Source organism: Emticicia fluvialis, assembly GCF_024793945.1.
GTDB lineage: Bacteria > Bacteroidota > Bacteroidia > Cytophagales > Spirosomataceae > Emticicia > Emticicia fluvialis.
Genome location: NZ_JANUSD010000007.1, coordinates 173,015 through 230,685 on the forward strand (window position 1 = coordinate 173,015; position 57,671 = coordinate 230,685).

At 41.8% G+C, this 57,671-nt stretch carries 56 protein-coding genes (2 of these 56 running past the window's edge); 26 read left to right on the forward strand and 30 right to left on the reverse strand.

Annotated features, from left to right (window positions below):
* Positions 1–1,461 carry the 5' portion of an aldehyde dehydrogenase family protein gene (locus NZ848_RS10205; protein ID WP_253531054.1) on the reverse strand. Its footprint begins 15 nt before the window's first position, so 1,461 of the gene's 1,476 nt are visible here — the first part of the coding sequence; it begins with the start codon at positions 1,459–1,461; its stop codon lies off the left edge, out of view.
* A gap of 9 nt (positions 1,462–1,470) precedes the next feature.
* On the reverse strand, positions 1,471–2,523 hold the full coding sequence (locus tag NZ848_RS10210; protein WP_259015407.1) for an alcohol dehydrogenase catalytic domain-containing protein: 1,053 nt from the start codon (positions 2,521–2,523) through the stop codon (positions 1,471–1,473).
* 278 nt (positions 2,524–2,801) lie between these two features.
* On the opposite strand from NZ848_RS10210, the gene NZ848_RS10215 reads away from it, so the two are divergent.
* The 3 genes from NZ848_RS10215 to NZ848_RS10225 are packed head-to-tail and all read left to right on the forward strand — an operon-like array spanning position 2,802 to position 6,333.
* On the forward strand, positions 2,802–4,460 hold the full coding sequence (locus NZ848_RS10215; RefSeq protein WP_259015408.1) for an amino acid permease: 1,659 nt from the start codon (positions 2,802–2,804) through the stop codon (positions 4,458–4,460).
* Entirely contained in the window at positions 4,457–4,855 is a 399-nt protein-coding gene (locus tag NZ848_RS10220) for an NUDIX hydrolase (RefSeq protein WP_259015409.1), read from the forward strand. The genes NZ848_RS10215 and NZ848_RS10220 overlap by 4 nt, the downstream gene beginning before the upstream one ends.
* A 35-nt stretch (positions 4,856–4,890) precedes the next feature.
* Positions 4,891–6,333 (forward strand): APC family permease, encoded by a 1,443-nt coding sequence (locus NZ848_RS10225; RefSeq protein WP_259015410.1) that lies wholly within the window; start codon positions 4,891–4,893, stop codon positions 6,331–6,333.
* An 83-nt stretch (positions 6,334–6,416) separates the two neighbouring features.
* Here NZ848_RS10225 and NZ848_RS10230 read toward each other — a convergent pair whose 3' ends face one another.
* The gene (locus NZ848_RS10230; protein ID WP_259015411.1) at positions 6,417–7,883 is read right to left on the reverse strand and encodes a tagaturonate reductase; all 1,467 of its coding nucleotides are present in this window, start codon (positions 7,881–7,883) and stop codon (positions 6,417–6,419) included.
* Positions 7,884–8,105: 222 nt separating this feature from the next.
* Between NZ848_RS10230 and NZ848_RS10235 the strand changes: the two genes are divergently transcribed.
* The 3 genes from NZ848_RS10235 to gatC all read left to right on the forward strand — a co-directional run bounded on the left by NZ848_RS10235 (position 8,106) and on the right by gatC (position 10,055).
* The gene (locus NZ848_RS10235) at positions 8,106–8,861 is read left to right on the forward strand and encodes a TerC family protein (RefSeq protein WP_259015412.1); all 756 of its coding nucleotides are present in this window, start codon (positions 8,106–8,108) and stop codon (positions 8,859–8,861) included.
* A 66-nt stretch (positions 8,862–8,927) separates the two neighbouring features.
* Positions 8,928–9,665: a lysophospholipid acyltransferase family protein gene (locus NZ848_RS10240; RefSeq protein ID WP_259015413.1), complete on the forward strand. Its 738-nt coding sequence runs from the start codon at positions 8,928–8,930 to the stop codon at positions 9,663–9,665.
* A gap of 99 nt (positions 9,666–9,764) precedes the next feature.
* Complete coding sequence (gene gatC, locus NZ848_RS10245) at positions 9,765–10,055, forward strand: Asp-tRNA(Asn)/Glu-tRNA(Gln) amidotransferase subunit GatC (RefSeq protein WP_259015414.1); 291 nt, start codon at positions 9,765–9,767, stop codon at positions 10,053–10,055.
* Here the strand turns inward: gatC and NZ848_RS10250 are convergent, their stop codons facing one another.
* The 3 genes from NZ848_RS10250 to lipB all read right to left on the reverse strand — a co-directional run bounded on the left by NZ848_RS10250 (position 10,056) and on the right by lipB (position 12,523).
* Complete coding sequence (locus NZ848_RS10250; protein WP_259015415.1) at positions 10,056–10,652, reverse strand: hypothetical protein; 597 nt, start codon at positions 10,650–10,652, stop codon at positions 10,056–10,058.
* Positions 10,653–10,731: 79 nt separating this feature from the next.
* Positions 10,732–11,640 carry an ROK family protein gene (locus tag NZ848_RS10255; RefSeq protein ID WP_259015416.1) on the reverse strand — a complete coding sequence of 303 codons (909 nt, stop codon included), beginning with the start codon at positions 11,638–11,640 and terminating at the stop codon, positions 10,732–10,734.
* A gap of 130 nt (positions 11,641–11,770) precedes the next feature.
* Positions 11,771–12,523 (reverse strand): lipoyl(octanoyl) transferase LipB, encoded by a 753-nt coding sequence (gene lipB / locus NZ848_RS10260; protein WP_253531082.1) that lies wholly within the window; start codon positions 12,521–12,523, stop codon positions 11,771–11,773.
* 100 nt (positions 12,524–12,623) lie between these two features.
* Between lipB and NZ848_RS10265 the strand changes: the two genes are divergently transcribed.
* The 3 genes from NZ848_RS10265 to NZ848_RS10275 are packed head-to-tail and all read left to right on the forward strand — an operon-like array spanning position 12,624 to position 14,399.
* On the forward strand, positions 12,624–13,001 hold the full coding sequence (locus tag NZ848_RS10265; protein WP_259015418.1) for a GNAT family N-acetyltransferase: 378 nt from the start codon (positions 12,624–12,626) through the stop codon (positions 12,999–13,001).
* A gap of 16 nt (positions 13,002–13,017) precedes the next feature.
* On the forward strand, positions 13,018–13,593 hold the full coding sequence (gene def, locus NZ848_RS10270) for a peptide deformylase (protein WP_101724652.1): 576 nt from the start codon (positions 13,018–13,020) through the stop codon (positions 13,591–13,593).
* An 8-nt stretch (positions 13,594–13,601) separates the two neighbouring features.
* Positions 13,602–14,399: an amidohydrolase gene (locus NZ848_RS10275; protein WP_259015419.1), complete on the forward strand. Its 798-nt coding sequence runs from the start codon at positions 13,602–13,604 to the stop codon at positions 14,397–14,399.
* On the opposite strand, the gene NZ848_RS10280 is transcribed toward NZ848_RS10275, so the two are convergent.
* From NZ848_RS10280 to NZ848_RS10310, 7 genes are all read right to left on the reverse strand, one after another.
* On the reverse strand, positions 14,400–15,122 hold the full coding sequence (locus NZ848_RS10280) for a hypothetical protein (RefSeq protein WP_259015420.1): 723 nt from the start codon (positions 15,120–15,122) through the stop codon (positions 14,400–14,402).
* A gap of 45 nt (positions 15,123–15,167) precedes the next feature.
* Complete coding sequence (locus NZ848_RS10285; RefSeq protein WP_253531094.1) at positions 15,168–15,599, reverse strand: DUF2141 domain-containing protein; 432 nt, start codon at positions 15,597–15,599, stop codon at positions 15,168–15,170.
* Positions 15,600–15,772: 173 nt separating this feature from the next.
* The gene (locus tag NZ848_RS10290) at positions 15,773–16,624 is read right to left on the reverse strand and encodes a LytR/AlgR family response regulator transcription factor (RefSeq protein ID WP_259015421.1); all 852 of its coding nucleotides are present in this window, start codon (positions 16,622–16,624) and stop codon (positions 15,773–15,775) included.
* A gap of 2 nt (positions 16,625–16,626) precedes the next feature.
* Entirely contained in the window at positions 16,627–17,244 is a 618-nt protein-coding gene (locus NZ848_RS10295; RefSeq protein ID WP_259015422.1) for a rhomboid family intramembrane serine protease, read from the reverse strand.
* 6 nt (positions 17,245–17,250) lie between these two features.
* The gene (locus NZ848_RS10300) at positions 17,251–18,225 is read right to left on the reverse strand and encodes a polyprenyl synthetase family protein (protein ID WP_259015423.1); all 975 of its coding nucleotides are present in this window, start codon (positions 18,223–18,225) and stop codon (positions 17,251–17,253) included.
* A 111-nt stretch (positions 18,226–18,336) separates the two neighbouring features.
* Positions 18,337–21,144 carry a response regulator gene (locus tag NZ848_RS10305; RefSeq protein WP_259015424.1) on the reverse strand — a complete coding sequence of 936 codons (2,808 nt, stop codon included), beginning with the start codon at positions 21,142–21,144 and terminating at the stop codon, positions 18,337–18,339.
* 411 nt (positions 21,145–21,555) lie between these two features.
* Complete coding sequence (locus NZ848_RS10310) at positions 21,556–22,260, reverse strand: hypothetical protein (protein ID WP_101724659.1); 705 nt, start codon at positions 22,258–22,260, stop codon at positions 21,556–21,558.
* A gap of 376 nt (positions 22,261–22,636) precedes the next feature.
* Between NZ848_RS10310 and ubiE the strand changes: the two genes are divergently transcribed.
* The 5 genes from ubiE (at position 22,637) to serA (ending at position 27,029) form a co-directional block, all read left to right on the forward strand.
* Complete coding sequence (gene ubiE, locus NZ848_RS10315; protein ID WP_101724660.1) at positions 22,637–23,365, forward strand: bifunctional demethylmenaquinone methyltransferase/2-methoxy-6-polyprenyl-1,4-benzoquinol methylase UbiE; 729 nt, start codon at positions 22,637–22,639, stop codon at positions 23,363–23,365.
* A 112-nt stretch (positions 23,366–23,477) separates the two neighbouring features.
* Positions 23,478–24,176: a type IX secretion/gliding motility protein PorT/SprT gene (gene porT, locus NZ848_RS10320; RefSeq protein WP_449240105.1), complete on the forward strand. Its 699-nt coding sequence runs from the start codon at positions 23,478–23,480 to the stop codon at positions 24,174–24,176.
* A gap of 3 nt (positions 24,177–24,179) precedes the next feature.
* The gene (gene yidD, locus NZ848_RS10325) at positions 24,180–24,389 is read left to right on the forward strand and encodes a membrane protein insertion efficiency factor YidD (protein WP_101724662.1); all 210 of its coding nucleotides are present in this window, start codon (positions 24,180–24,182) and stop codon (positions 24,387–24,389) included.
* Between the two features lie 163 nt (positions 24,390–24,552).
* Positions 24,553–25,083, forward strand: a complete 531-nt coding sequence (locus tag NZ848_RS10330) for a DinB family protein (RefSeq protein WP_259015426.1) — start codon at positions 24,553–24,555, stop codon at positions 25,081–25,083.
* A gap of 56 nt (positions 25,084–25,139) precedes the next feature.
* Positions 25,140–27,029 carry a phosphoglycerate dehydrogenase gene (serA, locus tag NZ848_RS10335; RefSeq protein WP_259015427.1) on the forward strand — a complete coding sequence of 630 codons (1,890 nt, stop codon included), beginning with the start codon at positions 25,140–25,142 and terminating at the stop codon, positions 27,027–27,029.
* A gap of 82 nt (positions 27,030–27,111) precedes the next feature.
* Here the strand turns inward: serA and NZ848_RS10340 are convergent, their stop codons facing one another.
* The 4 genes from NZ848_RS10340 to gldG form a co-directional block, all read right to left on the reverse strand.
* The gene (locus tag NZ848_RS10340; RefSeq protein ID WP_259015428.1) at positions 27,112–27,747 is read right to left on the reverse strand and encodes a gluconate 2-dehydrogenase subunit 3 family protein; all 636 of its coding nucleotides are present in this window, start codon (positions 27,745–27,747) and stop codon (positions 27,112–27,114) included.
* 15 nt (positions 27,748–27,762) lie between these two features.
* Positions 27,763–29,511, reverse strand: a complete 1,749-nt coding sequence (locus tag NZ848_RS10345) for a GMC oxidoreductase (protein ID WP_101724668.1) — start codon at positions 29,509–29,511, stop codon at positions 27,763–27,765.
* 164 nt (positions 29,512–29,675) lie between these two features.
* Positions 29,676–32,186: a cation-translocating P-type ATPase gene (locus NZ848_RS10350; RefSeq protein ID WP_259015429.1), complete on the reverse strand. Its 2,511-nt coding sequence runs from the start codon at positions 32,184–32,186 to the stop codon at positions 29,676–29,678.
* A gap of 304 nt (positions 32,187–32,490) precedes the next feature.
* Positions 32,491–34,152, reverse strand: a complete 1,662-nt coding sequence (gene gldG / locus NZ848_RS10355; protein WP_259015431.1) for a gliding motility-associated ABC transporter substrate-binding protein GldG — start codon at positions 34,150–34,152, stop codon at positions 32,491–32,493.
* Positions 34,153–34,231: 79 nt separating this feature from the next.
* On the opposite strand from gldG, the gene NZ848_RS10360 reads away from it, so the two are divergent.
* Together NZ848_RS10360 and NZ848_RS10365 are read left to right on the forward strand one after the other, a co-directional pair.
* On the forward strand, positions 34,232–34,735 hold the full coding sequence (locus NZ848_RS10360; protein WP_259015432.1) for a cupin domain-containing protein: 504 nt from the start codon (positions 34,232–34,234) through the stop codon (positions 34,733–34,735).
* 86 nt (positions 34,736–34,821) lie between these two features.
* Positions 34,822–35,292 carry a DUF4293 domain-containing protein gene (locus NZ848_RS10365; RefSeq protein ID WP_259015434.1) on the forward strand — a complete coding sequence of 157 codons (471 nt, stop codon included), beginning with the start codon at positions 34,822–34,824 and terminating at the stop codon, positions 35,290–35,292.
* A gap of 72 nt (positions 35,293–35,364) precedes the next feature.
* On the opposite strand, the gene NZ848_RS10370 is transcribed toward NZ848_RS10365, so the two are convergent.
* Both NZ848_RS10370 and NZ848_RS10375 read right to left on the reverse strand, forming a co-directional pair.
* Positions 35,365–36,426 (reverse strand): NAD-dependent epimerase/dehydratase family protein, encoded by a 1,062-nt coding sequence (locus NZ848_RS10370; RefSeq protein ID WP_253531151.1) that lies wholly within the window; start codon positions 36,424–36,426, stop codon positions 35,365–35,367.
* A 109-nt stretch (positions 36,427–36,535) separates the two neighbouring features.
* The gene (locus NZ848_RS10375; protein ID WP_101724673.1) at positions 36,536–36,772 is read right to left on the reverse strand and encodes a hypothetical protein; all 237 of its coding nucleotides are present in this window, start codon (positions 36,770–36,772) and stop codon (positions 36,536–36,538) included.
* Between the two features lie 121 nt (positions 36,773–36,893).
* On the opposite strand from NZ848_RS10375, the gene eat reads away from it, so the two are divergent.
* On the forward strand, positions 36,894–38,204 hold the full coding sequence (eat, locus tag NZ848_RS10380) for an ethanolamine permease (protein ID WP_253531153.1): 1,311 nt from the start codon (positions 36,894–36,896) through the stop codon (positions 38,202–38,204).
* Positions 38,205–38,341: 137 nt separating this feature from the next.
* On the opposite strand, the gene NZ848_RS10385 is transcribed toward eat, so the two are convergent.
* A complete protein-coding gene (locus tag NZ848_RS10385) occupies positions 38,342–39,451 on the reverse strand; it encodes an acyltransferase family protein (protein WP_253531156.1) in 1,110 nt (369 codons plus the stop codon).
* 214 nt (positions 39,452–39,665) lie between these two features.
* Between NZ848_RS10385 and NZ848_RS10390 the strand changes: the two genes are divergently transcribed.
* Positions 39,666–40,175: a GNAT family N-acetyltransferase gene (locus NZ848_RS10390; RefSeq protein WP_259015435.1), complete on the forward strand. Its 510-nt coding sequence runs from the start codon at positions 39,666–39,668 to the stop codon at positions 40,173–40,175.
* A 43-nt stretch (positions 40,176–40,218) separates the two neighbouring features.
* Here NZ848_RS10390 and NZ848_RS10395 read toward each other — a convergent pair whose 3' ends face one another.
* The gene (locus tag NZ848_RS10395; protein ID WP_259015436.1) at positions 40,219–41,571 is read right to left on the reverse strand and encodes an RsmB/NOP family class I SAM-dependent RNA methyltransferase; all 1,353 of its coding nucleotides are present in this window, start codon (positions 41,569–41,571) and stop codon (positions 40,219–40,221) included.
* Between the two features lie 235 nt (positions 41,572–41,806).
* A complete protein-coding gene (tsf, locus tag NZ848_RS10400; RefSeq protein ID WP_253531165.1) occupies positions 41,807–42,637 on the reverse strand; it encodes a translation elongation factor Ts in 831 nt (276 codons plus the stop codon).
* Between the two features lie 324 nt (positions 42,638–42,961).
* On the opposite strand from tsf, the gene NZ848_RS10405 reads away from it, so the two are divergent.
* The 5 genes from NZ848_RS10405 (at position 42,962) to NZ848_RS10425 (ending at position 46,643) form a co-directional block, all read left to right on the forward strand.
* Positions 42,962–43,609, forward strand: a complete 648-nt coding sequence (locus NZ848_RS10405) for a hypothetical protein (protein WP_253531168.1) — start codon at positions 42,962–42,964, stop codon at positions 43,607–43,609.
* Positions 43,610–43,848: 239 nt separating this feature from the next.
* A complete protein-coding gene (locus NZ848_RS10410; protein WP_253531171.1) occupies positions 43,849–44,604 on the forward strand; it encodes an outer membrane lipoprotein-sorting protein in 756 nt (251 codons plus the stop codon).
* Positions 44,549–44,923, forward strand: coding sequence for a membrane protein insertion efficiency factor YidD (yidD, locus tag NZ848_RS10415; RefSeq protein ID WP_253531174.1), 375 nt, complete (start codon positions 44,549–44,551; stop codon positions 44,921–44,923). The genes NZ848_RS10410 and yidD (NZ848_RS10415) overlap by 56 nt, the downstream gene beginning before the upstream one ends.
* 4 nt (positions 44,924–44,927) lie before the next feature.
* Complete coding sequence (locus NZ848_RS10420) at positions 44,928–45,755, forward strand: tetratricopeptide repeat protein (RefSeq protein WP_259015437.1); 828 nt, start codon at positions 44,928–44,930, stop codon at positions 45,753–45,755.
* Between the two features lie 21 nt (positions 45,756–45,776).
* Complete coding sequence (locus tag NZ848_RS10425; protein ID WP_259015438.1) at positions 45,777–46,643, forward strand: tetratricopeptide repeat protein; 867 nt, start codon at positions 45,777–45,779, stop codon at positions 46,641–46,643.
* Between the two features lie 107 nt (positions 46,644–46,750).
* Here NZ848_RS10425 and NZ848_RS10430 read toward each other — a convergent pair whose 3' ends face one another.
* Complete coding sequence (locus tag NZ848_RS10430) at positions 46,751–47,194, reverse strand: PEGA domain-containing protein (protein ID WP_259015439.1); 444 nt, start codon at positions 47,192–47,194, stop codon at positions 46,751–46,753.
* Positions 47,195–47,714: 520 nt separating this feature from the next.
* On the opposite strand from NZ848_RS10430, the gene NZ848_RS10435 reads away from it, so the two are divergent.
* Positions 47,715–48,197 carry a hypothetical protein gene (locus NZ848_RS10435; protein WP_259015440.1) on the forward strand — a complete coding sequence of 161 codons (483 nt, stop codon included), beginning with the start codon at positions 47,715–47,717 and terminating at the stop codon, positions 48,195–48,197.
* A 59-nt stretch (positions 48,198–48,256) separates the two neighbouring features.
* Here NZ848_RS10435 and NZ848_RS10440 read toward each other — a convergent pair whose 3' ends face one another.
* Both NZ848_RS10440 and NZ848_RS10445 read right to left on the reverse strand, forming a co-directional pair.
* Positions 48,257–48,916, reverse strand: coding sequence for a 3-keto-disaccharide hydrolase (locus NZ848_RS10440; protein ID WP_253531186.1), 660 nt, complete (start codon positions 48,914–48,916; stop codon positions 48,257–48,259).
* Between the two features lie 51 nt (positions 48,917–48,967).
* A complete protein-coding gene (locus tag NZ848_RS10445) occupies positions 48,968–50,239 on the reverse strand; it encodes an acyltransferase family protein (protein ID WP_259015441.1) in 1,272 nt (423 codons plus the stop codon).
* Between the two features lie 294 nt (positions 50,240–50,533).
* Here NZ848_RS10445 and gnd point away from each other — a divergent pair, with 294 nt between their 5' ends.
* Positions 50,534–51,439 (forward strand): phosphogluconate dehydrogenase (NAD(+)-dependent, decarboxylating), encoded by a 906-nt coding sequence (gene gnd / locus NZ848_RS10450; protein ID WP_253531192.1) that lies wholly within the window; start codon positions 50,534–50,536, stop codon positions 51,437–51,439.
* A gap of 9 nt (positions 51,440–51,448) precedes the next feature.
* Positions 51,449–52,894 (forward strand): gluconokinase, encoded by a 1,446-nt coding sequence (locus NZ848_RS10455; RefSeq protein WP_259015442.1) that lies wholly within the window; start codon positions 51,449–51,451, stop codon positions 52,892–52,894.
* A gap of 109 nt (positions 52,895–53,003) precedes the next feature.
* Here the strand turns inward: NZ848_RS10455 and NZ848_RS10460 are convergent, their stop codons facing one another.
* The 5 genes from NZ848_RS10460 to rlmN form a co-directional block, all read right to left on the reverse strand.
* Positions 53,004–53,501, reverse strand: a complete 498-nt coding sequence (locus NZ848_RS10460) for a GtrA family protein (RefSeq protein ID WP_101724689.1) — start codon at positions 53,499–53,501, stop codon at positions 53,004–53,006.
* Between the two features lie 118 nt (positions 53,502–53,619).
* Positions 53,620–55,326, reverse strand: coding sequence for a hypothetical protein (locus tag NZ848_RS10465; protein WP_259015443.1), 1,707 nt, complete (start codon positions 55,324–55,326; stop codon positions 53,620–53,622).
* A 30-nt stretch (positions 55,327–55,356) separates the two neighbouring features.
* Entirely contained in the window at positions 55,357–56,082 is a 726-nt protein-coding gene (locus tag NZ848_RS10470; protein WP_259015444.1) for a hypothetical protein, read from the reverse strand.
* Positions 56,083–56,122: 40 nt separating this feature from the next.
* Complete coding sequence (locus NZ848_RS10475) at positions 56,123–56,719, reverse strand: YdeI/OmpD-associated family protein (protein ID WP_259015445.1); 597 nt, start codon at positions 56,717–56,719, stop codon at positions 56,123–56,125.
* Between the two features lie 239 nt (positions 56,720–56,958).
* Positions 56,959–57,671, reverse strand: partial view of a 23S rRNA (adenine(2503)-C(2))-methyltransferase RlmN gene (gene rlmN / locus NZ848_RS10480; RefSeq protein ID WP_259015446.1) — the 3' portion only. Its footprint extends 337 nt past the window's final position; the window shows 713 of its 1,050 coding nt (coding positions 338–1,050); the start codon falls outside the window, past its right edge; its stop codon occupies positions 56,959–56,961.

Below are 57,671 nucleotides of genomic sequence, written 5' to 3' on the forward strand. Positions count from 1 at the left end.
TTTTATGTGCTTGGTTTCAAGGTATTCAAAAACAGCATTTCGCGATAACTCTACCCCATAACCTGAGTCTTTCCAACCTGCATAAGGTGCATAATTAGTATTTACTGCGCCACTGTTAACACAAACGGTTCCGGCTTCAAGCGCGTCTCCCAGGTGCATACTCGTTTTAAAATCCTTCGTAAAGGCGTAGGCCACCAACCCATAGTTGGTATCATTAGCTTTGTTAACAGCCTCTTCCAGCGTTTCAAAGGTCTCAACCGCCACCACACAACCAAAGGTTTCTTCCTGCATTACCTTCATGCCCGCATGGCAGTTGTCAAGTATGGTTGGCATAAAATAAAACCCCTTTTCATATTGCCCGCCTTCGGGGGCTCTGCCACCTGTAACTAATGATGCGCCTTTGCCAATGGCGTCTTCAATGTGCTGTTTTGTGGTTGTAATACCGTCAGCAGTAGCCATAGGTCCCAGGTCTGCTGCGCCGTCGGTAACTCCGTCGCCAATGGTCAGTTTCTCTGCATTTTTCTTTAGTTCAGCTACCAGACTCTGATGCTTTGATACATGCACATACACCCTGTTAATACTACTGCACGACTGCCCCATGTTCCTGAATCCTTTGTAGGCAATAACAGCAGCCGCATTTATAATGTCGGCATCTGCACACACAATGGCGGGACATTGGCCGCCGAGTTCAAGCGATATTTTTTTCAGATAGGGCGCTACCGTCTGCATCAGTTTTTTTCCGGTGGCAGTAGAGCCGGTCATGGCTACTTTCTTTACCAGTGGATGTTTCACAAGCACATCACCTACTACTGACCCCTGCCCCGTTAATACACTGATTACCCTGGCCGGAATGCCCCCCTCTACTAATGCCATGCAAAAAGCCATAGGCGACAAAGGCGTAACTGTTGTGGGCTTAACCACAACCGAACAGCCAACAGCTAATGCCGGCCCGAGTTTCCACGACAACAAAGAAACCGGGTAGTTCCAGGGAGTTATTAATGCACAAACCCCAACCGGATAATATTTTACTATTGAAAAAACACCTGCCTTCTCTGTCTGATTTACATATCCCTCTACGCGTACAGCTTCTGAAGCGAAGTACTCGATGGTATCGCAGGAACCGATAATTTCTGCTTTGGCCTGGTTGAAAGGCTTCCCCTGCTCTAATGCCATCAGCATACCTATGCGGTCGGCCTGTGTGCGCACATAGGCAGCAGCTTTTTTAATGATGCTTTCACGCTGATAAGCCGTCAGTTTTGCCCATTCTTTATAGCCAGCCTGCGCGGTTTCAACCGCTTTGCTGATGTCATTGGCGGTAGCCCGGGCAATGGAGGCAATAGGCTCTCTGTTGGCAGGAGAAAAGATAGTGATGGTCGATTCATCTTCGGCCGGAACAGACTGGCCGTCAATAAAAAGACCCCATGCCTGCCCTTTCAGGCTATTTGATAATTCTGTATTCATGGGTTGTTTTTACAAATTCGGATTAATACTCACTTTCAGCGCTTCGCCAGATTCCATCAGGGAGAATGCTTCCGTAATACTGCCCAGTGGCAGCGTATGGGTTACTATCTTATCTGCCGGGAAATCCTTTTTCTGAACCAAGGCCGTGGCTGCCTGAAAATCACTCATTTTTTCTGAATAAGACCCGCTGATGCGTAGTTCTTTGTAATGCAGATGATTGGTATTAAGCATAGCAAAAGGATTGGTTTTTGGTAAACCGCCAAAAAACTCTACCCTGCCTGCTTTGCCGGCTATCTCAAGGGCATCGGCCTGTGCCTGTGCTACACTCACGGCTACAATTACCACATCATAACCCAATCCGTCGGTTAGTTCTTGTGCCATTTCCAGATGGCTGCCTTCTTTTTCGGCTTTTACCGTGTGGTCAATATCAAAAGTAGTTGCCTTATCCAGCCTTGCTTGCATTACATCAAACATATCTACCTGCTGCGCTCCCTGATACCGTGACACCAGCGCGTGCATCACGCCTATTGGCCCGGCACCAATAATGGCAACTTTGTCTTTCAGGCCTACTTCCAGCCTGCCTCGGCCGTGGGCGTTTATTACACAGCCCAAAGGTTCGGCAAGACTCAGAGGCCCTGCGGGTAATTCTTCGCTTACTTTAAACAACTGCCTGCGGCGCACAGCTTTGGCTGGTACTTTCATAAAAGGAGCAAACGCGCCGTCGAGATGATACGACATCGTAGTACGGCTTTGGCAAAGGTTCTCTCTTCCTGCTTTGCAGTAACGGCATTCGCCACAAGACAAAACAATGTACATCAACACTCTGTCGCCCACCTTTATATCAGTATCCTTACTTCTTGACTCCACCACTCTTCCACAAAATTCATGGCCTAATATACGGGGCGGTGTAATTTTCTTATCTCCGTGCCGGTAAGTGCGTAAATCTGTTCCGCACACATTACATGCTTCAATTTCAAGCAGCACTTCGCCATCCTCCAAAGTCGGCATGGCTACCTCTTCTATTATTATGGCTTCTTTCCCTTTGTAAACTGCGGCTTTCACTTTAAAATCTTTAAAAATTGACAATCATTTTTAAGCCAACTTGTCTATACAAGTCAACAATTACAAATGTAAGTTTCTATTGAGCCACAGACAAGGTTTTTAGAATAAAATTTCAGAAATAGATGCTTTACAATCATTAATTATTTGAAAAAACGTATATAAAAATAACCTTACTCCGATAAAAATTTTGCTTTTAATAGATTAGTATTATCTTTTTTTCGATAGTTTTGAAAAATATACCATAACAAACTCATAAAAACCTAAATATCTAAACACCCATGAGTAATTCGCTTTTTCGCAGGAAAGATGTCAGTAAAGCAATTCAGGAATCAGAATCGGGCGACAAAAGCCAATCACTGGCACGCATTCTTGGCGTAAGAGACCTTACAGTGCTGGGCATAGCGGCCATTATCGGTGCTGGTATATTCAGTACAATAGGGCTGGCCAGCTTCAACGGTGGCCCTGCCGTATCACTTCTTTTTGTATTTGTGGCCATAGCCTGTGTATTTACAGCGCTTAGCTATGCACAATTTGCCTCAATGGTACCCGTTAGCGGTAGTGCCTACACTTATGCTTATGTTTCGTTTGGAGAAGTACTGGCCTGGATTATCGGCTGGGCGCTAATTCTTGAATACGCCGTATCTAACATGGTAGTGGCCATCTCTTGGTCTAGCTATTTTGTATCTATGCTGGCTGGTTTCGGCATAAAATTTCCTATGTGGCTGGCTATTGACTATACATCTGCCAAAGAAGCCTACCAGGCCGTTAAGGCGGGCGGCGCCGGCATAACCAGTGGCGATCAACTTCTGGCAACGGCCTTTAGCGAAGCCCCAGACCTGGGGTTCATCAAGGTTATATTTAATCTGCCTGCTGGTCTTATTACAGTTCTTATTACCTCGCTTTGTTATATTGGTATCAAAGAGACGCGCAATGCCAGCAATATACTGGTTGCATTAAAAATGGGTGTTATTCTGCTTGTTATTCTGGCAGGCGCCTTTTATATAAAACCGGCAAACTGGTCGCCTTTTGCGCCCAATGGCATAGAGGGCGTTTTAAGTGGTGTAGCTTCCGTTTTCTTTGCATTTATTGGTTTCGACTCTATCTCTACTACTGCCGAAGAAGCCAAGAATCCTCAGAAAGACTTACCAAGAGCCATGTTGCTCTGTCTGCTTATCTGTACTGTATTATATGTGCTGATAACCACCGTACTTACCGGTATGGTTAACTATAAGGAACTGAACGTGGCCGACCCCCTTGCCTATGTTTTCTCAAAAGTAGGCTTTGATTTTGTAGCCGGGGTTATTTCAGTAAGCGCCGTGGTGGCTATTACCAGTGCCTTGCTGGCCTATCAGATTGGCCAACCACGCATCTGGATGGCTATGAGCCGCGATGGGCTGATAGGTAAAAAATTCGGCGAAATTCACCCTAAGTTCAAAACACCTGGTTTTGCTACCATAGTTACCGGCTTTTTGGTAGCGGTGCCTTCGCTTTTCTTCAAAATGAGTTTCTTTGTAGACCTTACCAGTGTGGGCACTTTCTTTGCCTTTATTCTGGTTTGTGCCGGCGTTTTGTATCTCGACACCAAAGGCCTAAGCAAAGATGCCAAATTCAAAATTCCTTATATTAATGCCAAATACCTTACTGCCTTGCTGATGCTGGTTGCATTATACATGACCTATAGAAATGGAAACCTGGTACAACATCTGGAAGCGAGACCCCTGCTGGTAGTATTCTGGCTGGTATGGCTAACCCTCTCTGTGTTTAGCTTTAAGCACAATTTCTCTTTATTACCTGTGTTGGGTATCTTAACCAACCTGTATCTGATGACAGAACTGGGCTGGTCTAACTGGCGCATGTTTATTATCTGGATGTTACTGGGATTGGTTATTTATTTTACTTACGGCTACCAGAACAGTAAGCTGGCTAAGCAATCATGAAAAAGATTGATAAACTTGCCTGGATACGCGTAGAAAACAGAAAGATATTAAGCACCAGAAGCAAAGGGAAAGATGTCTTTTATTTTCCGGGCGGTAAAAGAGAGCCTGACGAAAGCGATGAAGCCGCATTGCTGAGAGAAATACAAGAAGAACTAACCGTTGATTTGCTGCCGGATTCTTTACGTTTCTTCGGAAAATTTGAGGCACAGGCACACGGCCATGCAGAAGGCACATTGGTTATAATGACCTGCTACGAAGCAGATTATAAAGGAACCCTGACCCCCGCCGCTGAAATTGATGAAATTGCCTGGCTTGGTTACGCTGACAGGCTCAGAAGTTCTGCTGTTGACCAGCTCATTTTCAGATACCTGAAAGAGCGTGACTTAATAGATTAACCGACATTCTATCAATAAACCTTAACAAGAAAAAATTGGCAAATTTTAAGAAAGAAATCCGCCTTTACGATGCTGTGATGCTCGTGTCGGGGTCTATGATTGGCTCCGGAATATTCATTGTCAGTGCTGATATTGCACGGCAGGTTGGTTCTTCGGGTTGGCTTTTGGCATCCTGGTTACTGGCAGGTGTACTAACCATGACAGGCGCCTTGTGCTATGGCGAACTAACGGCTATGTTTCCGCATGCCGGCGGGCAATATGTATTTCTTCAGAAAGCCTATGGCAAACTAACGGGTTTTCTTTACGGCTGGTCTTTCTTTGCCGTTATCCAGACGGGTACCATTGCAGCAGTTGCGGTGGCTTTTGCCAAGTATTCGGGTGTGCTTTTCCCTGATTTCATCAGTGATAAACACGAGATTTTTGTTTTAGGTGATACTTCTTTTAAACTTACAACGCAGCGTTTACTGGCTATTGTAAGCATCATTATTCTTACTTATGCCAATACCAGAGGGGTAAAGGAGGGTAAGATTATTCAGAATATATTCAGCACTACCAAACTCGGAGCCATTGCCATGCTCATTATTCTGGGCTTTATTCTCGGAGCCAATGCCGACATTATTTCGCAGAATTTCTCTCATATATTTGATGCAACCAGCACCGCAAAAACAGGTGACGAGTGGGTAACTACGGCCATAGGCGGATTTACTATTATTCTGGCTCTGGGCGTAACACAGGTAGGAACCTTGTTTTCAAGTGATGCCTGGAACGGATTAACATTTGCCGGAGATGAGGTGGTAGAACCCAGAAAAACTATTCCGAGAGGACTGGCCATTGGCACCATGCTGGTAACTGTTCTGTATCTGTTAATGAACGTGGCTTATCTTTGTATTTTGCCTCTGAAAGGAGACCCTAACGGCATTGATGTGCTCAGCAGAGGTATTCAGTTTGCCAGCGAAGACCGCGTGGCTGCGGCCGCGGCCAATCTGATAGGTGGCCAGGGCTTTTCTATTGTAGTGGCCTTGTTAATTATGATTTCTACTTTCGGGTGTAACAATGGCCTTATATTATCGGGGTCAAGGGTTTATTATACAATGGCCAGAGATGGACTATTTTTTAAGAATTTCAGTAAGTTGTCTGACAGAGGTGTACCCAAAAATGCCCTTTGGTGGCAATGTTTCTGGGCTAGCTTCTTGTGCCTGACAGGTAAATATGGCGACTTACTTGATTACCTGATGGGCGTGGTTATTTTGTTTTATGCCTTTACTATTTACGGCATCTTTATTTTACGCCGCAAAATGCCCGATGCCGAACGCCCTATCAAAGCGCCGGGGTATCCTGTTATTCCAATGTTGTATGTAATTGTGGCTTCGGCCATTGTTCTGATACTAATTAAAGAAAAACCACAATTTACTTATCCGGGGCTGGGCATAGTTGCGCTAGGCATACCGGTATATTTGTGGTTTAACCGGAAATCGTAAAAAGCTTATGTTTATAAATACAAAAAGGCGGGAGAATGAATCTTCCGCCTTTTTGTATATCTGCTATTACGTTCTTTTTTCTATCAGGCATATACGTTCAATGCCGATACCACCTCTTTCACACCAATCATTTGCATATTAGAAAGGTGCGTGGTTACATTTTCGGCAAATCCACGTAGTTTGGTTAAATCACTACCCCACAAAGCTTTGTTCGATAACACCTTATTCACCAACTGTTCTGTTGCGTTCTTCTGCCACAGTTTATAAAAATAGGCAGCCGAATCACACTGAATCAGATATAACTCTCCGTCTTTTTGTCCGTAATATTTGCCGTTTTCTTCTTTTACTGCTTTCATAAACAATAAATAAGCAGCAAAACCACGTGCAAAGTATTGAGGAATAGTATTAAACTCTTTATAATAGTTAAGCAATAGTGGAATGTTACGCATACGCATCTTCATGGTATATTGCAGCGTAATGCTAATCCATTGGTGTTCAAGATACGGGTTACGGAAGCGGTCGAGCACCTCTCTGCCATAGCGCTGGCAAACCTTTGGTTCTATTTTGTAAGGAATCGCCGGCACAATCTCGGTAGTCATCAGAATGGTGATAAACTTCTCCATCAATTCGTCAGCCAATGCTTCCTTAACTGTTTCAAAGCCAGACAAATACGCCATACCGCACATCAGGGTATGTGTACCATTCAGCATCCTCAGCTTTAATTCGCGGTATTGCTCTATGTTTTTTTCTATCTTTACACCCGGGTCTGCTTCATAGAAAGACAAAACGTCTTTCACTTTGTCATCGCCTTCAATGGCCCACAGGCGGTAAACCTCTGCAATAGTCAGCAGGTCATCTTCATACCCCAGCTTATCAAACAACTCTTTCAGTTTTTCACCTTTGGGTTTACCTGGCACAATTCTGTCAACCAACGAATTACAGAACCTGTTTTCGGTATTGAGCCATTCGATGAAATCTTCAGGTAACTGATTAAATGCACAAAGTTGCAGAACAATCTCTTTTAGCTTGTCTCCATTACCAACTATCAGTTCTGTTGGCACAATAACGGCACCGGGCAAGCCAGCCAGAAAGCGTTCATACAGCCAGGCAGTCAGTTTTGCCGGAAAAGAAGCCGGAGGTGTTTGCAAAATGCTTTCTTCTACATATTGCAGGCCAACTTCTGTAGTGTTTGAAATAACAATTTCAATGGCCGGGTCTTTGGCAGTTGCCAGAATATCAGACCACTGGCTTTGCGCAGATAACACACGGCTGATAGCCGAAGAGATGATGTTCTCTTCTTTTGGCGCACCCTTGTCAATACCTCTTACACAAATTGTATACAGGTTATCCTGCTCAGCAAAAGTGTCAGCTCCACCTGAATCCGTTGATTTTACAACAACAATCCGGCCATTAAATATTCCTTCTTTGTTAGCTTTATCAATAAAATAATCGCACAAGCCACGAAGCAAAACACCTGTACCAAATTGTAATACTTTTTCAGGAAGTTGAGTTAAAGCGGGCTCGGTAAGTAAAGATTTATCAATTTTCATTAAGGTCTACGTAAAATAGATTATTAAACAAAAATAGACATTACAGGTTCTTATATCAACTAATATTCAATTTAATTCTAATACTTTTTTGCGGCGACCTTTGTACTCATCAGGTTTTTAGACATTTAATTAGTATTATATTATCCATTTATCAAGTTCAGGCTTGTCATAAAGTATAAAAACCAATAATTTCGCCCACAATTAAACCACTTTAAACCGTTAATGGAACAGATTCTAACAACCGCAGCGTTGACAAGCATTGTTACCCTTACCCTATTAGAAATAGTATTAGGGGTAGATAATATCATTTTTGTATCTATTATTTCATCCAAATTACCCAAGGGCGAACAAAAGAAAGCCAGGCGTATCGGGCTTATTATGGCAATGGCCATTCGTATTGCCCTGCTTTTTGTTTTAGGCTGGATTCTCAGACTCGAAAAAGAGTTATTTAACCTGCAGGATATAGGCCTGCCGTGGAATATCGGCTTTAGTGGCAAAGACCTTATTTTGTTGTGCGGTGGTTTATTTTTGTTGTATAAGTCAACATCAGAGATACACCATAAACTTGAAGGTCAGGAAGAAAACGTTTCGGGTAGCAAAACAGCCTCGAAACTGTCGAGAGCCATTATTGACATTGCCGTTATCAATATGGTATTTTCTATTGACTCCATCATTACTGCCATTGGTATGACCAACAACATAATAGTTATGGCCGTTTCGGTGGTGTTATCAACCGTTGCCATGCTTCTGTTTGCCGGAAGCGTAGGAGAATTTGTTGAAAAACACCCGACAGTGAAGATGCTGGCACTGGCGTTTCTGGTAATGATTGGTACACTGCTGGTGGCCGAGGCCTTTAAAGTACACGTACCAAAAGGCTATATTTATTTTTCAATGGCTTTCTCATTTTTTGTAGAGATTCTGAACATCAAAATGCGTAAAAGCAGTAAGCCTGTTAACCTACACAAGGACATAAAATAAACTGATTTTTTTTCAGGGGAATAGATTAAGCATATATTTGTAGAATCATTCCCCTGAATTTTGCCCATGCACCGTCTTAAAAAACTATTATCTCAATTATACACAGGCTGGTGCCTTTTTTGGTTTGTATTAATCTTTCTGCTGTTATATCCGGTTGTTTACATTAGCCTTCAAAAAGAAAACTGGAAAGTTGTGGCCCATCATTGCAACCGTATCTGGGGGCATTTCTTTTTCTTTCTGGCGGGCATGCCTGTAAAGATTATTTATGAAGCCGAAATAGACCCTAAAAAGACCTACGTTTTTTGTGCCAACCACTTCAGTTATCTTGACATTGCCCTGATGGGCACCGTACTCAAAAATTACTTTGCATTTGTAGGCAAAAGCTCGGTAAAAAACATACCCTTGTTTGGTTATATGTTTACGCAGCTACATATTCAGGTAGACAGAAGTAGTAAAGGTAGCCGTACCAAAGCCTTAACCCGTTCTATAAAAGCGCTGAAATCTGGTAGAAGTATTATGATTTTCCCGGAGGGGGGCATTCATTCTACCAGTTTTCCGCAGATGGTTCAGCCATTTAAAGACGGGGCCTTCTCAATGGCCATTGAAAACCAGGTTCCTCTGGTTCCTGTTTCGCTGGTAGATAACTATAAGGTAATGCCTGAAATACTGATGTGGCCTCACCAGATAAGGGTGGTTTTCCATGCCCCGATAGACACAACAGGTTTAACAAAAAAAGACCTGTACGACCTGAAAACACAAGTTTACGGCGTTATTCAGGGCACATTAGATAAATATAAAGCCTAAAGCTCATCATTTTTAAGTATTAGTCTTACATTTGCACCGCCCGTAAATAAGAGTTTTTCAGCTACATTATTACGGTTTAAATATTGCAGAAAAAACAGTATGAAAATAGAACAACAAACTGTAAAGAAAATAGCCCATCTGGCGCGTTTGGAACTAACCGAACAGGAAGAGGTAAAAATGGTAGAGGATTTATCTAAAATTCTTGACTGGATGGATCAGTTGAAAGAGCTGGACACAACCGAAGTTGCACCATTAACCCACATGAGCGAAGAAGTGAATGTGTTCAGAGAAGACATGGCTAACAACCAGCTTTCGCGCGAAAAAGGTCTTAAAAATGCACCTAAGCAAGATGGCGAATACTTTCTGGTACCTAAAGTAATTGAGCAATAATCAGTAAGCCTGCTGCTGTGCCGCCCTGCCAAAACAAAGCAGGCTTATAGCCAGCAGGTAATGGTAAAGATTGGTACTATCTACAAAACTGTTTGCCATAAAGTTCTTATTGAAAGTACCGGCAATAAGCGCTACCACAGCTAAAAGCAGCCATACAGATGCCTGCTTTGCCGCTCTAAACAACCCCCATAAACCGGCTAAAAATACAATAGGTATTGAAACCGTCAGAATTGTATTGAGCAGCGCATAATTTTCGGTTAGTCTTACTACGCTAAAAGTTACCAAACCTAAAGCCAGAACCTCATATACCGGTAAAGCCGGCATTGGTTTTCTGAGCGCCAGAAACACACTGGCAAACACCAAACCAAATGCCCCAATGGTACCTGCCGTATGCTGAAAAAGTTCAGATATTTTAACCGCAGAAGGCATCACCCCCAAAAAACGAAGTGTACCAAACAAAGCAGCTAAAGTAACAGACAAAACAAAGGCGCCCCAGCTTAAGCAAACAGGCAAAGGAAGCCTGAGCAGATAGCGGAAAAACACAAAAATGCCCGTTAGTGTCAGCACAGCGTCTGATATGGCATGAGATAGTTCCATTGGCTGAGTAAGGTGGTTAAAAATCATAAAAAAAGGAAGTACCCCTTAGAATACTTCCTGCAAAATCTCTATTCAAAAATCAGAAACACAAGCTTGCTGCACCCAGCAAGCCGGCATCATTGCCCAATGTTGCTTTTCTGATACTTAAAGTCTTCAGGTAATAAGGTGTAAGCCAGTATTCCAGCTGTTTATTGATTGACGGCATGATATAGTCAAATGAAGCAGATAAGCCACCACCAATCAGAATAGTAGTAATGTCAAGGATTCTAATCATAGACACCAGACCACTGCCCAGCATTTCTCCTACTTCGTCGAATATCTTTTGTGCCAGCTCATCTCCCTCTGCTGCTGCCGCTACCAAACCGGTGGTTGAGATAGTACCGTCTGCAGGCAATTGGGTTTTACCATTATAGTTTTTTCGCATGGCATTGGCCAGGTCAAGTAACTCATTTTTACCTATATTACGCTCTAATACTTTGCCATGTTTTGACGGAATATGACCAGGCTCCATTGCATTACCGCCACCGCCTTTAAATACCTGCTTGTCTATAATCGCTGCTCCGCCGATACCTGTACCCAGCGTAACCATGATATAATCTTCCGGGATATCGCCTTCGCCAAAGTAGTATTCGCCCAAAGCCGCAGCGTTTGCATCATTCTCAAGGAAGAAATCATGATTCGGGAAACGCTCTTTCAAATCCGGAATAATGGTTATACCGTTTATTTCAGGAATGGCAGTAATTTCAATTAATGTAGAACGGTCTCTGGTTATCAGACCCGGAACACCGATCCCAACTTTCTGTACGATTTTATTTTCTGTTAACTGAATAGCAATAGCATCGCCCAAGCGTTCTATAAAATGTCCTGATTTACGCCAGCTTGCCGTATCATGACTATAAAAATTAGAAAGTTTACCTGTTTCTGATTCAACAATGCCCATTTTGACATTTGTGCCGCCTATATCAATTCCCAAATATTCAGTTGCCATTTATTATAGTTTTGTTATTTTATTCGGTTTAAGTATCCTAGTTTATAATTTTCAACAGGTGTTTTTATATTTCCCTCAAAATTAAAAATAAATCTTAATCAAGATAATTTGTAGCAAGGAAATATTACAATTATACGCTAATCAGGGCAGATTTATCCCCGTCAGATACCTCCCATTCCATTTCAAACAAATCAGCCAGATGGCGCTTTAGTTTTTCGGCCACTTCGTCTATTTCTACCAGGCGGCCCAGTTCCAGAGCCAATGAGGTTACGGCCTTGTCGTCAATACCGCAGGGTACTATATTACTGAAATAATCGAGATCGGTGTTTACATTCAATGCAAAGCCGTGCATGGTTACCCATCGGCTCGACTTCACGCCCATTGCACATATCTTACGTGGATTCTTCTGTTCTTTATAATCAATCCATACCCCTGTCAGGCCGTCAATTCTTCCGGCATCAATACCAAAATCAGCCAGTGTACGTATAATTCCTTCTTCCAGTAAACGCATATATTTGTGTATATCGGTAAAGAAGTTTTCAAGGTCAAGTATCGGATACCCCACCAGCTGGCCCGGCCCGTGATACGTGATGTCGCCGCCACGATTGATTTTATAGAATCGGGCTTCTTTCGCTGCAAGTCCCTGCTCGTCCAGCAGTAGGTTTTCCATTTTTCCGCTTTTGCCCAGTGTGTACACATGCGGATGCTGGCAAAAAAGCAGATAATTGTGTGTAAGTAATTGTTGCTCAGGGCTAAGACTTCTGTTTTTTACTTTCAGGTCTATGATTTCGGCAAAGAGTTTTTCCTGAAAATCCCAGCCATTCTGATAGTCAATGAGACCTAAATTAACAAACCTTACTTTTTTATTAATAATATTATTCATCAGTTTTGTAACTTTGTGATATGAATACAGGTGCAAATGTAACGTTCGGGTAGGAACCATTGCCGAATGCATAGCAATTTCTAAGCAAATCCCTGAATTTATGCAGGGAAACTATGAAGAAAAAACCTACGAAGAACGCTTATTTAACACCAGATTCCTGATTTTAGTTGCGCTTGCCAACCAAACACCTGTAGGGTTTAAAGTAGGGTATCAACGCGATAACGACGGCAGTTTTTACACATGGCTGGGAGGTGTTTTACCGGCTTACAGAAAGCTACAGATTGCGCAGAAACTGGCCGACCAACAGGAAGCATGGGCCAAAGAGCAGGGATTTAATGCTATTGTGCTGAAAACCCGCAACCGGTTCAGACCCATGCTGATATTTGCACTGAAAAACGGATACTGCATTGAAATGGTTGAACCAAAAGCAGAAATTGAAGATTATAGAATTATTCTCCGTAAGAAATTAGTCACTTAGCATTTTTAAGAATACAATGATTTATCCAATAGTAGCCTATGGCGACCCGGTTCTGAGAAAAGAAGCACGTGATATTGTGCCGGGTGAAATTGATGTGAAAAAACTGGCCGAAGACATGTTTGAGACCATGTATAAGGCATCGGGCGTTGGGTTGGCTGCACCGCAAATCGGGCTTGACCTACGCATTTTTGTAGTAGATGGCACCCCAATTAACGAAGGAGCCGAAACTGACGAAGATATTGATGAGTCGCTCATAAATTTTAAAAAAGTGTTTATCAATGCCGAAATCATTGAAGAAGACGGCGATGAATGGGCCTATGAAGAAGGATGCCTGAGCATACCGGGTATCCGTGCGGATGTTTACCGCCCTGAGTTTGTAACCATCAGGTATTTTGATACCGACTGGGTAGAACATACCGAAACCTTTGAAAGCATGGCTGCCAGGATTATCCAGCATGAATATGACCACATTGAAGGTATTTTGTTTACAGACCTTATTACGCCTCTGAAAAAACAAATGCTGAAGAAAAAACTGGCCAATATTACTAAAGGTGATGTGGATGTAGATTATCGCATGAAATTCCCTAAGTAATCAATCAGATGGCTGAAACTACCACCGCCCAACAGGATTTAAGCGTTACGCTTGTGCAAACCCATTTGTACTGGGAAGATGCCACAGCCAACCGTGCCATGCTGGAAGAGAAGATATTTGGTATAACAGCGCCTACTGATATAATCATATTACCTGAAATGTTTACCACTGGGTTTACCATGGCTCCGGCCAAGGTTGCTGAGCCCATGAACCTGCACACTACCCGCTGGATGCAACAGATGGCTGCCCAGACCGGGGCCGTAATAACGGGTAGTGTGGTTATAAAAGAACACAATAAATTTTACAACCGCCTGCTTTGGGTAAGCCCTGACGGCCAGGTTGACACCTACGATAAACGCCACCTTTTCAGGATGGGCAACGAGCATGAGGTGTATAGTGGTGGCTCTCAAAGGCTTATCAAAGAACTGAAAGGCTGGAAAATCTGCCCGCTTATTTGCTACGACCTCCGTTTCCCGGTCTGGAGCCGCAACACCAACCTTGCGTATGATGTTCTCATTTATGTAGCCAACTGGCCTCAGGTCCGCATGTATCCGTGGGACTCCCTATTGGTAGCACGTGCCATAGAGAACCAGAGCTATGTGGTAGCAGTAAACCGTGTTGGCCTTGATGGCAACGATGTTCCACATGCAGGGCATTCGGCTGTTATTGATTTCGCGGGAAATGTGTTATTCCGCGAAGTTGACCACGAAATACTACATACACATACGCTCAATAAAACAGCTTTAGACCAATTCCGCCGAAACTTCCCTGCGCATCTGGATGCCGACAGTTTCAATATTTACTAATCAGGCTTCCTGTAAAACCGGTTTTACGGCTTTTACATTAAACTTCAATCTGTACTTTTTCAATATTCTGGCAGCAACTACCCCTATTGCAACTCCGGGTAAAACCCAGGTCAGTATAAATACAAATGCGGGTGTGCCGGCAGGCAAATATCTGGGTACAATGTTTACGCAAAAGGCCGTTAGCGCAGCCGAGTAAGCCCCCATCATTTTGCCTCCATGCCCTAAAAACCAGTGCATTTTCTCGGGTTTCTGATACCCGAGGTAAATTTTCAAATCTCCATAGGCATTAAAAAGGCAAACTATACCGAAGATGGCAAAAAGAATGGCCAGTCCATTGAATCCTTCCGGATGCAAAAATCCATAAACAGAATAGCCCAACATTACCACACCGCACAAACCCACGGCCCAGGCAGCAACCCAGTCAATTAATTGCGGAAAAATAGCCTTTTTCATACTCAATAACCTTTTGCCCGAAAAATTAGGGTAAAAACTAATGATGCCTATCGTAAGAAAGAACTGATACTTCAATTGTGCGGGGTAAATAACAAAGAAAACAATAGTAGTTACAAACACCCCCAGCATAGCCCAATAGAATATCTTACCACTTATGTTATGTGCCTTTTTGCCCTTTTCGGCTATCATAGCTACCAAGCCGGTAGATAAAGAAAGGAATCCGCAGATAACGTGTATTACCAGAAAGAAATTGAAAATTAGCTTTTCCATAGTTTTGTATTTTTCTGAATTGAAAGAATAATAAAAAAAGGCTTATCAGAATGCCATCAGACCAATAGCAATTATTTTGTTTTCATTTACATCAAAGGCGCATTGGTCAAAGTTCGGAGGCCCCATCAGCATAGTTACGTTCGAGAACCCAAAAGGCTCTGCCGGCATTTCTCCGTTCATGTCCAGTTGTTTATTATCGTTCAGGTCCTGATACAACACAATGGCATATTTACCTTCCAGTATATTCTCAAACTTTAAAGATACCTCACCGGCAGGGGTTACTTCTGCAATGGCAGATTTGATACCTCCTCTCGGGAAACTACCAGCATCATTGGTGATAGAAGCATAAACTTTGCCCTGGCGCAACTGAATGCCGTTTACTACCACGGTAACACTATATTTGTTTTGTGCAAAAGAAATCGTAGAAACAAGACCAAGAATGGTTGAAAAAGCAATGGTTCTGATTAGATTCTTCATCGGATTGATTGATTTAAGTTCGTGTTTTTGATGACACAAATTTATATCAGACCAATAAATGACACCAAATGAAAGGGCTGGTTATCAATCCTTTGGGATGTTTGACAAAGCAGACGGGAGATTGACAGGCTTGAGGGAAGAATGACAAAGCCGGTTGTTTTAACCGGTAGTGATTATTTAAGTTTATCAACAATTTCAGAATACTTGCGGGCTACAGGAATTGTCAATTCAAACAGTTGCAGATGCAATTTATACCCCTGGGCATTACCGGTTACCTTCTCAACCTTGCTGAGATTAACAATGTAAGACCTGTGGCAACGAACAATAGCGGGCTGTTTTATCTGGTTCTCTAAACGAGTCAGACTACTTCTCAGTAAAACTTTTTGGAGGGTTTGTGCCTGATTGTAGACTATAGTAGAATAATTGTCTGATGACTCAATAAAAAGCAAATCGTCAGCTTTCAGCTCTAAAACATCTTTCTCGTTTTCGGCTATCAGTTTTAAAGTAATTCCTTTTTCTTCTTCTTTTGTGGTAGCATTAACTGCTTGCACTATGATAGTCTGATTATATTTTTTAAGCTGAATAATGTAGTTAGACATTACCCCGAAAGAAATGGGTATCAGGCCAATTAGCGCTACAATAAAGAACATTGCCAGAAAGCCCGTAACTGAAAATGGAACATACCTGAAAAAAAAGCTGGAATACAGCATATTGGCAATTGTAATAAGCGCAAGCAGCAGCAGTATATCTGCAATTTCTTTCCAGACAACCCATACTTTTTCATTGTAGACACGCGGAAAAACCGAAGGCAGCACAAACCGATGTATAGCTGTGCAGATACTGACAATAGCCCCAAAGCCTGTCAGTACCCAAATTTTATAAGGATGCTCCCATTCGCTGAGGCCAAAAGGCTTAAAAATGATAAAAAACAGGGCTACGCCGCTTCCCTCTGCCAAACTTTTCCAGAAACGGTTTTTTCCGGACTTATGGTGAAAAGGATACGGCTGCTGTAAGATTTTAAACATTACTAAAAACTATTGGCAATTTTGCTGATGAATAGCGTAATGATAGACGGATACGAAAGCGTAACAAATACAACACCCCACAAAGCACCGTAGATGTGCGCCGTATGGCCAATGTTGTCGTACTGTTTTTGAGCCATGTATCTTGAATACAACAAATACAAAATACCAAATATCCAGGCCGGAATAATAGGAGGCAAAGGAATAAAGCCCATTTTGGCAGTGGGCTCAAACATAATAAAGGCAAAAACTACCGAGGCCACCCCGCCCGATGCACCAAGCGCATTGTAACCCGAGTTATTTTTCTTACTGAAAGTATCTGGTAAATTGGCTACTATAATGCCCGTTAAATAAAGTAACAAATAAAAGAATCCGGCTTTGGCACCGAATATAGCGCCAAAATATGCCTCTACGCCGTCGCCGAATATGTATAAACTGAACATATTAAAGAACAAATGCCCGAAGTCGCCGTGCAAAAAGCCCGAGGTGAGTAATCGCCACCACTCGTTGCGGCGGTGTACTGTATAAGGATTAAGAATATACTGGTACGTCAATCTACTATTGCTGAATGCAGCAATACTTACTACCGACGTAACAATAATAATAACAATGGTTATAGACATTATGGTTTAGTTTTCGCGTTCAATCAGCATTTGTATCAATTCAAGCAGGGGCTGTTTCTTTTCAGACGGAGCCACCAGTTTCTCAAGGTCTTTCAACCCTCTATTAAAGTAATCGTTCATTCTGGCCTCAGCCAGTTGCCTGATGCCAAGCGAATCATAAATGGTAGTTATTGCCTTTACTTTTTCATTTTTATCAAAAACCGGGGCTGCAAGCCATTGGTGCAATTCTTTCTCTTCTGCCCTACCCTTGGCCTGTGCAAGTGCTTCTATCAATAAAAACGTTTTTTTGTTTTCAATAATATCTCCGCCTACCTGTTTGCCAAATTTCTCCGGGTCGCCGTACACATCAAGTATGTCATCCTTCAGCTGAAACCCTATACCCAGATTGGTACCTATTTCAAACAATAATTTTGTGGTGGTTTGGTCAGCTTTGGCTATCATTCCACCTAATTCAAGCGCAAACCCTAATAAAACAGAGGTTTTCTGCCTGATCATCTCAATATACTCCTCTTCCGTTACATCGTTACGGGTAGCAAAGTTCATATCCTGCTGCTGGCCTTCGCATACTTCGGCTGCTGTGCGGTTAAATCTTTTAATTACCTGCTTAAATATAAGGTCGTTCACGTCAGTCAGTAATTCATAGGCGCATATCAGCATTACGTCACCAGAAAGAATAGCTACATTCGGGTTCCATTTTTCATGAACAGTTGGTTTTCCACGCCTTAAAGGAGCTGCATCCATGATGTCGTCATGCATGAGAGTAAAATTGTGGAATACCTCTACCCCAATGGCCGGGCGAATGGCTTGTTGCCAGTTATCTGAGAATATATGGGTAGCCATAACCGTAAGTAAAGGGCGTATCCGCTTACCGCCGATAGACATCAGATAATCAATGGGTTGATACAACTCTGCCGGGCTCTCGCCATAGTTCAGATGACTGATTTCGTTTTCAATGGCGCTAAAAAAAATCTTTGTGGGCATCTTTTTTGTAGAAGTAAGCAACAAAATAAATTAAACTTGGCAACACTACCAAGTTGCAGGCACATATAAAGTGTGAGTGCCTGTAAATTGCAATGGTTTAGCAGATAAACGCTATTCGCCACCCAGATATTTCTGAATAACCCGAACTACTGTGTCTTTTATAAATGGCTTGGTAATGTAATCATCCATTCCGGCGTCCAGGCATTTTTCTTTTTCACCTTTTACTGTTCCGGCTGTTAAGGCTATAATCGGTACCCGTTTTTCAGGGGTTTCCATTTCACGAATCACCTGGGTTGCTTCCAGCCCGTTCATTTCAGGCATTTGCATGTCCATAAATATTATATCCGGATTTTCAGTCTTAAATATTTCTACGGCTAATTTTCCGTTTTCGGCCTCTAAAATTCTGCCATAAGGAAAAACCGACTTAAAGATGGTTCTGGCAAAAAGCATATTTACTTTGTTGTCTTCCACCACTAATATGGTCAGGGTTCGGTCGTCTATATATTGCAGCGGGTTGGGTGTTTCAGACTTTTGAACCTCCTCAATTGACTTCCTTGCTATATTCGACATCGCCTCAAATACCCTCTGCATAATTACAGGTTTCACCAGCCTTTTCCTGATATGTAATTTCTCAGATTCGGAGTTGATGTATTCATGGTTATTTGAGCTGTATATCAGCATAACCGGTAGCTTTCTGGCATGATACTTTGGCTCGTGCCGTAAAATGCGTACGGTATCAAGGCCATCCAGAAACGGCATGTGGTAATCAATAATGAGCAGGTCAAACTTTTTACCTCTTTCTAACATCTCCAGTACTTCCTGACCGTTCACTGCTTCTTCATAGCTTATTTCGCGTAAATCGAGCATACTTTTCAACAACGTACGGTTCGTCTTATTGTCGTCAGCAATTAAAACCCTTTTAAACAAATCCAGGTTTTCCCATTCGTCAGATTCACCTTCTTCTGATTTAAGCTTCAGGTCAAAATAAAAAGTTGTACCACGGTTCAGCTCACTTTCTACTTTCAGTTCACTGTACATTAGAGCCAGTAGTTTATTAGAGATAGTGAGCCCAAGGCCAGTACCACCAAACTTGCGGGTGGTAGAGGAGTCTTCCTGCGAGAACGCATGGAAAATCCGTTCCTGATTCTGCGGTGCAATGCCAATACCTGTATCTTTTACGGTAAACCTGAAAGTATTCAGATTATGCTTTACATCGCCCAGAACCTCCAGTTTTAATTCTATTTCTCCGGTTTCTGTAAATTTAACTGCATTACTGAGCAAATTAACCAGAATCTGTTTTAAACGAACCACATCTACCCAGATGTATCTGGGTGCATTAGCCGGAATATTGAGCAGCACTTCCAGGCTCTTCTGGCTTGCCTGAAAAGTAATAATATCTGTAACCTGGGTAAGCAATTCATGAATATCAGTCTTTACGGCCACTATCTCCAGCTTTCCTGCTTCAATTTTAGAGAAGTCCAGAATATCATTAATGATATCAAGCAATGTATTGGCCGACTGAAAAACGGTAGACATATATTGCTGCTGTGTATTATCCAGTTTGGTTTTCATTAGCAAATCAGTAAAACCGATTACGCCATTGAGGGGTGTTCTGATTTCATGGCTCATATTGGCCAGAAACTCCGACTTGGCCTTGGCACCCTGTTCGGCCTCTTCTCTGGCTTTCCGAAACGAATAAACAAACCTGTAAGAAAGAATAAGCGCCTGAAAGAAAATAAACCCAAAATACCCAAAGAAAAGATAATAGGAAGACGGCTGTATATAACCAAAATAACCCAGGATATTCAGCGCCACTGCCAGGCCTAAAGAAGACATACTCAGCATGGCAAATACAGAGCCTTTTTTCTTATGAATAAATGCCTGTAGCGCCTTATATAAATTATAAGAAACAAAGAAAAGAATAATAAAAAAGAACCCCTGCGAAATATACGTAATGAAATAAACAGGCGATACAACAAGTGAGATAATGTAAACTATACAAATAAACTCTACTACGTCTATCACAACATTTTTACGCGGATACAAGGCCTTGAGGAACCTCGCAAACAAATAAATGCAAAAGAATATGGTAAAGTATTCAAGAAAGAATGTAATCCGGAAATCAATGCCGGGTATGGCCTGATTAATGTAATAAATTTTATCTACACCTATAAGTCTGTAAATGTAAACCAGACAATAAAGGGCAAAGTATATCACAACGGGGTCTCTCTGCCCTAGGAAATAAAGCCCGAAGAATATTAGGGAAACCATCAGCAGAATACCCGTCAGAATCAGCACTATTGAAAGCTCGGTTATCCAGAGGTCTTCCATAAACTGATTACTGCCCAGTATGATTGGCTGCGAAAAACCACCACGGTAATGGTCAAAATTTGCCACTTGCATTACCAGATGCAGGGTGTCTGACTGCACCATATACATCTTCTTAACCGGTAGCCAGTAAGGGCTGTAGGTTTCTTTAGAAGTACCCACCACCCCGTTTTCAGAAAGTTCCTGGCAGTTAATCCATATTTTATAGCTCGAATAAGCTGCCGGTATAAAAAAAGATATCTGGGGGTTTTTCTTGTGGTCTATATAAATTTTAAGTGTGTAGGTGGCGTAGCCAAATGCCTTGAATGGTTCACCCAGTTGTTTCAGGTTGTTCCAGATAGTAGTTTGCGGTATGTAATAATCAGGCCTGGTATTGGTTGCCTGCCCGGGGGGTAACAGCTTGTTCCAGTAGAAGCCCCATTCGCCTGAAAGATCGATATGGTTATTATTGTGAGAAAAATCTGCTTTACGTAAATCTAATTCACCAGATTTAAAAGGCTGCGCAAATGCAAAAGAAGACAGCCCTAATAAGATAACTCCTGTCAGGGCTAATGCAAAGCATTGGTTGATGTACCGAAAACAACTAATCATCTACCTTATAAATAGTTTCTGGCCTTTTAACAAAACCGGTTTCCCCCACCTGTGCTCCCTAAATGCCTGTTTGAATATCCTGTTAAAGTATATACTTCCGAGCCGGTATCCGAATACAAGTTAAAAAAAATCTTATTGAAAAATACGAGTAAAAAAACAAATCACTTTCTACCATATTTTGGGTCACTAATTAACAGCAACAAATGTGCCTAAATAAATATGTAACCAAAAAAACATTATTATACGTAAATAAACCAGGCAGCATAAAAAAGCCCGGCAAAAGTTTGCCGGGCCTGTGTTTTTTTTAATTACCGAAAGACATTTATCGTAAAGTTTTCTAAAAAACAATATCCATAAATGCAAATTACTGAAATCATTAACCAGAGCAGATGCCCTGCCGTGCCAGAATTACTACTTAGATGTTACTTCTTTTAAATCTACTTTAATTTGTGTGTAGTAAAGTGTTGTGGTAGCTTCAAAACCTGAGTCAGTTCCTACAATTACCCAAATGTTACCGTTGGCATCAGACTTACCGGTAAACTCTCCGGTTCTTTTTACCAGCTTGTACTTGCTTTCGGTGGTTCCGTTGGCCACATTGCCAATTACCTTCATGTCGTCTCCGCTGGTAGCCTGTTGCATTTTCTTGATGTTCATCTCATAGTTCTTGGTGGTATTATTGGCTACTTTTTTCGGTTCTGTTGAAGTAAGGCCAATACCTACATACACGCTTTCAGCCGGCGACCCGCCAACACCTACCGAACCATCTGGTGCATTAGATGCAAATTCAACCTCGAACGTACCTTTGTAAAACTGGTTGGCTTTAGGTACGGTCATTTTCTTGGTTAGAAACATGAAGAGGTCGTCGCTGTGGTTGTTTCCTGAAATCCTGAATCCTTTTTTGAGGGTATCAAGAGGCGCAGGTAATTTAGCATCTTTTTTGGTTGTCAATTCGTAGAACGTTTCCTGGCCAATCGGATAATCTGCAAAGTCGGCGCTCCAGCCTTCAGCAGAAACATTAAACTGGTCGTTTAGCGATAGTTGTGGGGTGGTGGTTTCTTCTTTTGAACAAGCAAATAAAATGGCTACCGAAACAACACTTAAAATGATTTTTTTCATGATTTTTTATTGGATTTGTTTGTTACAGGGATACAGTTTGAAAAACATTAGTTGGAACTGGCAGCTAACAAAAGCGCATAAAAAATTGTATCTTATTGAATGTCAGGCCAATAAAAAACAAAAAAAAATGGCAAAAACTTTTCAGAGCTGCCCATACACCCGGGTACGTATATAGTAAAATTTTAAGCGTTTATATGTAGTTTTTGACGGCTGAAAAGGTATGGCGGACATACCTTTTTGTGGGATATTCCGTTATTTTTTTGTTTGAAATAATTTAGGCCCGCAACGCATTTATCAGCCTAAAATCTATCTAATATGGAATTGTGATTGTACCTTTGTTGTTTGTTATTGTATAAAGATTTCCGGAGATTAGAACATGGTAGTACCTTATAAAGAAAAAGAACAAGGAAAACGCGAGCAAATTGCTGAGATGTTTGACAACATTTCGCCAAAATATGATTTGCTGAATCGTTTATTGAGTGTGGGCATTGATGTTTGGTGGCGAAAAAAAGCCATTTCAATGCTTCGTTCGGCCAAACCACAATTAATTCTGGATATTGCTACCGGCACCGGTGACCTGGCCATTGAAGCCGTAAAACAACTGAAGCCGGAAAAAGTGATAGGTGTAGACATCTCTGAAGGGATGCTGGCTATGGGTCGCGAAAAAATGAAGAAGCTGGGTCTTGACAAGGTAATTGAACTCAGAAGCGGCGACTCAGAGAAATTACTGTTTGAAAACAATACTTTTGATGCCGTTATCGTTTCTTTTGGAGTAAGGAACTTTGAAAACCTTGAAAAAGGGCTTGCCGATATGTATCGCGTTACTAAAGACGGCGGCACTTGTTTAATCATTGAGTTTTCAAAACCAAAAGCACCCATAATCAAGCAGCTATATTGGTTCTATAATTCTACTATTATACCCTTAATCGGGAAAATAATTTCTAAAGACAACGCGGCTTACAGTTATCTGCCTGAGTCGGTCAAAGCATTTCCTGAAGGAGACGATTTCCTTCGTGTATTTCAGCGGGCCGGCTATTCAGAAACCAGACGTGTGCCTCTTACTTTTGGCATTTGTACGGTCTATATCGGCAAGAAAAAGGCCTGACGGGTGTTTCAGAATTATGGATGATTCCTTTTCTTTTGTTTGAATGAAAAATTACCAAGTATCCTTTTCACTAACCCTGATTACCTCACAAAAAAAAGCCTTTCTGTTTAGAATGGCGTGCTTTCTTATAGCGGTTTGTTTATTTTTGCCTGCCCGGGCGCAAATGAATAAACGCATCTATCAGGCTGACTATGATGCCAAAACTGTTAAATTTGGCTATTTTGTAGGCATACCTTTTACACACCTGAACATGAAGTTCAACAATTACTTCATGAATTCAGCCAATAACAATTATGCAGTTTCTTCTCCGACAACCATTGGCTTGAAACTGGGTGGGGTGGCCAACATTCAGCTCAATGATTTCTTTGATTTCAGGATATTACCCACAGTAGCCCTGTATAACAGAAAAATTGATATCAGATACATAGACCCGGCTTCTACACCCCCGTTTGAAGAGAGAAAGGAATCACGCGAGAGCGCCTGGTTCGAACTCCCGCTTATGGTAAAGTACAAGTCTTTAAGACGTGGTAACGTGCGGATGTATGTTTTTGGCGGGGTCAGATATGCCATAGAAACCAACCCCATTAAGAGAAGAAATGCCACGCAGTTTAACTCAAAAGCCAGCGATTTCAGCCTGGAATACGGCACCGGGCTTGAGATTTTCAGAGAGTATTTTAAGTTTGCACCAGAGCTGCATTTTTCTCATGGCCTGGCCAATCTGGTAAATCGTTCTTCCGCTGCCGGCACAACCATGGAAGGCATCGACAGGCTCACTACGCATACAGTTACTTTATACTTTTTATTCGAATAGCTCATGAAGCACATCGCCATTTTTCTGGTTCGTCTTTATCAGGCAGGTATTTCTCCCTGGTTTCCGGCCTCATGCCGCTATACACCTACCTGCTCTCAGTATTCAGTAGAAGCATTTCAGAAACATGGTTTTTTTAAAGGCCTTTTACTGACCGTCAAAAGAATAGGCCGTTGTCATCCCTGGGGAGGCCATGGTTATGACCCAGTTCCCTGAAAAATTACTATATTTGCATTCTTCTTCATCAACTATTGATATTTTGCATTATATCAAGAATAATCTTGACATTTCGTTTATTTATTGAAAATCAATAGCTTAGCTCGTTTTTAGGTCTGAAATAGTCTGTAAATTTGAGCTGCAACAAAACCTCCCTAAAGCAATGACTCTCGAAGAGCGCCAGTTTCCGATTGGCAAATGGAAACCCGAAGAGCTGTATTCTGAAGAAGAAATGGCCCAGAATGTAAGCATTATAGAGCAATATCCGGCTAAATATACCGAGTTGACTAAAAACCTGTCGGCAGAGCAACTGGCGCAGTCTTATCGCGAAGGCGCCTGGAGTATTCATAAAATAGTGGTGCATATTTCAGATATGCATATTCTGCATTTTGCCCGTTTTAAACAAACGCTTTGTGAAGATAACACACAGGGATACGGCTCAAATATAAATGGCTGGGCGAATAATCCGGAGGTAGAAACCGTACCTCTTGCAGATGCCCTGCTACTACTGGAAGCTACGCATAAACGCTGGGTTCACCTGCTGAAATCAATGTCGCCCGCCGACTTCAACAAGAGCTTTTTCCATGTAGGCCGGCAAATGAACGTGACTTTAACGCAGGCCTTACACATGGGCGCCTGGCACAGTAAACACCATCTGGAGCATATCAAGATTGCGTTGCAAAATCCGCAATAAACCTATATTAATCAGGCTTTAACATCAACACCTATTTTTAAGAGACTTTGTTATCCATGAGCAATCCGTATTTTATAATTGATTTCGACAGTACTTTTACTAAAGTAGAAGGGCTTGACGAATTAGCCAATATAGCCCTGATGGGTAATGCCAATCAGGAAAAAATTGTAGGCGAAATAAGAAAACTAACCGAAATGGGCATGAACGGCGAGATTTCGTTCGGCGAAGCCCTGCACAAAAGAATAGAGTTACTTAGCGCTAACCGCGGCCATATTGAAAAACTTGTTGACTTACTGCATACCAAGGTATCTGACTCTTTTCAAAGAAATGAGAAATTCCTGCGTGAGTATGCCGATAATATTCTGATAATATCAGGCGGATTTAAAGAGTTTATTGTACCTGTGGTAACAGCCATGGGCCTGAGAGAAGATAAAGTATATGCCAATAACTTTGTTTTTGATGCAGAAGGCAACATTATTGGCGTTGACAACGACAACGTGCTGGCACATGCCAATGGTAAAGTTAACCTGCTGCGCTCGCTGAATCTGGAAGGCGACGTTTATGCCATTGGTGATGGTTACACCGACTATGAGCTGAGAGCCTCTGGCCTTGCCAACCGCTTTTACGCCTTTACCGAAAATGTTGAACGCGAAAAAGTAGTGGCCATTGCTGATCACGTAGTGCCGTCGCTCGATGAGTTTTTGTACCTCAACAAACTACCTCGCAGCCAGTCATATCCCAAGAGCCGCATTAAGGTACTTTTGTTAGAAAATGTACACCCGGTAGCTATTGAATCTTTCAAATTTGAAGGGTTTGATGTGGAATTCCACAAAGGAGCGATGGATGAAGCCGAACTGGCAGAGAAAATAAAAGGGGTTTCTATACTGGGTATCCGCTCAAAAACCAATGTTACCAAAAAAGTACTTGAAAATGCCGATAAACTAATGATTATCGGGGCGTTTTGCATTGGCACCAATCAGGTCGACTTAAAGGAATGTACCGACAGAGGTATTGCTGTTTTCAATGCGCCTTACAGCAACACCCGTTCGGTAGTTGAACTGGCTGTGGGCGAAATGATAATGCTTATCCGGAATATTTTCGAGAAAAGCACGGGTATGCACGCCGGCAAATGGGATAAATCGGCCAATAACAGCTTTGAGGTACGTGGTAAAAAACTGGGTTTGATTGGTTATGGCCATATAGGCACACAATTATCGGTAATTGGTGAGGCACTGGGTATGGAAGTGTACTTCTACGACATTGTAGATAAAATGCCGATTGGAAACGCCAAAAAATGCCGCTCACTGGAAGAAGTACTACGCGTAGCCGATGTGGTAAGTATGCACATAGACGGCCGTAAAGACAACACCAATATTTTTGGCAAGCGCGAGTTTGAACTAATGAAAAAGGGTGTGATATTTCTGAACCTAGCCCGTGGCCATGTGGTGGATGTACCTGCACTGGTAGAGGCCATTAAAGAAGGCAAAGTAGCAGGCGCAGGGGTAGATGTGTTTCCTTACGAGCCAAAAACCAATAATGAAGAGTTTATTAATGAGTTAAGAGGCTTGCCGAACGTGATTTTAACCCCACATATCGGCGGCAGTACCGAAGAGGCACAGGAGAGCATAGGGCATTATGTACCTGAACGCCTGCTGGAATTTATGAACAACGGCAGCACCACGGGCAGTGTCAACTTCCCGGAACTGCAATTGCCACTGCTGAAAGACTCGCACCGTTTGTTGCATATCCACAAAAATGTACCGGGTATTCTGGCTAAAATCAATAATATTTTTGCCAAACATGCCATCAATATCAATGGCCAGTACCTGAAAACCAACGAAAAAATAGGTTACGTGATTATGGATATAGACAAAGGCTATACTGATGCCTTTTTACAGGAGATTAAGGATATTGAAGAGACGATACGGTTCAGGATGTTGTATTGAAGTTTTTATTGTTTACAAACAACCAAAAAGCCCCGAAAGAATATCTCTCAGGGCTTTTTGGTTAATATATGGCTTATGATTATCAGTCTTGCTTATCATAGAGCGGGTCGTATTTCAGGCCGTATTTATCTAATACATCCTGCGGTACGCCTTTCCATTCGTTAGGGGTGTTACCCATATAACCGAGGTCATCAAAGCCCATACGGGTGGTATAGAAGCCGGTTACAGTCAGGTTTCTGATTTGTGAGAAAAACGAGGCACCCTGGCTAAACTCCGGTTTTACATCGTCCGGATACGCTATATCTTCTATAATCTCAATGCGTTGTGCAGGCGTAATCAGGGCAAAAGTTTTGCCGAAGCGCTTGCCGCTCTGGTTGTCCAGCCATTTCAAACCACCTCTGATCGGTGTCTGATATTGCGGCATATCTTTTACGATAAATTCGATAAAAGCAGGAACGCCGGCTTGTGTAGCGCTACCCGATTTACTATCGGCCGGAATAATAATATCTACTAATATGGCAATAGAGGCTAATTCTGACGCAGTCAGGAATTTATCAGCCATTATCTTTTTATCTCTCTCTATTTCTTCCGGAATACGCGCCGGAGTAGTCTTAAACGGTTTTGGTTCCGGTGGAGCCGCTACGAGGTCGGTGGTTGGTAAAACGGCCATTCCCAACGAACTCAATGAAAGTGCTTTTAGTGTATCTCTACGTTTCATGTCTTGAAAATGGTTTTAGATGTTCTTTGCTTTTCTCTGTTCAATGATATAATCAGAAGTGCGCCATGAGCTCGCCAGGATGGTCCAGGTAACGTTCTTATCACCTTGCGATACAAACGGAGCAGCATCTACCACAAACAGATTTTTCACATCGTGTGCTTGTTGCCAGCCATTCAGAGCCGATTTCTTAGGGTCGTTACCCATACGAACCGTACCTACTTCGTGAATAATCTCACCCGGCTGAGCCAAACCATAATTATTGCTGGCATCAGGTTTTTTACCCAACGGAATACCGCCCATGGCATGGATAATCTGCTCGAAAGTATCCTGCATGTGTTTGGCTTGTTTGATTTCGTTTTCGCTCCATTTGTAGTGGTAACGTAACGTTGGGATACCGTATTTATCAACACCGTTCGGGTCAATTTCACAATAGTTTGATTCTAACGGAATAGGCTCTCCACGGCCTGCCATACCAATATAAGCCCCATAAGTAAGGCGGATATCTTCTTTCAGACGTGAGCCGTAGCCACCCGCTTTTCTTTTGTTACCGTTTTTATCAGGGAAAAGCCCGTTTACACGCTCAATGCCACCACCAAAGCCAAAGCCAGGCATACCCATGCCGCCACCATATTCAATATGGTAACCACGCGGGAAATCCAGTTTGCTGTTATCTTCCCACCAAGGCGTAAATACGTGCATACCACCAACACCGTCTTCGTTGTAACGTTTACGGTCCATCAAAGCCGGAATAAATGCAGAACGGCTGGCCCCTGTTGAGTCGTTCAGGTATTTACCGATGATACCGCTGTCGTTGGCTATTCCTCTCTGGAATCTCGACGATTTAGAGTTAAGCATAATACGTGCGGTTTCGCAGGTACTGGCAGCCAGAATAACTATTTTACCTTTTACTGAATACTCTTTTAAATCAAGTTTATTTACATAAGAAACGCCGGTAGAAAGACCAGTGTTAGGGTCTGTCAGTACTTCTCTTACCATGGCATTGTTGATCAGTGTCAGATTACCTGTTTTAGCAGCAGGGATACATAATACTGACGACGACGAGAAGTCGGCATAAGCCTGGCAGGCTCTGCCACATTGTGCACAATAGAAACAGGCACCACGAGAATCGTTGATTGGCTTGGTAAGCATGGCCATACGCGAAGGAATAACCGGAATACCAATACCTGTGGCCGCTTTCTTCAACATCAGCTCGTGCAGACGTGGTTTGGGCGGTGGTAAAAATATACCATCGGGTTCGTTACGGATACCTTCTTTAGTACCAAACAAACCGATTAATCTATCTACTTTATCATAATATGGTGCATAATCTTCATAGCTGGTCGGCCAGTCGTCGCCGATACCTGTCATAGAGCCTCTGCGGAAATCGTCCGGACCGAAACGCATCGAGATACGTCCCCAGTGGTTGGTTCTACCACCTAACATTCTTGAGCGGAACCAACGGAATTGAGTGCCGGGCATAGCAGTGTATGGCTCGCCTTCAATATCCCAACCACCCCAGGCGGCATCAAAATCGCCGAACGGGCGGGTACGTGTACTGGCACCACGACGAGGAGACTCCCAAGGATTTTTTAATTGCGTAATGTATTTAGGGTCAGCGGGATCAAAGTATCCACCCGCTTCAAGCAAGCAAACCTTTGCTCCGGCCTTAGTAAGCTGGTATGCCGCCATACCACCACCTGCACCTGAGCCCACAATAACAACATCGTAGACTTTCGGTTGCTCTTTAATTTCAAACAGGTTCATGTTTAATTGGTCGTAAATAGATATTAAGAGATATAATTTCGAGCTTTAAATGTAGTAATTTTTTTGATAAAAAATTCATTAAATAGCAAAGTATCAAACGCTATAGGTTACAAGATATAACCGGGCAGTTCTTACTTATTTTACGATTCCGGGGAATAAATTTTTTACGCTGCACGATTCTTGCTCATTCTTTTGAACCACTTAACGATTTCAAACCAGATAACAGAAATAAAGCCCGTTAGCATGGCGAGCATCAGCTGATAAGCGTTAAGACTCTGAAACCCGAAAAACACTGTAACTGGTTTTAAATATAGCATAAGCATTACCAGAAAAGTTGTAATTGAGACTATAAATAAAACCAGATTATTTTTGTACCTCAGCGTTGTAAGTATAGAGTAATAAAACGAACGGTTGATTAACGTCAGAAAAATATTTGCGGTTATTAAAACCGTAAAAACCATGGTTCGGGTCAGGGCTTCGCTGTATCCGTTCTGCACGGCATATACATAGGCACAAAGCGTACCCAGAGTGATAACTAATCCCTGCCCAATACTGGTAGATAACTCTTTCCAGTTAAAAAACGTAACAGACATTGGTTTTGGCCTTTGCGTCATTGTGTTTTTTTCCATTGGCTCGTTCTCATATATAATTGAGCAGGTGGGCCCCATGATGATTTCAAGGAAAATAATATGAACCGGCGAAAAAATATTAGGATATACCCACCCCAACGCCAGTGGTATAAACACGGTAAGAATTATTGGAATATGGATGGATATAATATACTGGATAGCCTTTTTAAGATTGGCGTAAATCTTTCTGCCCATGGCCACGGCATCTACCATTTTTGATAAATCATCTTCCAGCAAAATCAAAGACGCCGCCTGTTTAGCTATTTCGGTTCCTTTTTTCCCCATTGATATACCAATATGTGCCGCTTTCAGAGCCGGGCCGTCATTTACGCCGTCGCCTGTCATGGCCACTATCTGGTTATTGGCTTTCAAGGCATTGATAATTTTAAGTTTAGCCTCCGGGAACATACGCGTAAAAACCGTGTTTTTCATTACACTGTTGTTCAGTTCATTAGCCGGCAGGGCCATCAGTTCGTCGCCGGTAATACTGGTTTCATATCCTTTCAAGCCAATTTGCCTGGCAATTGATGTCGTGGTTGCCGAGTTGTCTCCGGTAATTACTTTTACATCAATGCCGGCCTTATAAAAACCTTCCAAAACCTCTTTTATGTTAGGTTTTGGTGGGTCATAAAACGCCACAATGCCCTTGAAACTGAATTTAAAGTCTTGCTGCGCAGCCGGGAAAACATCACCGGCGTGTTCGGTTACGGCTACCCCCAGCAAACGGTAACCATCGGCTGCCAAAAGATTTATGGCTTCATTAATCTGTTTCGTTTCAACGTCAGTTAAGCCTGAAATGCTCATCAGGGCTTCGGGGGCGCCTTTGGCCGCTATCTTTCTTTTACCGGCCTTGTTTTCAAAAACGTGTGTCATCATGGGTGGTTTACCACTCAGAGGGTACTCATGTACCAGCCGATAATCCGGGCGTTCATCAATGGCCGACACCTCACCATAGGCATTATGCAGGGCTATTTCCATAGGGTCGAAAGGAACAGGCTCACTTGCCCACATGGCCGCAGCCATGAGTTCTTTTTCCTGTTCGTTCAAAACATCGCCCGCTTCAAATATTCTGTTTGCCGACAAAAGGTATAATTTTGCCAGGCTCATTCTGTTTTCGGTAAGCGTACCCGTCTTGTCGGTACATATAACCGTGGCACTGCCCAGGGTTTCAACGGTTTTCATTTGTTTTACCACAATGCCCTCTTTCATTAAGCGCCAGGCGCCCAAAGCCATAAAAGTGGTAAATGCAACGGGTATTTCTTCAGGCAGAATGCTCATAGCCAGCGTGAGCGACTGCAACAGGCTATGAAGCACCTGTTGCGTATTTATAAAATTAATGGCCCACACAATTACAAAAACTACTGCCCCAAGCATTGCCATTTTTTTTACAAAATTGGCAATCTGGTTTTCTAATGGTGTTTTTTCTTCTTTTATGCCCTCCAGGCTACTGCCAATTTTACCCAGCCTGGTTTCATTACCAATAGCGGTAACAGTTGCTACAGCCAGGCCCCCTGCTACCGTTGTGCCACTGTAAACAAAGTGATCTTCTGAGGTTTTATCTTTAAGCACTGCCATCGACTCACCTGTCAGTATAGATTCATTGACTGAAAAATCATTTGAATGAACAATAACTCCATCAGCGGTAATCAGCGTGCCTTCTTCTACCACCAGACTATCACCAACTACCAGAGCTTCGCTTTTTATCTCAACCATTTGGCCGTTTCTAATAACCTTGCAGTTGGGTTGCGACAACGCCTTCAGTTTCTCAAGTGCATTTTTACTTCTTGAATCCTGATATAAAGAAATGGAAATCTGAAATATAATAGCGCAGGTCATAAAGATCGCATCACCCACGTTACCGCTTATGAGATAAATAGAGGCTGCTACCAGTAAAAGAATGAGCATAGGCTCTTTAAAAATGCCCAACAGATTTTCTAAGAATGTGTTTTCTTTCTTATAGCTTAACTGGTTAATGCCATAGGCCTCTCTGGCTTTTAGTACTTGCTCATCAGTTAACCCTTGTATATTAAAATTATTTGCAGGCATAATCAGGTTAGTTTTCAATAGTTGGCAGGGGCAAAGGCTAAAGTTACAGCTAGATTAATCGGATACCAAAATGAGGCTTTCTGAATCTGCTAAATGAGCTTTGCCAAAAAAATAACGCAAACCGTAAATAGACAAGACCGGCCAATTGCATCTGACACCAAATAAAAGCCTAATGTAACTAAAGTTGCTGAAAAATACTTGAAAAGTATCAATTGTTGCAGTAACAGGGCGCGCTAAATAAGCCCAAACATTTTTGAAGAGGCACAACTTTTATAAATACTTGATTATAAGATTTAATTACCCTTTAAGAAGCAAATTTTCTTTTGCGAAGCACAAATAAAAGAACACCAAACAAGGCTAATACGCCCAAAGGCAAACCAATATTTATAACCTGCCATTGGGTGCGTTCGTTGCGGGTGCGTAGTTTGTCAAGGGGGCGCAGTTTTACTTCTTTGCCACGTGCCTGAATCACCCCGTTTTCGTCAATCAGGTAGTCAATGGCGTTCATTACAAAATCTTTGTTACCAAAAATATGCCGGGTGGTTTTATCAAACCCTAAGGGCAAAGGATTACCGGTTTTAGGATTAATGTCGTTCACAATTAAATCGCCATCAGAGCAAACCAGCACTTTAGTAGGTGTGCTTTCGGCCTTAAATGTTTTATAGTTGGGGTCTGACGGCAGCAGTCTGTTCTTGTAGAGCGACTCAAACCTGCCTTCCAGCAAATAGGCTATAACATTTATGCCGGCGTTATAATCTTCCTGTTGGGTTTCGGTATGCGCTTCGTTGTAGGTAACCAATGCAGGGGCATTGAGTACTTTTGTGTAGGGGGTTGTCATCAACAAGGGGGTTTTGTGAATACCCGGCGAACTAACTGTATCAATAGAGGCTACATAGCGACAGAAAATCAAATCAAGATTATTAGTTATGAGGCTTTTGCCAAAATTGTTAATAACCGGAAAATAACGGTATGGTATGGGCTGAATATTAGGCTTGTCGCCTATGTTACCTACCACCATCGGAATAGCCGCCGAACTGGCGCCGTCTTTCACAATATTGCTGTTGATACGCACACCATATTTAAAAAACAGGTCGGTCAGGTTCAATTCCAGTGGCTGGGCGTATGTACTTTCCAGACTTACCGAATCTACTTTAAGGCCATCAACAAAAAACAAGGCGCGCCCGCCGCTCATTACAAACTGGTCTATTTTATACTTGGTGCTGTCGTCAATCGGAGAGTCAGGTTTGGGCAAAATCAGCGCATCAAGGCCATCAAAAGTTGGAGATAGCCTGGCATCAACAATGTAAATTTCGTAACGCTCCTGAAGCGAGGTAATCAAATCAGCAAAATTAACGGGCTGTAGTTTGGTAAATTCGGTCAGCAAACCTATTTTCTTCTTCTCTTTAAGTGTCAGTTTTCTGATAGCCGTTGCCAGTTCATATTCGACATTTTCGTACGACTGATTCAGTTTCTCTTGTGCGGTTCTGCCTTCGGTACCTTTTAACAACAAAACCGGCACCTCTTTACCCTCAAAAGTAACTACTGCATAAGGAAATATGATGTTTTCGACCTGACGCCCACCTTTGGTATCAACCACGCGTGTGGGCTGCATGCCCCGCTTCATCAGTTCGGCGTAAAACTCTTCACGTTTTTTGGTGTCATTTTCTGCGTTGGGGTCTATGGCCCTGAACTCAATGTTTTTACCGCCATACACCTTGAATTCATCCAGCGTAGTATTTACAGCTCGCTTCAATCTTTCAAATCCTCCGGGCAACTCGGTTCCTTCCAGATAAACTTTTATCAGTACTTCCTTATCCAGGTTTTCAAGCAGGCTTTTAGTGGCGTCAGAAATAGAATATCGTTTTTCTTCGGTGAGGTCTAGACGAAAAAAAACGAACGACGCCAGCACATTTAGTACGATGATTCCGCCGACAATAGAAAGGATTTTTATAAATTTACTTTTCATTAAGATTTTCTGACGACTCCGGTTCTTTTTAATATTTGCCCAAAATTAAGATATTCGTTCATCTAATTCCACATTAATAATGAAAACCGCTCAATATTGGATTGAAAAATATCAGATGCAGGCACACCCTGAAGGCGGTTACTTTGCCGAGAATTACCGTGCAGCCGAAACCATTCGACAAGATGCTCTTCCAAAACGTTTTGAAGGCGACAGAAATTTCAGCACCGGAATTTATTTTTTGCTTGAAGGCCACCAGTTCTCGGCTCTCCATCGCATAAAGTCAGACGAAATCTGGCATTTTTATTACGGCTCACCTCTTTATGTTTTCTATATTGATAATCAAGGGCTGGTGCAAACCATAAAGCTGGGCAATAACCCTGAAAACGGTGAGGTGTTTCAGGCCGTGGTACCTGCCGGCGTTTGGTTTGGCAGCAAACCTGCGCAAGCTGATGGTTTTTCGCTGGTTGGCTGTACAGTAGCGCCCGGATTTGATTTTGCTGATTTTGAGCTCGGCGCCAGAGAAAAACTGGTATCTGAATACCCTGAACACGGTGAAATTATCAAGATGCTGACCCATCAATAAAAAAAGACCGAGGAATCGGAAACGATTTGCCTGATTCTTTACCTTTGCAGAAGTTTTAAATTTTGAATTATTAACGTATTGTTGAAATGTTACAACGCCCCCAATCTTTGTTATTGCTTCTTACAGCTATTTGTATGATTTTGTTTATGGCTACCCCGATATGGCATAAGGCAGGTACAGGAGAAGAAGCCATACTAAGCCCTTATTATCTGGCACACATGAAAGGCACCCTGGCAGCCGTTGCCAAACCGGTATATTATCTGGCCATATTGGCTGTTGTTTCGGCCGGGGTATCTATATTTACCATTTTTCAGTATAAGAACCGTGTACGGCAGATGCTTTTTGTGGCACTAAATTCGCTGATTGGTGCCGCTTTGCTGGGAGCAACGGTGTATCTTATACAATTTGAAGGCACCAAGTTTTTTGCCCCTGAGCAACAGGGTGAGTTTGGAATAGGCTTCTGGGCTGCGTTTGCGGCGCTGGTATTCAACTGGATAGCTAACCGGCTGATTCGCCGCGATGAAAAAATAGTAAGAGATGCCGATAGAATGAGGTAATCATCATCTTAGTCTTTATCAACGAAAAAATCCTGGCCTTCACAGATCAGGATTTTTTCGTTTGATATCGTCTTAAACACGCTTGCTGATGTTGCCGAACATCTGGGTGAGTGTTTCTTTCAGATCATACTTCCAGGTCCATTCTGGATAATGCGTCTTGAATTTGGTAAGGTCAGAAATATACCAGATATGGTCGCCGCTGCGGTTATCTTCTGCGTAGCTGTAATTCATTTTATTACCTGTTATTTCTTCACATAAGGCTATTCCCTCTGTCATTGAACAGTTAGCAAAACGGCCACCACCGGCATTATAAACCTCACCCGGGCGAGGCGCATTATAAAAATGCCAGAACATATTCACGAGGTCCCAGCTATGAATGTTATCTCTTACCTGCTTGCCTTTGTAACCAAAAATGGTGTAGTGGTTTCCGGTAATGGCACACTTCATAAGATAAGCAAGAAAACCATGCAACTGTGCCCCTGAGTGATTAGGCCCCGTTAGACAGCCACCACGAAAAACGGCGGTTTTCATACCGAAATAACGGCCGTATTCCTGCACCATTACATCTGCCGCCACTTTTGACGCCCCAAAAACAGAGTGCTTTGAGTGGTCAATTGACATCAGCTCATCTATACCATTTTTATAATAAGGGTGTGCCTGGTCTATTTCCCAACGGGTTTCAAGCTCTACCAATGGCAGGTAGTTTGGCGTATCGCCATATACTTTATTGGTAGATGTAAAAATAAACACAGCATCCGGACAGTGCCTGCGGGTCATTTCCAACATTACAAGCGTTCCATTGGCATTTACTGTAAAGTCAGTAAATGGTTCACGGGCTGCCCAGTCGTGGCTGGGTTGGGCGGCTGTATGCACAACCAGCTTGATATCATGACCGTATTCGTTGAAAATCTTGCCGATTTGTTCTTCCGAGCGGATATCGGCATTATAATGTTTGTAGTTACTGAACTGCTCTTCCAGCCGGTTACGGTTCCAGTCTGTTGAGGCCTCCGAACCAAAAAAATAAGAACGAAGATTATTATCTATCCCAATTACCAAGTCAAATTTTTCAGCAAAAAAAGCTACAGATTCGCTTCCTATTAAACCCGCCGAGCCGGTTACTAGCGCTATATTCATTTCAGAATTTTTAGTGTGAAGTTCAAAAAACAAAAATAGGCATTTTACAAAAGTACGAATTGCCAGAAGCCCCATACCAATTGTAAATGCCTATACTGTGAGCTAATAATTAAGCTCCGGTTTTCCCGTACAACTTCTCGCGAATCTCGTTGGCACGTTTCTCGAGGTCAGGGTTAGCCGTATATTTATTCTTTAACTGTCTTGCGGCCGAATCGGGGCTTACACCATAAACCCACTCATCACCCTTGCGGACATCCTTTTGCTCAATTCTGTTAGTCTTTTGATAATTGCATGAAGCCAACGAAACAGCAACAATTGCAAATGATAACACGCTCAACTTTCTCATGTTAATAATGATGGTATTTAAATTTGCACAAATTTAAGTTCATCCGGCCAAACTGCCAAAATAAATTGTCTTTTTTAAATGCCTTCGTTTCTTTTATTAGAAGTAATTGATAAATTTACACATGGCACCATCACAAGAAGAAAAACTGCAAAAAAGCCTTACACCTACGCTATTGTGGGGCTTAGGCGTTGGATACGTAATCTCTGGCATGTACTTTGGCTGGAATCTAGGCCTTGAAAAAGGCGGAACATTAGGCATGGCAGTTGCCACCTTCATAGTAATTATACTATATATTACTTTTTCTTTGAGCTATGCCGAACTGGCTTGTGCCATTCCGAAGGCTGGTGGGGCCTTCGACTACGCCAACAGGGCCCTGGGCAAAAAATGGGGATTCCTGGCCGGGATGTCTCAAAACATTGAATTTCTTTTTGCACCCCCTGCCATTGCGGTGGGTATAGGTTCTTACTTCCATGTTATATTTCCGCAGTTTTCAGTTACAGGCATTGCCATAACCGCGTATATTCTATTTACGTTATTGAACATACTCGGCACTAAACTGGCGTCTGCATTTGAGCTGGTTATTACCATACTGGCCGTATTGGGGCTGATAATATTCTGGGTTGTGGTTTTTCCGGATTTTGAGTTTAAAAACCTGCAGGTAAATGCTTTACCCAACGGCTGGTCGGGCAGTTTTGCGGCCTTGCCGTTTGCTATCTGGTTTTTTCTGGGTATTGAAGGCCTGGCCAATGTAGCAGAAGAATCGGTGAATCCTCAAAAAGACATCACCTGGGGTTTCGGTTCGGCCATGACCACCCTGGTTGTGCTATGCCTGCTTACTTTTCTGGCTGCTGTGGGCGTAAACGGCTGGGAAACCATCGTTTATAATACTGACGGAAGCGCTTCTGACTCGCCACTGCCAATGGCTATGAGCAAAGTAATTGGTAGCAACAGCGGTATTTATCAATTAATTGTAGGTATTGGTACCTGCGGACTGATTGCGTCTTTCCATGGCTTGGTTTTGGCTGCCGGACGCTCAACTTTTGAGTTTGGCCGGGTCGGGAACGCCCCCGGTTTTCTGGGCAGAGTAAATAACCGGTTCAAAACCCCTGCCAATGCATTATTGGTTAATATGGTATTGGGTGTACTGGCACTGCTTACCAACTCTACGGCCGACATCATCATTCTTTCGGCATTTGGGGCTTTAACCATGTATATTTTCTCGGTGGTTTCTCTGCTGGTGCTGCGTAAAAAAGAGCCAGAATTAGCCAGACCATTCCGCGTACCATTGTATCCGGTTTCACCTCTCATCGCATTGGTTATTGCTTCTATTGCCTTAATGGCCATGATTATTTATAACCCGATGCTGGCGCTTGTGTTTTTTGCGATTTTGATTGGGAGTTTTGTTTTGGCAGAGATAATTAAGAAGGTATAAAACAGAAATTACATCCGGTTTTTTTTAATGGATGCAGACAGCGGATTCAAACAATTTCCGTAGGCAATAAACAATAAAAGCGACACAAGTTTAAGGCTTGTAGTCGCTTTTGTTTTAAGGTTCTGCCAGATGCTGAACTATACTCGCAGGAATATTTTGTTACGATACATAAACCAAAGGAAACCCCATTTAACTGCAATAATGCCCCCTGCCAACACTACCTCATAATAATGCTCACCGGCTAAATCGGCCATCCATTGAAAAACCCCTTTTGAGGTATAGTACCAGTCAATGAATTTTCCCGACATATAAATCAGGATAGAGTTTACACCTATTATCATAAAGAAAAAGGCCCATCGGCGATACCCCAACACATCAATTATAAAATAAAACACAGCCAGCAAAAGCAGGCTGCAGCCACCTACATATAGGACGAAAGAGCTTGTCCATAGATTTTTGTTGATAGGAAAGAATAAATCCCAGAAACCACCCACAATTAGACATACAACCCCGGCCAACGCCAATGATGGCGCTTTTCTTTTAATATCAATAGTACTGTTTTTCAAAAAATTACCTGCAAAAATACCCAGTAAACCTGTGCCAATGGCCGGGAAGGCCGATACCAGCCCCTCGGGGTCATGAATGCCCCTGTGCAATCGCCCGGGAAGAATGGTTCTATCTACCCAAGAGGCAAAGTTTCCTTCCATTGATAAATCACCCATCGGGAAGCCCGGCGCTGAGGTAAATTTCAGCAACAGCCAGTAGCCTATCAATATACCCACAAACCAGACATACTGAAACCGCTGGCTGGCATATATGTAAATAATACAGGCAAACATATAGGCTATGCCTATGCGCCCTAAAACGCTCGGGAAACGCACTTCGGCCAATGGCTTAATATGTAAGCCGTTATTATAGATGATACCCAATACAACCAGAATAAGCCCTCTTTTGATTATCCTTCGAAGGAGTTTAGATTTGTCGGTTCCTTTTTCCAGCTCACGGCCTACAGAGTAAGGTGTAGAAACGCCAGACATGAACAGAAACAGTGGGAAGATGAGGTCATAGAACCGGAAGCCGTTCCACTCTACATGCGAAAGCTGGGTGGCTATCCAGATAGCCGCAGGGTGTTTGGTGGCCACCATTAATTCATGGAAAAAATCTTCTGCACCCATTATCCAGAACATATCAAAACCACGCAGTGCATCCAGGGAATAAAGTCGTTGTGAAGGCGTACTTTCACTCATTTTTTTAGGGCTTAGGTTTATTGCTTAAAAGTAAACATTTTCTTATATTCTAATACATTAAAAACTATAATTTTGACTACTGATTTCGGGTATTTAAAATGGTAGTAAGTAAAACTTAATATGAAATATAAACATCTGAACAGGGTTTATACATAAAACCTGATAGCGGAACGTAACACAATACTTTTTCTTCTAATAAATGTTATTCAACTGTATGCCAATAAGACTTGCTGCCATAACCGATGCGCCCCCTTTACGTGAGCTTTCAGAAACTACCTTTCGTGATACTTATACTGAATACAATACTCCTGAAAATATGGAAAAGCATGTGGCTAAGAACTTCACCATAGAGCAGATAGAAAAGGAATTAAAAGACCCTGCTAATCAGTATGTGGTTTGCGAGGATGGTGATACGCTGACCGCATTTGTAAAACTGGTGAGTAACCATGCAGCCAAAGGTTTAGAAGGAGAAAATGCCATAGAAATAGAAAGAATATATGTGCGGAAAGCTTTACATGGCCAACAGCTGGGCCGAAAACTAATTGACTTCTGCACCGACTGGGCTAAAGAAAACGGTTTTAGTGTTATATGGCTGGGTGTTTGGGAGCATAACCATAATGCCATGCGCTTCTATGAAAAGATGGGATATGAACGCTTTGGAGAACACTCTTTTGTGTTAGGGGATGATAACCAGACCGATTATCTGATGAAGAAGTATATTTGAAATAGAAGACCTAAACGGAGCAATCGCTTAGGTCTTCTATACCCTACTCAGGTATCTCCATCCTGATGCGCCATTCTTTAGGCAGATAATTATTCACTCTGTCACCGATTACCTTCATAAAGCCGAGATTCAAACCCTGGTATTGAGCCAAAAGCCAACCTTTGGGTTGGTCAGAGAAGTCGATAGTCAGGTTTTCTTTTTTCAAAAACTTCAAGGCTTCCTCTTTCGATAGCTCAATGGCTGGTAAATTTTTGGCAATGGCTGTACTAAGAGCTAAATCATGACTTGGTATGAAGTCATTACCTTTAAACTGGCCTATCTCTAAACCGGAAGAACGTTTCTGCAAAGCCCTGAAAACAACAGCATAATTACTGATGAGTGCAGCAGGTATGGCTACTATTTGTCCGTCTGGCTTTTCAAAATATTCAAAGGCAGCCGGTTCCTGAAGCCATTCTTTCAAAACATCTATTTTTTTCTGTGGCACTCGGTTCAGCTTTACTTTCCCGCTGCCCTCCAGTTTTTTCCCTCTGGTTTTTCTGAACACAGCCAGATAGAATCCTTCACCTTTTACTTTGTGAGGAAAAAACTGATACCCGTATTTCTTTTCCGAAATGCCCCATTCTGCAGGTATTTTTAGCTTAACAGATTCAAAATCGGCCACTTGGGTTAACCAATGGGCATTCTGCTCGTTTTCTTTTTCATTATAGGTGCAGGTTGAATAACACAAGATGCCCCCCGGTGCTACCAGCATGGCTGCTGCCTGTAGAATCCGTTTTTGTCGGGCACTACAAATCTGCACACTATTCTCCGACCATTCGTTCATAGCCTTGGGGTCTTTTCTGAATAGCCCCTCGCCTGAACATGGCGCATCCGTTAGCACCACATCAAAGAAACCTTCCAGATCAATCATTTCCTCAGGATCATGGTTGCTTACCACATAATTCGGGAAGCCCCATTTTTCAAGGTTCTCTTTCAAAACCCCTACTCTGCTTTTGATTACCTCATTAGCAACTAACAGACTTTTATCATTGATTAAAGAAGCCAGTAATGTACTTTTACCACCCGGTGCGGCACATAGGTCCATTACACGCAACGAATGGTTTAAATCGGTTGTTTGCTTAACCGCCTCAGCTACAAACATAGACGAGGCCTCCTGCACGTAATAGGCACCGGCATGGAAGGCAGGGTCTAGCGTAAAAACAGGCCTTTCGGGCAAGTAAGCAGCATCAGTAAGCCACTGAACTTTATCAGCAGATGCCACAGGTTCTGCTGTTTTCTTTCTATCATTCAACCTGATAGTAACGGGCGTGGGTTCTGAGAGGCTCTTCACAAACGCCTCATATTCGTCGCCCAAAATGGTCTGCATTTGCAGCGCAAAAGCTTCAGGTAATTCCATTATTTATTATTTACTAAAGTCTTGTTTGGTAAATCGCGCGCATCAATTCCTGAAAGACTATACACTATTATTTACAAATCTACTAAAACTGTTTATCTAAAACAGCCTGCATTTCAAAACTCGTGATTAACAGCCGTTCTGCGTTTATATATTCACTTACTCTCATAAAAAATAAAACCCCTATCCGAAGAAAGGGGTCAATTTCAAAAACAACGAATCTAAATCGTGCGACAAATTAGATTTGTACACGTTTGAACGCTGTCACTTTCAAACCTTTTTGTGTATTTTCAAGTAATTGAGCAATGGTAACAGAGCTGTCTTTTACGAACTCCTGGTTCAACAAAGTGTTTTCTTTGTAGAATTTGCCAAGTTTACCCATCGCAATTTTCTCAAGCATTGCTTCTGGTTTACCTTCCTGACGAGCTACTTCCATACCGATTTCAATTTCTTTCTGAACAACAGCCGGATCTACATCATCTTTATCAAGACCTACGGGTTTCATTGCTGCAATCTGCATGGCAATATCTTTACCAACTTCAGTTACGTCAGTTCCCTGAGTATTATCAAAAGCTACCAATACACCCAGTTTACCTGTTGAGTGATTGTATGAAACCACCTGAGCAGATTCAAGGGTAGCGTAATCAGTAATCACTAATTTTTCTCCGATTTTACCTATCAATTCGGTGATGTTTTCTTCTACCGAACGGCCATCTGCCAAAGTAGTGCTCAATAGCGTTTCTTTGTCTTTAATATTGTTGGTAACACCAGCCTGAAGAATTTCTTCAGCCAATGTACGGAAAGCCTCAACTTTAGAAACAGGCTCGGTTTCGCAGGCAAGCGCCATGATGGTTGCACTTGAACCGTCTGCGCTAACGCTTGTTAAAACAATACCTTCTTTAGTTTCGTTGTCAGCGCGTTTAGCTGCTACTTTCTGACCAGCTTTACGAAGAATCTCAACGGCTTTATCGAAATCGCCTTCAGCTTCTGTTAAAGCTTTTTTGCAGTCCATCATACCAGCTCCTGTCATCTGACGGAGTTTATTTACATCTGCTGCTGTAATATTCATGATTTTATATAATATAAAGAGTTTCTAAAAAAGATTTATCAACAGTAAGCTATTGATTTTGTAAGAAAAAAGCCATAGTAGCTACTTTCGGGGTGCAAAATTATAAGTTTTTTCAGTAAAAACCAAAAATGCAAGAAATTAGCAAGGGAATTTATGGTAAGATAATACTATGGAACCATAATGAGCATATTTGTTAATTCAACTTCAAAATAGACCGTTAAAAAAAAATGGATTCACAGCCCCCCCGCTGATTTGAGTTTACTTAAAATATCCAAATATATTGCATAAAAAACGCCCTTATTAAATCATAAAACCTTTAATTAAATGAAAACAAAATTATTTCTTATTTTCGTTACAGTAGCTTGCTTCCTTTTAGGAGCATGCCAGAAGAAGCAGTACGCTTCTTTTCAACAAGGGCAAGTCGAAACCTTTACTCATTCCAGGACTCTTGTTAGCCCCCCAAAATCAACTACTCAAGAAAACAAGGCTTTTGAAACAAATCTGGCTACCGGAGAGATTATTACCAGTAATGTTGATAATCCTGCAGAAGCCTTTGAAGCCTCAACCAATATAGCTTCACCCGGTTTAATAAAAACAGAACCGGTAGAAGAATTGACATACAACCAAAAAGCTATTGACACAGAGTTTGAAAAACTAAACAAATTTGAAGAGTATTTAAATGCAAATAACGGTAAAACGCCCGAAGAGTTAAAAGAATCGGCTTTGGCAAATGAAATAAAGTTAGATGCTAATATAAATAATACTTTTAAAGGTGGTGAGCTGCCCGGAGGGGTTCCTGCTTTCTGGTGGGGATGCGTTTTTACTGTAGTTGGGGTTCTGCTAGTGTATATAATATCAGATAATGATAAGGAACAAACCAAAAAAGCAATAAATGGATGTTTGGTAGCTGCTGGTGTGGTGGCTCTTTACTATTTAATAGCTCTTCTTGTGGGCTTTAGTACGCTTTTCTAACAATAGGCATCAAGAGCATCTATAAGAGTCAATCGATTAGCTGATGAAAATTTATCAGCTAATCGATTGACTCTTGTAAATGAAAAACAATTAAATAAATTCATTGTCATTTCTGATTCAGAATACACTATTTCTTGTACATTAAAAGTTTGAAGATGCATTTGTAAGTATTAATTTCACAAATTCTATACAATCAATCAGAGATTTCTTTTTTCAAATTTTTGTAATGTTATGATTATATGAAATGTATAAATAAAAAAGTGTGTGTTTCTGCGATTTGGGTAATTGTCTTAACATTCTCAACAACCTATCTTTACTCACAAAAATCTTATAGAATAAAGGCTGATATTTCAATAAAAGACAAACATACTGAAAATACCTACGGATTGACCATTGGTAAAGTATATTACAGTATTGTTTCTAAAAAATTGGTTTACAAGTTATCATTCCCTAGTCAAGAAACTATTGTAATTAAAGATACCATTTTATACAAAATTGACAATAATGGAACAATCAAAAATGAGCAGAGAACTTTGCTGGTAAATGAATTTACCATTTTTCATCTTTCACTTTCCGGCAAGTTATCAGATTATGGTCTAAGCCAGGGAAATACTTCAAAAATTTACAAAGTACAAAAAGTTGAAAAAGACGCAAATGGCAGAGTAATTACGACCTGGGAAGTTGCCGAAAAAAAACTAATAAAACTTATGGGTAAGATAAAAATGGCAAATGTTGATAAAAAATTAGATGCCATTGCGTTTTATGATTTACAAGGCAAACTATTAAGTCAACAGTTCTTTAAAGATTATGACAATATAAATGGTGTAATTTTCCCAAAACAAATTACTCAAATTTCATACAACGCCGATGGGACTCAAAAAATACAGCAGACAACCTTTAAAAATATTGAAATTGACGAAAGTGGTGAAGATAATATTTATGACTACCCTCTGCCTGTTCCTGCTTTGCCCGGGTCTGGTAAAAGCCCAAAGTAAAGATGAAATAAATCTGCTTAGAGGGGTTATGCAACAACCACCTAAAAAAACCTATAAAGAGGCTACTGGCAATAAAAACGAGGTACAATATCTATTTTCAGGGCTGTTTTTGTTTTATAAAACCTTTTTTTCTTCTCAGGACATGACCTCTTGCACATTCACGCCGTCTTGCTCTGAGTACGGAATTTTGTCTGTCAAAAAATATGGCCTGGTAATGGGAGGTGTCAGAACGATGGACAGACTTACCCGTTGCAACGGATTAAGCCCGACCAAGTATGAAGTTGACATGAAGGCAAAGTTATTGATTGATAAACCCTAACCTGATGAAAAGACTATTATTATTTTTTTGGTTCTCTCTAAGATTCATACATATTTCTGCCCAAGACCTTTATAACTACGATAATTCAAAAAAATTTGCTGAATATCTCTCTAAATCCGGTCAATATGAATTAGCTACAAGAGAGTTTGAACGCCTGACTTTTATGCAACCGCAGAATGACTCGCTCAAAACTTCACTTTTAACTATGTACAGGCGCTCAGGCAAACTTGATGACGCTGTGGCCCGCGGAAGACAATTATACCCTGACCTTTCATTGATGACCGCACCTTCTGCCATTGAATATAGCAGAATTTTACTACTCAGGAACGACTTTAAAACGGCCGGAAACTTCTGGGCAATTAACAAAAGGCTATCTAAGCCAGATAAAGTGATTTTGCAAGCTACGGCTGAGATTTTGAAGGACGATTATAAAGAAGCCAATGAGATACTGGCAACATTGAAAGACAACGACCACCAACTGGCCTATGATTATAAAACACTGGCGGCGCAGGCTGTTAAAGTTAAAACCAAAAGCCCGGCTTTGGCAGGTATCATGTCGGCGGTGGTGCCGGGTACAGGCCGCTTTTATGCCAAAGACTGGAAAGACGGCATCGTTTCTATGTTTTTTGTAGGCACTATGGCTTTTCAGTCCATCCGCGGATTTAATAAAAGCGGTGTAAACAGTACTCGCGGTTGGATATATGGCACCGTTGGCCTGGGCTTTTATCTGGGCAATATTCATGGCTCGGTGGTTTCTGCTAAAAATTACAACAAAAAAAGCCGGCAGACCTTCAGAAATCGTATTGACAATCTATTCAACAGTTATTTCTGATTATTCTTTACCCTATCAATTATGCCGGTTCCAAAACCACATCGATTTATAGTCAGGCTTCTGGCAACTGTTTGTCTGACAATCCCAAACCTGCTCTGGGCTCAAAATCTGAAAGAAACGTTTGATTTTGCTAATCAGCTCTATGAAAAGAGAGATTTTGACGGTGCAGCCAATACTTATAGAAGAGTTATTTTCTTTGATAAAAAAGAGGAGTTCAGAAAGCAATGTTATAAAAACATTGCCGATTGCCTCTATGCCACCCAAAACTTTGAAGAAGCCGCCGATTACTATGAGCTGGCTTTTTATCAGCAAAAAACTGATAGCCTGAAAGCAGAGATTCTGTTCCGGAAACTTTCTTGTTTTTTACTGACCAATAACTTTGAATATGCCGAAATAGAACTCTTTAGCTTACCTGAAAACCTCAGCGAATCACAAAAAAGACGAAAAACCTTTTATGCGGCTGTTCTTCATTTTTCAACAGACCGATACGAAGAGGCAAAAAAGGAATTTATAAGCCTGATTGATTCAACAGACCTGGAAGCGAAGCAGAAGATACATGAGTTGTTTGCAAAAAATGAGAAAATCAGTCGGCTCAACCCTAAAACAGCTCAGACCCTGAGTATGATTCTACCCGGATTAGGGCAGTTTTATGCCGGAGATGTAAAAAACGGTTTTAATTCTTTTTTGCTCACCGGAGGCATTATCACCTGGGGAGTACTTACGGCTATTAATAGCGCTGCACGGTTTGATGTTTTCATTACCATGGTTCCGTGGTTTCAGCGATACTACATGGGTGGTTACAATAAAGCTGCCATTATTGCAGAAAATCAGAAGAAAAAACGAAGAGCAAAAGTTTACAATCAGCTGCTCGATGTAGTTTCAAAGTAAATCTGTTTACATATAAAGATTTTACTGCATAAAAAAGCCCCTGAAAAGCCTTTATTAGCAGTTTCAGGGGTGTATATAACAATACCGGCAGCGGGCATTGCATCAAATTACTTGCTCACAACATACAACTCAACCACGTTTTTCTTTGAGTCGATGTCAATCCTTGTTGGATTCAACATGGCAGTTTTGTTGTTTTTAGATAATGTAATGTCATATACCTTTCTGTCATATTTCAATACCGACCCAGACAACGCATCAATACCCCAACCCAATAAATTGCCAAGGTTCAAGACACTAACCACATTAAATTCTTTATCAAGCGTAATCAATCTGGTTTCGTAGCCATCAAGTTTGTATTCAACATCTGTATCATTCAGGCTTCTTTTCACATTAACTGTACATGGCGTTTTGCAAAGTTCAATGCCATCTTTGTAGATTGTTGCACCAGACGGTGTACTGTTAAAGGTAATTCTGTCTTTTGTGCCGGTAAAGATAGTTGCGCAACTTGTCATCATCAGGCCAGTAATGGCCAGTAAAAAAAATCTTTTCATAGTAATACTTAATAATTAAAATTTAGCTCCTACTCATTAGGCTTTTCGGAAAACGCCCCGTTTTTTATTATGGTTTCTGGTCTCCATTTTTGTATGTTTATGTAATATGAGGCTTTGGCTACCTATTAATACATAATATATACAATTTACCTTTAATGCTCATTAAGGTTTATATCACTAAACCATTACCAATAAGCAACATACAAGGAAGTTTCAATCTGGCCTCTACTTCCAGACAACCAAGAAACACATTACCCCTACAAAAATTGAATAATTATTTTAAGCAGGGTACCTTTCAGATATTATCTATTGATTAAGAATTTATTTTACCGAAAAGCCTGAAACAACCCATAAACAAATTGTAGGCTTTATGCAGGCAGCAAAGGTTGTATTATGCTGAGGTTACTTAAACCTCATAAATTTATGCAAGTATGCAAAAAACAAAACAAATTGGCAAGCCGTTACCTATAAAAATGACAAATAATCCCAGCCGTTATCAGCCACTTTAAAATCTGAGATTATGAAAAAAATTATTGCCACAGCTATGCTGAGTTTTCTTTACTTTTTATCAATACACAATTTACAGGCACAGGAATTTTACAACGGGCCAAAAACCCTTAATGCCGGATTGTTTTTCGGATATGGAACTGGCGTGGGTGCATCTTTTGATGCCAGAGTGCACGAATATCTGAGTGTGGGAGCCATGGGGGCTTTTACGTCACAGAATTATATTGGAGGCACCAGAAGTTCTGTAAGTTTAAGTGCCCGTGGCGCGTTTCATGCTGGCAAGCTCATTAATCAGGCTATGCAAACAAATAATGAAGATTTTGACCCTTATGCCGGGATACTGGTTGGTTTAAGAGCTGAAAGCTATTTACAAAACCAGACAAAGGGCCTTGTAGGAATATTTGTGGGGGGCAGGTATTATTTTCAGAGCAAGCTGGGCATATATATGGAACTGGGTGCCCCTTATTCGTCAGTGGGTATAACTTATAAACTCTGAATCAGCAAAACCGCTGTACAACAGAAGAGGCGAGCTTTTACCCACCTCTTCTGTTATTTTTATAGCTCTCTGATACGAATAGATTTAAATGAAATCATATCGCCATGGTCTTGCAGGGCAATTTTGCCTTTTGCATGGGGCTTGGCGTATTCTGCGTCAGCAAATTTACTTTTGGCTACCATTGCTATCCAGTCGGTACTGCCGTACTCGTACTCTACCAATTTTTTGCCATTCAGCCAGTGCTCAACGTGGTTATCTTTCACAATAATCTTACCGGTGTTCCACTCGCCTGCAGGTTTTACTACCGTAAAATCGTTGGCTGGCTGCATATCATAATTGGCAGCTGTTTTCTGGGTGTCTTTCAACTTGGCCGGATACCCGCTGTCGTCAATTATCTGGTACTCAGGGCCAGACATATATGAGGCACTTGATTCAGGTTTTTCAATTACTTTATAAATAATACCGCTGTTACCCTTAGGAGCCACTTTGTATTCAAATTCTAACTCAAAGTTTTCATATTCTTTGTCAGTCACCAGGTCTCCGCTTTTGCCGTGGGTCATCAGTGTGCCGTTCATTACATGCCAGCCTTTAACGCCGGTGCCATGCCAGTTATGCCAGCCGGTGGTTGTTTTGCCATCAAATAGTTTTACCCATTTCCCTTTCTGTGCAGTTGCATTCATTACACAAAGTGCGAAGGCCGCAATCAGTATTTTTTTCATGTTCAATAATTAGGTTGATTAATAGATAAATATACTTACTAAAAAACAAATTTAAACTTTAAAAATTAATTTTCTTCTGTAAAAATAAAGCAGAATAACATACCATATCAGCAGATAAATCAGCGCACCTGCCAGCGAGGCATTTTTGGGCTCGCTAAATAAAGGAGCAATGTTGTAATCATAAAGCCATGATATTAAACCCGGGTAGTCATTGGCAGCCTTACCGTTTAGCGGAATCTTGATGGCATCAAGCGCCCTTGGAACTATACCCGAAAAGAAGAAAACAACCATTGGGTTTACGCCAAAAATCACAAAGGGCTTTGTCCAGAAATTCACCGCCATTACATCAACCACATAATATAGTATGGCCAGTGTTATTAAAGCCCAACCACTTGTATAAAAAACAAAAGAACTTGTCCATAAAGCCTTGTTGATTGGAAAAACCATATTCCACAATAAGCCAATGCCCACACCGGATAATCCCGCTAATAACAGATATAATGCTTTTTTCTCGCTCGTAAAGCGCGCTGTTGTTAGCATTTTTCCGGTTAAAACACCTGCTAGCCCGGTTGCAATGGCTGGTATGGTACTCAAAATCCCTTCCGGGTCCCAGGTTTTGGAAACACTCCATAAGTGCCCCGGCAGCAAGACGTTATCCAGCCAGGCAGCCAGATTAGTTCCTTTTTCAAAATTGGCTTCACCTATACCCGGCACAGGTACCAAACTCATTAATGCCCAGTAACCCAACAAACAAACCAAAGCAACGGCTATATGCACGGGGGTTTCGGTGGTAGCATACAAAACCGATACTATCAGATACACCAGAGCAATGCGCTGCAATACACCTGGTATGCGAACAGTGCTGAAATCTTCTGCCACAAAAGCCAGTATAATCATCAGCAAAAATAAGGCAGTGGCTACCACAAATTGTCTTTGCCTGTTATAATCGCCCAAAAGCGCTATGGTAATAATGGCGGTTAAGCCTAAACGAACCAGCATAAGCGATACCCCGGCCAGTTCACCTATATGTATTTTAGAATAGAAATTAAGAAACAAACCTAAAAGAAATATCCTGAGCGTGCGGGTAATTATCCGCCCGAAAATAACGCCATCAAAGCGCTTGACTGGCATTGACAAAACCGTAGACACCCCCACTATAAACAGGAAAAACGGAAACACCAGGTCGGTAGGTGTGCATCCGTGCCATTCGGCATGTTCCAGAGGTGGATAGATGTGCCCCCAGTCGCCCGGGTTGTTCACAATAGTCATCAGCATAATAGTCATGCCCCTGAAAACGTCTAGTGACGTCAAGCGTTGTTTCATCTGTATGTTAGTAGGTTATCTTTAGCAATTTAGCGATTAAACAATACATACACCAATGTATTATTACATAAAACATTACACTATTAATTACACTACTGACATACAGCCTTTAAATACTACTATGTTTTTCAATTACGCTATTTCAGTTTAACTAACTATGTATCTCAAACATAAAATTTCGTAGCTTTGGGCATTATCATGGTCATCTGCCCTGATAATGCCTTTTCTCTGCAAAGCATTAATAAATCTGAAATTATTTTATCATTTAAACCAACCTGCAAGGGTATAAAATATATGCAAATCGGAATTGTCGGCCTGGGTAAAATGGGCTATAATCTGGCTCTTAACTTACGAAATCATAACTACGACGTAGTTGCGCAGGATGTAAACACAGAATCGGTTAAAAAAATAGGAGAAGAAGGCGGCATAACCATTGCCTATACGCTTAAAGAGGTATGTGAGAAGCTGACAGGCCGAAGAGTGATATGGCTAATGGTACCGGCAGGAAACATAGTAGACAGCGTTATTGAAGAGTTACTGAATTACCTGTCTCCTAACGACATCGTGATTGACGGCGGTAACTCTCACTTCAAAGAGTCGGTTCGTCGATATAATTATTTAAAATCAAAAAGCATAGAGTACCTCGATTGCGGCACCAGCGGTGGCACCAGCGGTGCCTTAAATGGCGCCTGCACCATGATTGGTGGCGACAAACAAACTTTTGAATACGTTGAAGCCGTGTTTAAAGATATTTCACTGGAAAACGGATACCTCTACACAGGTGCTTCCGGTAGCGGGCATTTTGTAAAGATGGTGCATAACGGTATTGAATACGGTATGATGCAGGCCATTGCCGAGGGTTTTGAAGTTTTTGAACGTTCGGAATACGATATTAATTTTGAAGCTGTTGCCAAGTTGTTCAACCACGGTTCGGTAGTACGAAGCTGGTTGATGGAGCTTACAGAAAACGCATTCAGAAAAGACCCGCACCTGGATGCGATCAAGGGAATTATGCACTCGTCAGGTGAAGGCAAATGGACACTGGAAACCGCGCTTGATTTAGGTGTGCCGACACCTGTTATTGCTTTATCCTTATTAATGCGCTATCGGTCGCAGATAGAAGATACGTTCTCCGGAAAAGTAGTGGCAGCTCTGAGAAATGAATTTGGCGGACACGCCGTAGAAAAAGCGAACGGGTAAGTACTAAAAATGGCAAACACAGTAACAGAATATTTTATTGGCATTGATGTAGGCACTACCACTACCAAAGCCGTTGTATTTGACAGAGCCGGTAATGTGCTGAACCAATACAGCAGTGGCTATGGTATGACCCACCCAAAAGCTAACTGGAGCGAGCAAAACCCTGACGAAATCTATGAGGCATTCAGGGAGGCACTCCATGCAGTTGTAACGCCTGCTATTGCCGAAAAATGCATCATTTCTTTTTCGTCAGCCATGCATGGGCTAATTGCTGTTGACGACACGGGTAAGCCACTCACCAATCTGATTCTGTGGGCTGATAACCGCGCCACCGATTTGGCTGTGCAATTAAAACCTACTGAAACCGGGCAAGAAATTTATCATAGAACGGGCATCCCCATACACCCGTTCTCGGTTTTCAGCAAGATATTGTGGCTGAAAGAAAACGAGCCGGATGTTTACAGGCGTGCGCATCAGTTCATCGGTATTAAAGAATACCTGTGGTTCCGGCTGTTCGGCGATTACACCATTGATTATTCGCTGGCATCGGGCAGTGGATTATTCAACTTTAAAGAAATGGCATGGGACTCTCTGGCTTTGTCAATGCTTGGTATTTCTGAGGCTCAGCTTCCTATGCTGGTACCTACCACTTATATGCGGAAAAATGATACAAATCCATCGCTTCCGTTAGTCAGCTATGTAATTGGTGCAGGAGATGGCCCACTGGCCAATCTTGGTTCTGGCGCTATGAAACCCGGCCAGATGGCTTTTACAATGGGTACCAGCGGTGCCGTAAGAATGTGCGTGCCACTGCCTTACACCGACCCCAAAATGCGTACTTTTAATTTTTACCTTTCAGAAAACCAGTATATCATAGGCGGCGCAACCAACAACGGGGGCATTGTGCTGCAATGGCTGGAAGAACAGATACTGATATCAAAAAATACCAAAGCCCAGTTAATAGCAGAAGCGCAAAAGCTGGAAACGGGCAGCGCAGACCTGTTGTTTTTGCCATATATTTTAGGAGAAAGAGCCCCGGTATGGAATGCCGAAGCTAAGGGCGTTTTCTTCGGCCTGAGCATTACGCATACACAGGCACATCTGGTAAGAGCCGTAATGGAAGGCCTGATACTGAATGTGTATTCTATTGGTAAAATACTGATGGAGCAGCAGCCTGTTAATGAAATATTTGCCAGCGGCGGATTTGCTAAAAGCGACTTCTGGCTTCAGCTGGTGTCCGATATTTTTCAGAAAAAAGTAGTAGTATGCGAGACCGTGGAGGGGTCGGCATGGGGAGCTGCTTTACTGGCCATGCAGGCTTTGGGAATTACAGAAGAAGCGGGGGGAACGGCTGAAGGAAAAGTGTTTTTGCCTGATGCCGAGGCGGGCGAAAAATACCACCGTATTCATGAGAAGTTTGAACGCCTGTATGAGAAACTGAAAGATGAATTTTGACGTATTGCGAAGCGATGCTTCGCATTAGTTCCGCGGAGTGATACTCCGCGAGTCATTGAAGAGCAATTTGAAACTAGAATAATAAAAACTAACCCAAACAGAAATCCACTTAATTTCCTTTAAAAAACAGCTTGAAATTGTGGTACAATCCGGTTGTTCTGAAAGTGAAGTGCTTATGCGAAACGAAGTTGACCACGAAGCTCATACCCATACCAAAAAAGTGAGAAATAAGCGCTCCAAAATCAATACTTTTACCAAAAACAAGCTGTTCTTTTTCAAAAATGGTATATTCTCTTAAAATGTGCAGGCAATAGTAAGCTCCTTTAACGGTTATAATACCCGAAATAAGAGAGACTAACAGAAACTTGATGCCCTCGCGAAAAGAGTTTTTTGAATGCCTTTGATTAAAAGCAAAAATTTTGGTGAGAAAAAAACCGATGATAAAAGCGATAACATAACCAAGGGCAATTGATAGCTGAAACGAAAACCCAAAGAAGTTCTGTGTAATAGAACTTACAATTAATTGTACCATTACACCAGAGCATGCGATAAAAAAATACGAAATCAGCTCTTTATATTTTGCCAGTTTGCCTTCTAACTTTATCACCTGTAATTCTTTTACTATTCGATTAAATTATTGTAATAATAATAGAACGTCAAAAGTAATAAAAATTTATGAGGAAGGCATATTAAATATTGTGGGCGGTTGGCCCACAATATGAATATTAGTATCTCCAGCTTTTTAAGTCTACACCTTTAGGCGCTGTTTTCTTTACTTCTTCTGCCCACTTGGGTATAAACATACGGTGGTAACGTAATCTTGAAATATAATTAGGCTGTGTGTGGTCGCCATTCCAGCAATGCTCGGCTCTGTCGCCGTAATCCACTTCTCCGTCATACGCGGGGTTAGATACCCCCTTCAACATTTCTTCGGCCAGGTACACGGCATTGTTGAGATAGTAATTATCCATATCGCCACAATAAATATGGATTCTACCCTTCCATTTTTCACCGTTTTTTGTCCAGTCACGCTTCATAATATAAGCAAGGTCATAGTTTTCTTTCCAGTAATTGGCCACCTCTTTATCTATCACTCCGGTTTGTTTATCCCATATTCTTTTGGGGTAACCATCTTTGCCAATGGGTGAATACACTGCTTCCCAGATATCAAACTGCTGGCCGCTTCTGGTTTTAGTGCCTAATGCCAGCTCCCGCATGTTCATTTCGGCTACCGTGGCTGATATTTGCCCCAGATAATCACGGTGGCCGGGTCTGGGCAGTTTTTTAAACTGACTGTCGTACCAATACGCATTCTTATCTTCATAAATATTTACGGTTGTAAAAGCTCTGAAATCAATCGGGTCCGGGCATGCCGCATAACAGCCATTGTACTGGTCAGGATACTTGACCTGTACTGCCAGGGCCTCCCAGCCACCCGTTGAGCCACCATAGGTGAATCTTGCCCAACCCTCACCAATACCTCTGAACCGTTTTTCAATTTCCGGAATCAACTCATAGGTAATAGCATCGCCATAAGGCCCGATGTTTTCTGAATTAACTGCGTACGAATCATCGTAAAACGGACAAGCGTGTTGTATCTCGATAGCTATTACCCTCGGAAAATCCTTTCCTGTCCACATTTTATAGAAATCGTAAGCTTCCTGCTGCACTATTTTATTGTAGCCGTATATCTTGAAACGGGCGTTATAATCATTCGGAAGATTGGCATCGGGAGGAGTGGTGCGGAATCCATCAAAATCTTCAGGAAAATGCCCATGAAAAATAGCCAGCGGATACTTCACGTCAGGGTGTTCATCAAAGCCTTCAGGCAACAAAATATGCGCGCCCAAATACATAGGCCTACCCCAGAACTCGGTGAGCATTTTACTCTGTATCTTAATATGTTTGATATACTTAGTATCTTTAGGCTCTTCAACCGGAGGTATTATCTGGTCCAGATTTAACTTCACTATCGCAGCTCCTTTAGGGTCAAATCTTACTTTAACGGGTTTTGAGTACAGGTTTCCCGGTGCCAGATTCCATTGCTGGCCTTCGCCCCTATCCATTGGCATTTTTACGGTATGGCCGTCTTTCCGGTGAAAGGTCTCGTACTTATGTAACAAAACCTGCACGTAATATTCACCTGCCGGCACCTCTTTCAGGTATCTTTTCGGATACCCGAAACTGTTATTGTTGTTTACTATTCTCGCCTGAGAGCCATTCCAGTTTTCAACATCAATGCCAAATACCAGTTGCGTATTCAGGGCATCGGTAATATCAAAACGGGGTTCCCGGTTCGGGTTTGTTGAGAGCATTACCAACAGTCTTCCGTCTAGCAGGCCTTGCTGGCCGAAGGCGGTTACAGAAAACTGCGTTTGCGCAAACCCTGCTACCGACAAAAGCAGAAGGGCGAACAATAGACTTTTTTTCATGAATGTTTAGTTTAGTAGTTTATGGGTTTATCAATGATGTTGCTTGCCATACTTCTTCAGGGCTGTTTCTACATCCAGTTTTGCAGCTCTTATTAATCCATTGCCTGCTTTTTCTGCGGCGGCTATGTCAATATTATGAATATCGTAGGCTTTGCCTCCCAGATCAACCATTATTACATCAAAAGTAAAAGCAGTTTCAGTATTGGCTATAAACCAGTGAATGTTGTTCTTCTCGTCTGAAACAGACGAACTGCTGCCCACACCGGCCGTTTTTTCAATGGTAGGTTTTATAAGCAGGTGTTTATCTTCCTCTGCTACTTTGTCATAGTGCTTCAGTGCAAATTCACCTTTTAAAACCAAATGCGCCGACGACATATTTGAATGCCCATGCGGAATAATAGCACGGCCTTTTTTCATACCAAAAATCTTCCTGATAAAAACTGTTTTTTCAGGCAGCCCATCCAGTTTCGGAAACTTAACCATTCTGGTATTTACACCCAGGTCGGGGTAATCAAACCCACGCGTCAGGGTTTCAAAATCAATAAACTTTAACAGCTCGGATAATTCTATCTGATTAAAGAGCTTTTCAACCTGCTGCTGCCACAAAACCGGTGGAATCTTTTGCAACTTCAGGTCATTACAAATCTCTGTCAATTGTTTTGCCCAGTGCGTGGCAACAGGCCTGACCGAACTTGCAAATGCCTGAGAAGTAAATAAACTCTCTAATAAAAAATAATTGAGAGTTGTGCTCAGCATTGTTTTTCCGAACTCCCGCCGGTTTTGCAACTCCATACAATTATTTAGGTTTTGGGGTATATTGGTTGGCCCGTTCGTTTCTTTCAGCCAGTGTTACGGTTTCCAGAATCCTCTTCTTTCTGGTTTCTTCCTGTTTTGCATTCAGCAGCCATTCAAGAATGCCTCTTTTTACCGACCGGGGAAAAGCCTCAAAATAGGCCTTTGCAGTAGGATTATTATCTAATGCCTGTTGTAAATCTGGCGGATTGATCAGGTTCTCCACGTCATCAAGTGCTGTCCAGTAACCATTTTCTTTGGCGAAATCAATTATTTTTGTGCCAGGTGCTGTCATTAACCCATCGGCAATCAATTTTTCAACCTTTGCCTTGTTTACTCTGCTCCAGTTGCTTTTAGGATTTCGCCTGGCAAAAAACTGATAATAAAAATCATCATTACCACTTTTTATTGAACTATCTACCCACCCGAAGCACAGCGCTTCATGTACGGCTTCATCATAAATGACACTTGGCACCCCGCTTTGCTTTTTGTATAGCTTTAACCAGATGCTCGTGTGCTTATCGTGGTTATCTGAAAGCCATTGTCTCCAGGCCTTTCTGTTCTCAAATGCCATTGCATTAGCCAAATCATTACCAGCCATAATAAATTCAATACAATAATTAAAAACCGTAATTTAAGAGATTGCAAGCAGTAAGGGCGCGTTTCAAGCAACAGCAAAACCACAGCCTGCACGCATTTAACAAATATAATAGCAGGCCATGTAAATAGAAAGTATCGTGCAGGTAATTTAAACGGAAGTTTTTAAGAGGGGCGAGTGTGCAAAAATTGATAAATGCCTGTAAAAAATCAGAGGTACCTTTTCTGGGTACCTCTGGTAGTTTAAGCTGCTACTGTGGGCTCTTTTATGGCCAGTTGACCACAGGCGGCGTCAATATCTTTCCCACGGCTTCGGCGTACATTTACTATTACGCCTTTATCTTCCAGAAATCTTGCAAATTTACCGAGTTTGTCTTCTGTAGTATTTACAAAGTCTGCTTCTGCAATGGGGTTATATTCTATGATATTCACTTTTGCAGGTACTTTCTTGGTAAACTCCCACAATTCTTTAGCATCCTGCAGGCTATCGTTGAAATCATTAAAAACTATGTACTCGAACGTTATCCGGTTACCTGTCTTTTTATAGAAATAATTCAAGGCAGTAGCCAGGTTTTTCAACGAATTGGTTTCGTTAATGGGCATAATCTCGTTACGCTTTACATCATTGGCGGCGTGCAACGACAAAGCCAGATTAAACTTCACGCCATCATCACCCAGTTTCTGAATCATCTTGGCTATACCTGCAGTACTGACGGTAATACGTTTCGGCGACCACCCCAAGCCATCAGGAGATGTAATTCTGTCTATCGATTCAATCATACTGGCATAATTCAACAAGGGTTCACCCATACCCATATATACTATATTGGTAAGCGGAGCCTGATAGTGTTCTTCTGCCTGTTGTTTTATTAATACTACCTGGTCATAAATCTCGGCGGCATCCAGGTTACGCTTGCGGGGCATATAACCGGTTGCACAAAACTTACAGGTGAGCG

Excerpts from the sequence above, each read along its gene's own strand:
- NZ848_RS10215 (WP_259015408.1), top strand. The coding sequence starts at position 2,802 with ATGAGTAATTCGCTTTTTCGCAGGAAAGATGTCAGTAAAGCAATTCAG.
- NZ848_RS10220 (WP_259015409.1), top strand. The coding sequence starts at position 4,457 with ATGAAAAAGATTGATAAACTTGCCTGGATACGCGTAGAAAACAGAAAG.
- NZ848_RS10230 (WP_259015411.1), bottom strand. The coding sequence starts at position 7,883 with ATGAAAATTGATAAATCTTTACTTACCGAGCCCGCTTTAACTCAACTT.
- NZ848_RS10235 (WP_259015412.1), top strand. The coding sequence starts at position 8,106 with ATGGAACAGATTCTAACAACCGCAGCGTTGACAAGCATTGTTACCCTT.
- NZ848_RS10240 (WP_259015413.1), top strand. The coding sequence starts at position 8,928 with ATGCACCGTCTTAAAAAACTATTATCTCAATTATACACAGGCTGGTGC.
- gatC (WP_259015414.1), top strand. The coding sequence starts at position 9,765 with ATGAAAATAGAACAACAAACTGTAAAGAAAATAGCCCATCTGGCGCGT.
- NZ848_RS10250 (WP_259015415.1), bottom strand. The coding sequence starts at position 10,652 with ATGGAACTATCTCATGCCATATCAGACGCTGTGCTGACACTAACGGGC.
- NZ848_RS10255 (WP_259015416.1), bottom strand. The coding sequence starts at position 11,640 with ATGGCAACTGAATATTTGGGAATTGATATAGGCGGCACAAATGTCAAA.
- lipB (WP_253531082.1), bottom strand. The coding sequence starts at position 12,523 with ATGAATAATATTATTAATAAAAAAGTAAGGTTTGTTAATTTAGGTCTC.
- NZ848_RS10265 (WP_259015418.1), top strand. The coding sequence starts at position 12,624 with ATGCAGGGAAACTATGAAGAAAAAACCTACGAAGAACGCTTATTTAAC.
- def (WP_101724652.1), top strand. The coding sequence starts at position 13,018 with ATGATTTATCCAATAGTAGCCTATGGCGACCCGGTTCTGAGAAAAGAA.
- NZ848_RS10275 (WP_259015419.1), top strand. The coding sequence starts at position 13,602 with ATGGCTGAAACTACCACCGCCCAACAGGATTTAAGCGTTACGCTTGTG.
- NZ848_RS10280 (WP_259015420.1), bottom strand. The coding sequence starts at position 15,122 with ATGGAAAAGCTAATTTTCAATTTCTTTCTGGTAATACACGTTATCTGC.
- NZ848_RS10285 (WP_253531094.1), bottom strand. The coding sequence starts at position 15,599 with ATGAAGAATCTAATCAGAACCATTGCTTTTTCAACCATTCTTGGTCTT.
- NZ848_RS10290 (WP_259015421.1), bottom strand. The coding sequence starts at position 16,624 with ATGTTTAAAATCTTACAGCAGCCGTATCCTTTTCACCATAAGTCCGGA.
- NZ848_RS10295 (WP_259015422.1), bottom strand. The coding sequence starts at position 17,244 with ATGTCTATAACCATTGTTATTATTATTGTTACGTCGGTAGTAAGTATT.
- NZ848_RS10300 (WP_259015423.1), bottom strand. The coding sequence starts at position 18,225 with ATGCCCACAAAGATTTTTTTTAGCGCCATTGAAAACGAAATCAGTCAT.
- NZ848_RS10305 (WP_259015424.1), bottom strand. The coding sequence starts at position 21,144 with ATGATTAGTTGTTTTCGGTACATCAACCAATGCTTTGCATTAGCCCTG.
- NZ848_RS10310 (WP_101724659.1), bottom strand. The coding sequence starts at position 22,260 with ATGAAAAAAATCATTTTAAGTGTTGTTTCGGTAGCCATTTTATTTGCT.
- ubiE (WP_101724660.1), top strand. The coding sequence starts at position 22,637 with ATGGTAGTACCTTATAAAGAAAAAGAACAAGGAAAACGCGAGCAAATT.
- porT (WP_449240105.1), top strand. The coding sequence starts at position 23,478 with ATGGCGTGCTTTCTTATAGCGGTTTGTTTATTTTTGCCTGCCCGGGCG.
- yidD (WP_101724662.1), top strand. The coding sequence starts at position 24,180 with ATGAAGCACATCGCCATTTTTCTGGTTCGTCTTTATCAGGCAGGTATT.
- NZ848_RS10330 (WP_259015426.1), top strand. The coding sequence starts at position 24,553 with ATGACTCTCGAAGAGCGCCAGTTTCCGATTGGCAAATGGAAACCCGAA.
- serA (WP_259015427.1), top strand. The coding sequence starts at position 25,140 with ATGAGCAATCCGTATTTTATAATTGATTTCGACAGTACTTTTACTAAA.
- NZ848_RS10340 (WP_259015428.1), bottom strand. The coding sequence starts at position 27,747 with ATGAAACGTAGAGATACACTAAAAGCACTTTCATTGAGTTCGTTGGGA.
- NZ848_RS10345 (WP_101724668.1), bottom strand. The coding sequence starts at position 29,511 with ATGAACCTGTTTGAAATTAAAGAGCAACCGAAAGTCTACGATGTTGTT.
- NZ848_RS10350 (WP_259015429.1), bottom strand. The coding sequence starts at position 32,186 with ATGCCTGCAAATAATTTTAATATACAAGGGTTAACTGATGAGCAAGTA.
- gldG (WP_259015431.1), bottom strand. The coding sequence starts at position 34,152 with ATGAAAAGTAAATTTATAAAAATCCTTTCTATTGTCGGCGGAATCATC.
- NZ848_RS10360 (WP_259015432.1), top strand. The coding sequence starts at position 34,232 with ATGAAAACCGCTCAATATTGGATTGAAAAATATCAGATGCAGGCACAC.
- NZ848_RS10365 (WP_259015434.1), top strand. The coding sequence starts at position 34,822 with ATGTTACAACGCCCCCAATCTTTGTTATTGCTTCTTACAGCTATTTGT.
- NZ848_RS10370 (WP_253531151.1), bottom strand. The coding sequence starts at position 36,426 with ATGAATATAGCGCTAGTAACCGGCTCGGCGGGTTTAATAGGAAGCGAA.
- NZ848_RS10375 (WP_101724673.1), bottom strand. The coding sequence starts at position 36,772 with ATGAGAAAGTTGAGCGTGTTATCATTTGCAATTGTTGCTGTTTCGTTG.
- eat (WP_253531153.1), top strand. The coding sequence starts at position 36,894 with ATGGCACCATCACAAGAAGAAAAACTGCAAAAAAGCCTTACACCTACG.
- NZ848_RS10385 (WP_253531156.1), bottom strand. The coding sequence starts at position 39,451 with ATGAGTGAAAGTACGCCTTCACAACGACTTTATTCCCTGGATGCACTG.
- NZ848_RS10390 (WP_259015435.1), top strand. The coding sequence starts at position 39,666 with ATGCCAATAAGACTTGCTGCCATAACCGATGCGCCCCCTTTACGTGAG.
- NZ848_RS10395 (WP_259015436.1), bottom strand. The coding sequence starts at position 41,571 with ATGGAATTACCTGAAGCTTTTGCGCTGCAAATGCAGACCATTTTGGGC.
- tsf (WP_253531165.1), bottom strand. The coding sequence starts at position 42,637 with ATGAATATTACAGCAGCAGATGTAAATAAACTCCGTCAGATGACAGGA.
- NZ848_RS10405 (WP_253531168.1), top strand. The coding sequence starts at position 42,962 with ATGAAAACAAAATTATTTCTTATTTTCGTTACAGTAGCTTGCTTCCTT.
- NZ848_RS10410 (WP_253531171.1), top strand. The coding sequence starts at position 43,849 with ATGAAATGTATAAATAAAAAAGTGTGTGTTTCTGCGATTTGGGTAATT.
- yidD (WP_253531174.1), top strand. The coding sequence starts at position 44,549 with ATGACTACCCTCTGCCTGTTCCTGCTTTGCCCGGGTCTGGTAAAAGCC.
- NZ848_RS10420 (WP_259015437.1), top strand. The coding sequence starts at position 44,928 with ATGAAAAGACTATTATTATTTTTTTGGTTCTCTCTAAGATTCATACAT.
- NZ848_RS10425 (WP_259015438.1), top strand. The coding sequence starts at position 45,777 with ATGCCGGTTCCAAAACCACATCGATTTATAGTCAGGCTTCTGGCAACT.
- NZ848_RS10430 (WP_259015439.1), bottom strand. The coding sequence starts at position 47,194 with ATGAAAAGATTTTTTTTACTGGCCATTACTGGCCTGATGATGACAAGT.
- NZ848_RS10435 (WP_259015440.1), top strand. The coding sequence starts at position 47,715 with ATGAAAAAAATTATTGCCACAGCTATGCTGAGTTTTCTTTACTTTTTA.
- NZ848_RS10440 (WP_253531186.1), bottom strand. The coding sequence starts at position 48,916 with ATGAAAAAAATACTGATTGCGGCCTTCGCACTTTGTGTAATGAATGCA.
- NZ848_RS10445 (WP_259015441.1), bottom strand. The coding sequence starts at position 50,239 with ATGAAACAACGCTTGACGTCACTAGACGTTTTCAGGGGCATGACTATT.
- gnd (WP_253531192.1), top strand. The coding sequence starts at position 50,534 with ATGCAAATCGGAATTGTCGGCCTGGGTAAAATGGGCTATAATCTGGCT.
- NZ848_RS10455 (WP_259015442.1), top strand. The coding sequence starts at position 51,449 with ATGGCAAACACAGTAACAGAATATTTTATTGGCATTGATGTAGGCACT.
- NZ848_RS10465 (WP_259015443.1), bottom strand. The coding sequence starts at position 55,326 with ATGAAAAAAAGTCTATTGTTCGCCCTTCTGCTTTTGTCGGTAGCAGGG.
- NZ848_RS10470 (WP_259015444.1), bottom strand. The coding sequence starts at position 56,082 with ATGCTGAGCACAACTCTCAATTATTTTTTATTAGAGAGTTTATTTACT.
- NZ848_RS10475 (WP_259015445.1), bottom strand. The coding sequence starts at position 56,719 with ATGGCTGGTAATGATTTGGCTAATGCAATGGCATTTGAGAACAGAAAG.